Source organism: Mycobacterium sp. ACS4054, assembly GCF_001667275.1.
In the GTDB taxonomy this organism is placed as follows: domain Bacteria; phylum Actinomycetota; class Actinomycetes; order Mycobacteriales; family Mycobacteriaceae; genus Mycobacterium.
On the sequence record NZ_LZHV01000012.1, the window covers coordinates 1 to 56,767 of the forward strand.

The 56,767-nt window shown below is 68.6% G+C and carries 56 protein-coding genes (1 of these 56 cut by a window edge); 24 read left to right on the forward strand and 32 right to left on the reverse strand.

Annotated features, from left to right (window positions below; translation table 11 throughout):
• Nucleotides 1–172 precede the first annotated feature (172 nt).
• Nucleotides 173–1,423 (reverse strand): glycosyltransferase, encoded by a 1,251-nt coding sequence (locus A5730_RS01240; protein WP_067894523.1) that lies wholly within the window; start codon nt 1,421–1,423, stop codon nt 173–175.
• A 1-nt stretch (nt 1,424) separates the two neighbouring features.
• Nucleotides 1,425–2,456 carry a type 2 isopentenyl-diphosphate Delta-isomerase gene (fni, locus tag A5730_RS01245; RefSeq protein ID WP_067894771.1) on the reverse strand — a complete coding sequence of 344 codons (1,032 nt, stop codon included), beginning with the start codon at nt 2,454–2,456 and terminating at the stop codon, nt 1,425–1,427.
• A gap of 163 nt (nt 2,457–2,619) precedes the next feature.
• Here fni and A5730_RS01250 point away from each other — a divergent pair, with 163 nt between their 5' ends.
• The 4 genes from A5730_RS01250 (at nt 2,620) to A5730_RS01265 (ending at nt 7,185) form a co-directional block, all read left to right on the forward strand.
• Nucleotides 2,620–4,710: an MMPL family transporter gene (locus A5730_RS01250; RefSeq protein WP_067894526.1), complete on the forward strand. Its 2,091-nt coding sequence runs from the start codon at nt 2,620–2,622 to the stop codon at nt 4,708–4,710.
• The gene (locus tag A5730_RS01255) at nt 4,707–5,186 is read left to right on the forward strand and encodes a TspO/MBR family protein (RefSeq protein WP_067894529.1); all 480 of its coding nucleotides are present in this window, start codon (nt 4,707–4,709) and stop codon (nt 5,184–5,186) included. Before A5730_RS01250 ends, A5730_RS01255 begins: the two co-directional genes overlap by 4 nt.
• A gap of 3 nt (nt 5,187–5,189) precedes the next feature.
• Nucleotides 5,190–6,518, forward strand: coding sequence for a deoxyribodipyrimidine photo-lyase (locus A5730_RS01260; RefSeq protein WP_067894532.1), 1,329 nt, complete (start codon nt 5,190–5,192; stop codon nt 6,516–6,518).
• 115 nt (nt 6,519–6,633) lie between these two features.
• Nucleotides 6,634–7,185, forward strand: a complete 552-nt coding sequence (locus tag A5730_RS01265) for a DUF4333 domain-containing protein (protein ID WP_055403977.1) — start codon at nt 6,634–6,636, stop codon at nt 7,183–7,185.
• Here the strand turns inward: A5730_RS01265 and A5730_RS01270 are convergent, their stop codons facing one another.
• Complete coding sequence (locus tag A5730_RS01270) at nt 7,186–7,923, reverse strand: acyltransferase (protein WP_067894534.1); 738 nt, start codon at nt 7,921–7,923, stop codon at nt 7,186–7,188.
• Between the two features lie 138 nt (nt 7,924–8,061).
• On the opposite strand from A5730_RS01270, the gene A5730_RS01275 reads away from it, so the two are divergent.
• Nucleotides 8,062–9,339, forward strand: a complete 1,278-nt coding sequence (locus tag A5730_RS01275) for a PQQ-binding-like beta-propeller repeat protein (RefSeq protein ID WP_197506096.1) — start codon at nt 8,062–8,064, stop codon at nt 9,337–9,339.
• Complete coding sequence (locus tag A5730_RS01280; RefSeq protein ID WP_369829844.1) at nt 9,254–9,745, forward strand: DUF6264 family protein; 492 nt, start codon at nt 9,254–9,256, stop codon at nt 9,743–9,745. The genes A5730_RS01275 and A5730_RS01280 overlap by 86 nt, the downstream gene beginning before the upstream one ends.
• 2 nt (nt 9,746–9,747) lie before the next feature.
• Here A5730_RS01280 and A5730_RS01285 read toward each other — a convergent pair whose 3' ends face one another.
• The 8 genes from A5730_RS01285 to ctaD all read right to left on the reverse strand — a co-directional run bounded on the left by A5730_RS01285 (nt 9,748) and on the right by ctaD (nt 18,259).
• Nucleotides 9,748–10,431 (reverse strand): esterase, encoded by a 684-nt coding sequence (locus A5730_RS01285; RefSeq protein ID WP_067894540.1) that lies wholly within the window; start codon nt 10,429–10,431, stop codon nt 9,748–9,750.
• A gap of 69 nt (nt 10,432–10,500) precedes the next feature.
• Entirely contained in the window at nt 10,501–11,730 is a 1,230-nt protein-coding gene (locus A5730_RS01290) for an SAM-dependent methyltransferase (protein ID WP_067894777.1), read from the reverse strand.
• Nucleotides 11,688–12,662, reverse strand: a complete 975-nt coding sequence (locus A5730_RS01295; protein ID WP_067894543.1) for a class I SAM-dependent methyltransferase — start codon at nt 12,660–12,662, stop codon at nt 11,688–11,690. Before A5730_RS01295 ends, A5730_RS01290 begins: the two co-directional genes overlap by 43 nt.
• Nucleotides 12,663–12,672: 10 nt before the next feature.
• Nucleotides 12,673–13,437 carry an enoyl-CoA hydratase gene (locus A5730_RS01300; RefSeq protein WP_067894774.1) on the reverse strand — a complete coding sequence of 255 codons (765 nt, stop codon included), beginning with the start codon at nt 13,435–13,437 and terminating at the stop codon, nt 12,673–12,675.
• Nucleotides 13,434–14,267 (reverse strand): NUDIX hydrolase, encoded by an 834-nt coding sequence (locus A5730_RS01305; RefSeq protein WP_067894546.1) that lies wholly within the window; start codon nt 14,265–14,267, stop codon nt 13,434–13,436. Before A5730_RS01305 ends, A5730_RS01300 begins: the two co-directional genes overlap by 4 nt.
• Nucleotides 14,264–15,109 (reverse strand): ABC transporter ATP-binding protein, encoded by an 846-nt coding sequence (locus tag A5730_RS01310; RefSeq protein ID WP_067894549.1) that lies wholly within the window; start codon nt 15,107–15,109, stop codon nt 14,264–14,266. Before A5730_RS01310 ends, A5730_RS01305 begins: the two co-directional genes overlap by 4 nt.
• A gap of 135 nt (nt 15,110–15,244) precedes the next feature.
• Nucleotides 15,245–16,483, reverse strand: coding sequence for a phosphoserine phosphatase SerB (gene serB, locus A5730_RS01315; RefSeq protein ID WP_067894552.1), 1,239 nt, complete (start codon nt 16,481–16,483; stop codon nt 15,245–15,247).
• 15 nt (nt 16,484–16,498) lie between these two features.
• Nucleotides 16,499–18,259 carry a cytochrome c oxidase subunit I gene (ctaD, locus tag A5730_RS01320; RefSeq protein ID WP_067894780.1) on the reverse strand — a complete coding sequence of 587 codons (1,761 nt, stop codon included), beginning with the start codon at nt 18,257–18,259 and terminating at the stop codon, nt 16,499–16,501.
• Between the two features lie 203 nt (nt 18,260–18,462).
• Here ctaD and A5730_RS01325 point away from each other — a divergent pair, with 203 nt between their 5' ends.
• Together A5730_RS01325 and A5730_RS01330 are read left to right on the forward strand one after the other, a co-directional pair.
• The gene (locus tag A5730_RS01325) at nt 18,463–19,539 is read left to right on the forward strand and encodes an iron-siderophore ABC transporter substrate-binding protein (RefSeq protein WP_156745644.1); all 1,077 of its coding nucleotides are present in this window, start codon (nt 18,463–18,465) and stop codon (nt 19,537–19,539) included.
• 114 nt (nt 19,540–19,653) lie between these two features.
• Complete coding sequence (locus A5730_RS01330) at nt 19,654–20,694, forward strand: NAD(P)-dependent alcohol dehydrogenase (protein ID WP_067894562.1); 1,041 nt, start codon at nt 19,654–19,656, stop codon at nt 20,692–20,694.
• Here A5730_RS01330 and A5730_RS01335 read toward each other — a convergent pair.
• On the reverse strand, nt 20,689–21,120 hold the full coding sequence (locus A5730_RS01335) for a DUF3349 domain-containing protein (RefSeq protein WP_067894566.1): 432 nt from the start codon (nt 21,118–21,120) through the stop codon (nt 20,689–20,691). The genes A5730_RS01330 and A5730_RS01335 overlap by 6 nt on opposite strands.
• Before the next feature lie 152 nt (nt 21,121–21,272).
• Here A5730_RS01335 and A5730_RS01340 point away from each other — a divergent pair, with 152 nt between their 5' ends.
• On the forward strand, nt 21,273–21,842 hold the full coding sequence (locus A5730_RS01340; protein ID WP_082946670.1) for a restriction endonuclease: 570 nt from the start codon (nt 21,273–21,275) through the stop codon (nt 21,840–21,842).
• A 68-nt stretch (nt 21,843–21,910) separates the two neighbouring features.
• Here A5730_RS01340 and nrdF read toward each other — a convergent pair whose 3' ends face one another.
• On the reverse strand, nt 21,911–22,885 hold the full coding sequence (gene nrdF / locus A5730_RS01345) for a class 1b ribonucleoside-diphosphate reductase subunit beta (RefSeq protein ID WP_197281278.1): 975 nt from the start codon (nt 22,883–22,885) through the stop codon (nt 21,911–21,913).
• Between the two features lie 119 nt (nt 22,886–23,004).
• Nucleotides 23,005–23,607, reverse strand: coding sequence for a TetR/AcrR family transcriptional regulator (locus A5730_RS01350; protein WP_067894572.1), 603 nt, complete (start codon nt 23,605–23,607; stop codon nt 23,005–23,007).
• An 84-nt stretch (nt 23,608–23,691) separates the two neighbouring features.
• On the opposite strand from A5730_RS01350, the gene A5730_RS01355 reads away from it, so the two are divergent.
• From A5730_RS01355 to A5730_RS01365, 3 genes are read left to right on the forward strand one after another with little or no spacing between them, the layout of a single operon-like run.
• Nucleotides 23,692–25,266, forward strand: a complete 1,575-nt coding sequence (locus A5730_RS01355) for an NAD(P)/FAD-dependent oxidoreductase (RefSeq protein ID WP_067894574.1) — start codon at nt 23,692–23,694, stop codon at nt 25,264–25,266.
• 40 nt (nt 25,267–25,306) lie between these two features.
• A complete protein-coding gene (locus A5730_RS01360) occupies nt 25,307–25,753 on the forward strand; it encodes an SRPBCC family protein (RefSeq protein ID WP_067894577.1) in 447 nt (148 codons plus the stop codon).
• Nucleotides 25,737–26,285 carry a TetR/AcrR family transcriptional regulator gene (locus A5730_RS01365; RefSeq protein WP_067894580.1) on the forward strand — a complete coding sequence of 183 codons (549 nt, stop codon included), beginning with the start codon at nt 25,737–25,739 and terminating at the stop codon, nt 26,283–26,285. The genes A5730_RS01360 and A5730_RS01365 overlap by 17 nt, the downstream gene beginning before the upstream one ends.
• Here A5730_RS01365 and A5730_RS01370 read toward each other — a convergent pair.
• A complete protein-coding gene (locus A5730_RS01370) occupies nt 26,260–26,829 on the reverse strand; it encodes a TetR/AcrR family transcriptional regulator (protein ID WP_067894584.1) in 570 nt (189 codons plus the stop codon). The two genes, A5730_RS01365 and A5730_RS01370, sit on opposite strands and share 26 nt — an antisense overlap.
• A 102-nt stretch (nt 26,830–26,931) precedes the next feature.
• On the opposite strand from A5730_RS01370, the gene A5730_RS01375 reads away from it, so the two are divergent.
• Nucleotides 26,932–27,843: an SDR family NAD(P)-dependent oxidoreductase gene (locus A5730_RS01375; protein ID WP_067894587.1), complete on the forward strand. Its 912-nt coding sequence runs from the start codon at nt 26,932–26,934 to the stop codon at nt 27,841–27,843.
• 7 nt (nt 27,844–27,850) lie between these two features.
• Here A5730_RS01375 and A5730_RS01380 read toward each other — a convergent pair whose 3' ends face one another.
• From A5730_RS01380 to A5730_RS01415, 8 genes are all read right to left on the reverse strand, one after another.
• On the reverse strand, nt 27,851–28,309 hold the full coding sequence (locus A5730_RS01380) for a universal stress protein (RefSeq protein WP_067894588.1): 459 nt from the start codon (nt 28,307–28,309) through the stop codon (nt 27,851–27,853).
• Nucleotides 28,310–28,347: 38 nt separating this feature from the next.
• Nucleotides 28,348–29,892, reverse strand: coding sequence for an NAD(P)/FAD-dependent oxidoreductase (locus A5730_RS01385; protein WP_067894783.1), 1,545 nt, complete (start codon nt 29,890–29,892; stop codon nt 28,348–28,350).
• Nucleotides 29,893–29,961: 69 nt separating this feature from the next.
• The gene (locus A5730_RS01390; protein ID WP_156745642.1) at nt 29,962–30,696 is read right to left on the reverse strand and encodes a TetR/AcrR family transcriptional regulator; all 735 of its coding nucleotides are present in this window, start codon (nt 30,694–30,696) and stop codon (nt 29,962–29,964) included.
• A gap of 48 nt (nt 30,697–30,744) precedes the next feature.
• A complete protein-coding gene (locus A5730_RS01395) occupies nt 30,745–31,266 on the reverse strand; it encodes a hypothetical protein (protein WP_067894591.1) in 522 nt (173 codons plus the stop codon).
• Between the two features lie 22 nt (nt 31,267–31,288).
• Nucleotides 31,289–33,454, reverse strand: a complete 2,166-nt coding sequence (nrdE, locus tag A5730_RS01400; protein WP_067894594.1) for a class 1b ribonucleoside-diphosphate reductase subunit alpha — start codon at nt 33,452–33,454, stop codon at nt 31,289–31,291.
• On the reverse strand, nt 33,424–33,903 hold the full coding sequence (gene nrdI, locus A5730_RS01405) for a class Ib ribonucleoside-diphosphate reductase assembly flavoprotein NrdI (protein ID WP_067894790.1): 480 nt from the start codon (nt 33,901–33,903) through the stop codon (nt 33,424–33,426). The genes nrdE and nrdI overlap by 31 nt, the downstream gene beginning before the upstream one ends.
• 73 nt (nt 33,904–33,976) lie before the next feature.
• The gene (locus A5730_RS01410; RefSeq protein WP_055403351.1) at nt 33,977–34,216 is read right to left on the reverse strand and encodes a redoxin NrdH; all 240 of its coding nucleotides are present in this window, start codon (nt 34,214–34,216) and stop codon (nt 33,977–33,979) included.
• 508 nt (nt 34,217–34,724) lie between these two features.
• Entirely contained in the window at nt 34,725–35,318 is a 594-nt protein-coding gene (locus A5730_RS01415; RefSeq protein WP_082946666.1) for an NAD(P)H-dependent oxidoreductase, read from the reverse strand.
• Between the two features lie 60 nt (nt 35,319–35,378).
• Between A5730_RS01415 and A5730_RS01420 the strand changes: the two genes are divergently transcribed.
• On the forward strand, nt 35,379–35,993 hold the full coding sequence (locus A5730_RS01420) for a TetR/AcrR family transcriptional regulator (protein WP_067894596.1): 615 nt from the start codon (nt 35,379–35,381) through the stop codon (nt 35,991–35,993).
• Between the two features lie 3 nt (nt 35,994–35,996).
• Complete coding sequence (locus tag A5730_RS01425) at nt 35,997–37,040, forward strand: DNA polymerase IV (protein WP_067894598.1); 1,044 nt, start codon at nt 35,997–35,999, stop codon at nt 37,038–37,040.
• Here the strand turns inward: A5730_RS01425 and A5730_RS01430 are convergent.
• Nucleotides 36,975–37,898, reverse strand: coding sequence for an SDR family oxidoreductase (locus A5730_RS01430; protein WP_067894601.1), 924 nt, complete (start codon nt 37,896–37,898; stop codon nt 36,975–36,977). The genes A5730_RS01425 and A5730_RS01430 overlap by 66 nt on opposite strands.
• Nucleotides 37,899–37,925: 27 nt before the next feature.
• Complete coding sequence (locus A5730_RS01435) at nt 37,926–38,561, reverse strand: TetR/AcrR family transcriptional regulator (RefSeq protein ID WP_067894604.1); 636 nt, start codon at nt 38,559–38,561, stop codon at nt 37,926–37,928.
• 114 nt (nt 38,562–38,675) lie between these two features.
• Here A5730_RS01435 and A5730_RS01440 point away from each other — a divergent pair, with 114 nt between their 5' ends.
• Complete coding sequence (locus A5730_RS01440) at nt 38,676–40,154, forward strand: cytochrome P450 (protein ID WP_067894606.1); 1,479 nt, start codon at nt 38,676–38,678, stop codon at nt 40,152–40,154.
• Between the two features lie 75 nt (nt 40,155–40,229).
• On the opposite strand, the gene A5730_RS01445 is transcribed toward A5730_RS01440, so the two are convergent.
• A complete protein-coding gene (locus A5730_RS01445; RefSeq protein WP_067894610.1) occupies nt 40,230–40,736 on the reverse strand; it encodes a homocitrate synthase in 507 nt (168 codons plus the stop codon).
• A 291-nt stretch (nt 40,737–41,027) separates the two neighbouring features.
• Here A5730_RS01445 and A5730_RS01450 point away from each other — a divergent pair, with 291 nt between their 5' ends.
• Entirely contained in the window at nt 41,028–41,213 is a 186-nt protein-coding gene (locus A5730_RS01450; RefSeq protein ID WP_055403359.1) for a hypothetical protein, read from the forward strand.
• Between the two features lie 46 nt (nt 41,214–41,259).
• Here A5730_RS01450 and A5730_RS01455 read toward each other — a convergent pair whose 3' ends face one another.
• From A5730_RS01455 to A5730_RS01465, 3 genes are all read right to left on the reverse strand, one after another.
• Nucleotides 41,260–42,243 (reverse strand): sensor histidine kinase, encoded by a 984-nt coding sequence (locus tag A5730_RS01455; RefSeq protein ID WP_067894796.1) that lies wholly within the window; start codon nt 42,241–42,243, stop codon nt 41,260–41,262.
• 107 nt (nt 42,244–42,350) lie between these two features.
• A complete protein-coding gene (locus A5730_RS01460) occupies nt 42,351–43,781 on the reverse strand; it encodes a FadR/GntR family transcriptional regulator (RefSeq protein ID WP_067894612.1) in 1,431 nt (476 codons plus the stop codon).
• 33 nt (nt 43,782–43,814) lie between these two features.
• Nucleotides 43,815–45,008, reverse strand: coding sequence for a thiolase family protein (locus A5730_RS01465; protein WP_067894617.1), 1,194 nt, complete (start codon nt 45,006–45,008; stop codon nt 43,815–43,817).
• 58 nt (nt 45,009–45,066) lie between these two features.
• Here A5730_RS01465 and A5730_RS01470 point away from each other — a divergent pair, with 58 nt between their 5' ends.
• Entirely contained in the window at nt 45,067–45,402 is a 336-nt protein-coding gene (locus A5730_RS01470) for a Zn-ribbon domain-containing OB-fold protein (RefSeq protein ID WP_067894619.1), read from the forward strand.
• Nucleotides 45,403–45,414: 12 nt separating this feature from the next.
• Here the strand turns inward: A5730_RS01470 and A5730_RS01475 are convergent, their stop codons facing one another.
• Together A5730_RS01475 and A5730_RS01480 are read right to left on the reverse strand one after the other, a co-directional pair.
• Complete coding sequence (locus tag A5730_RS01475; protein WP_067894622.1) at nt 45,415–47,580, reverse strand: acyl-CoA dehydrogenase; 2,166 nt, start codon at nt 47,578–47,580, stop codon at nt 45,415–45,417.
• 108 nt (nt 47,581–47,688) lie between these two features.
• On the reverse strand, nt 47,689–48,447 hold the full coding sequence (locus A5730_RS01480) for an SDR family NAD(P)-dependent oxidoreductase (protein ID WP_067894625.1): 759 nt from the start codon (nt 48,445–48,447) through the stop codon (nt 47,689–47,691).
• A gap of 120 nt (nt 48,448–48,567) precedes the next feature.
• On the opposite strand from A5730_RS01480, the gene A5730_RS01485 reads away from it, so the two are divergent.
• The 4 genes from A5730_RS01485 to A5730_RS01500 are packed head-to-tail and all read left to right on the forward strand — an operon-like array spanning nt 48,568 to nt 54,612.
• Nucleotides 48,568–50,100 (forward strand): ATP-dependent DNA ligase, encoded by a 1,533-nt coding sequence (locus A5730_RS01485; protein ID WP_067894799.1) that lies wholly within the window; start codon nt 48,568–48,570, stop codon nt 50,098–50,100.
• Nucleotides 50,101–50,142: 42 nt separating this feature from the next.
• Nucleotides 50,143–52,407, forward strand: coding sequence for a carbon starvation CstA family protein (locus A5730_RS01490; protein WP_067894628.1), 2,265 nt, complete (start codon nt 50,143–50,145; stop codon nt 52,405–52,407).
• A 9-nt stretch (nt 52,408–52,416) separates the two neighbouring features.
• The gene (locus tag A5730_RS01495; RefSeq protein ID WP_067894631.1) at nt 52,417–53,940 is read left to right on the forward strand and encodes an Hsp70 family protein; all 1,524 of its coding nucleotides are present in this window, start codon (nt 52,417–52,419) and stop codon (nt 53,938–53,940) included.
• 6 nt (nt 53,941–53,946) lie between these two features.
• Nucleotides 53,947–54,612 carry a nitroreductase family protein gene (locus tag A5730_RS01500; protein ID WP_067894634.1) on the forward strand — a complete coding sequence of 222 codons (666 nt, stop codon included), beginning with the start codon at nt 53,947–53,949 and terminating at the stop codon, nt 54,610–54,612.
• 15 nt (nt 54,613–54,627) lie between these two features.
• On the opposite strand, the gene A5730_RS01505 is transcribed toward A5730_RS01500, so the two are convergent.
• Nucleotides 54,628–55,044, reverse strand: a complete 417-nt coding sequence (locus A5730_RS01505) for a cyclic nucleotide-binding domain-containing protein (protein WP_197506092.1) — start codon at nt 55,042–55,044, stop codon at nt 54,628–54,630.
• 239 nt (nt 55,045–55,283) lie between these two features.
• Here A5730_RS01505 and A5730_RS01510 point away from each other — a divergent pair, with 239 nt between their 5' ends.
• Both A5730_RS01510 and adhE read left to right on the forward strand, forming a co-directional pair.
• On the forward strand, nt 55,284–56,114 hold the full coding sequence (locus tag A5730_RS01510) for an oxidoreductase (RefSeq protein ID WP_067894640.1): 831 nt from the start codon (nt 55,284–55,286) through the stop codon (nt 56,112–56,114).
• Nucleotides 56,115–56,230: 116 nt separating this feature from the next.
• Nucleotides 56,231–56,767, forward strand: partial view of a bifunctional acetaldehyde-CoA/alcohol dehydrogenase gene (gene adhE, locus A5730_RS01515; protein WP_067894643.1) — the start only. 2,079 nt of this gene lie beyond the right edge of the window; the window shows 537 of its 2,616 coding nt (coding positions 1–537); it begins with the start codon at nt 56,231–56,233; its stop codon lies off the right edge, out of view.

Consider the following 56,767-nt stretch of genomic DNA (forward strand, 5'->3'; position numbering starts at 1 on the left):
CTGCCGGTAGCGCTGCACAATCAGCAGCCGCCCCTGAAACGTCGTACGGGCATTACGGTGGGACACGAGAACCTCCGGAATAGGTATGGGCCTTCGACAAGCCACACCCCACCCGGGGGTTCTCTTCACATCAAGCCGACACGCCTGCTACCAACCTGTTGGCCGAGTACACCTAGCGCACCGGCCGCTGGGCTGCGGGCCCCAGCACCCGCTGCTCGATCAGGTCGGCCCCGCGTGCCACACCCCCGGTCGCGGCGAATCCTTCGGCCACTCGCCGCGCGCCGTCCCCCATCGTCATCGCCGCGCGCACCTTCGCCCTCAACCGCGCCGGGCTGAGATCTTTGGCCGCCAGGCGGGTGCCGCAGCGAGCGACTTCCACCCGTCGAGCAACTTCGGCCTGGTCCCGCGCGAACGGCACGACGCAGACGGGCACGCCGCGGTCAAGTGCCTTCAGCGTCGTTCCCATCCCGCCGTGGGTGATGGCGCAGCCGGCCCGCGGCAGTACCGCACCGTGCGGGACGAAGCGGCATACGGTCGCGTTGGATGGTCGCGGCAGATCCGGGGGAATGCCCGCCGGGAAGGTCGCCACCACGTGGACGGGCTCATCGGCTAACGCGCGCAACGCAATCCGCCCCAGCTCGGCGTCGGACTGCCTGATCGACGAGGTGTTGACCAGCACCACCGGCCGCTCGATGGCACTCACCCAATCCGGCGTGCCGGCCTCCGCCGGTTCGAATGCGCACGCGCCGATGTGGTGAACCAGACCGGCCCATCCGGGATGCGGGTACTCGAAGGGCTCGCCGCCGACGGCCAGGAGCAGCGGCGCTCGCCGCAGAAAGCCGTCGACCGACGCAACGGGCGGCAGCCCCAGCTCGGCGCGAATGACGTTGATCCGCGGCAACATCGGCCGGTCGAAGAGATGCCGCACGATCGGCCGCACCGAGGCGTCCCGCGCGTCGCCGAGCAGGCCCGGCAACGGGCGCAGCCCCGGACCGAAGGGCGGCACGCCGCGGGACCGCAGGTACGGCGTGAACGGCGAGAACACCAGCCACGGGATGTGGCCTGCGTCGGCGGCCGACATCGCCCCCCAGCAGTTCGCGTCCACGATGATCACATCGGGCCGGACCGCATCCACCGCGCGCCGCAAATCCTGAACTTCGAGCACCGCACGACGGCAGAGCACGTCGATCGTTAACTTCAGTACTCCCAGCGCGTTTCGCGCCCTCCAGTCCTCGCTGACGATCGCCTCGATGTCCGGGTGGACCGGATCGGCGTGGACGCCGACGCCGCACAGCGTCGGCACGCCCGCCGACATGGTGCGCGCGTGAACCTGGTGACCACGGCCGGCCAGCTCGGCCAACAGCGCGCCGAGCGGCAGCAGGTGCCCCAGGGCCGGCGACCCGTAGGCCAGTATCACCGCCATGTCAGGGCGACGGCGCGGGCGTGAGGTCGACGGAGCGCAGCCCCGAAAGGCTCGCGGCACCACAGCCGTGCAGGCAGACCCGAAGCTCATCGATGAACGGCTGCAGCCAATCGACAACTGCCGCAGCGGATTCGATCGCCGCGGGCAGCAGCGGTCGAGCCACGGCGACGACGTCGGCGCCCAGGGCGATCGCCTTGGCCGCGTCCATGCCGGTGCGAATGCCGCCGGAAGCCACCAACGGGATGTCCGGCAGCACCTCACGCACCTCGACGATCGCCCGCGCGGTCGGAATGCCCCAGTCGGCCAGGTGCGGGTAACGAAGCTCGCCGTACCGGACGAACTGCTCGACGCGTGACCACGAGGTTCCGCCGGCGCCCGCGACGTCAATGGCGGAAACCGGCAGGTCCCCGTCGGCCCCAACGAGTTCCGCGGCGGCCGCGCCGCCGATCCCGTGGCCGACCTCCTTGAGCAGCACCGGGCAGTCGATCGCGTCGGCCGCATCCCGCAGCCTGTCCAACGAGCCGGAGAAGTCGGTGTCACCGTTGCGCTGCATCGCCTCCTGCAGCGGGTTGGTGTGCACCGCAAGCGCATCGGCACCCACCCGGTCGAGGGCCTTGGCGAGATCGGGCACGGCGTCCTTGGTCAGCTGGGCCAGGCCGATGTTGCCGAACAGCAAGACATCGGGGGCGACGTCGCGAACCGCGAAACTGGCCGCGGCCCGCTCCCCCATCGCGCTGTCCAGCATGATTCGTTGCGAGCCGAGCATCATCCCGATGCCGAGTTGCTGAGCGGCCGCAGCCAGATTCCGGTTGATCGTCCCGGACAGCTCGGCACCGCCGGTCATCGCACCGATCAGAAGCGGGGCCCGCAGGTTTCCACCGAGAAACTTCGTCGACAGGTCGATGTCCCCGAGGCTGGTCTGGGTCAGCGCGTTGTAGGGCAGTTGGTAGCGCTCCAACCCGGTGCTGACGTGCTCGTAGTTCACCTGCTCGCCGAGGCAGACGTCGATGTGCCGCCGCTTGCGAGTGGTCATCGGCGCCGACTCGGACGTCGCGGCCGGCACCTCGGCGCGGCTCACCCCGCGCCCCCTCGCGTCCATAATGTCCATAGTGCCCCTTATTGCGTACCGCCCAGCTTATCCGCGGCGGTGCGAAATTTCAGTTGATTAATGTTTAACACACTGAAAGACTTCTCTCATGGTGTGGGATGGCGTCGCCGCGGCCGTAACCGGACGGCGCTCGTGGCTGTTCGCGCTGGGCGCCGCGCTCGTGGGCATCGTTTTCATCGTCCTGGTCGGCGCAAACGCCGCGGCCGGCCAGGCCCCGCTGTCGGTGCCGACCAGCTCGGATTCGGCTCGGGTCGACGCGATGGCCCGCCAATTCCCCGGTGGGGACCGGCTGCCACTGATCGTGGTGGTCAGCCGCGCCGACGGCGCCGCACTCCGCCCGGTCGACGTCGCCGCCGCCCAAGCGGCCCGCGATCGCGTGCAGGCCGCCGCCCAGCCGGGCGACGCCCCCGCACCGGCCCAGGTATCCGCCGATGGCAAGGCCGCCATCGGGGTGGTGTGCGTCTGCGCCGACCTGTCGGGCCTCGCGCTCGGCGACGCTGTCGCGAACCTGCGCAAGGCCGCGGCCACCGGCCTGCCGGCGGAGCTGCGCGCCCACGTCACCGGCGGCCCGGCGTTCGGCGCCGACATCGCCAGCGCGTTCACCAACGCCAACGTGACCCTGCTCGCGGTGACGGCGTCGGTGGTGGCCCTGCTGCTGATCGCAACGTACCGCTCACCGGTGCTGTGGCTGGTGCCGCTGCTGGTGGTCGGGTTCGCCGACCGGGTCGCGGCCGCGGTGGGCACCGCCGTGGCGCCGCTGACCGGTCTCAGTTTCGACGGCGCCACGTCCGGCATCACCAGCGTGCTGGTCTTCGGGGCGGGCACGAACTACGCGCTGCTGCTGATCTCCCGCTACCGGCAGGAGCTGCGACGCCACGACGCGCATCGAGACGCCCTGCGCCGCGCGGTGCGGATGGCCGGGCCGGCGATCGTGGCCAGCAACGCCACCGTGGTGCTGGCGTTGCTCACCCTGCTGTTCGCCTCGACGCCCAGCACGCGCAGCCTGGGCGCGCTGGCGGCGTGCGGGCTGGTGGTCGCCGCGGTGTCCGCGCTGGTGATCCTGCCGCCGTTGCTTGCGCTGTGCGGCCGGCGATTGTTCTGGCCCTTCGTTCCGCGCGCCGAGGATAGCCCGGCCCCGGATTCCGGCGCCTGGCAACGCGTCGGCGAGTGGGTGAACCGGCGACCGGCGCTGGTCGCGACGGTCGCGATCGCGGGCCTGGCGGCGTTGGCCACCGGCCTGCTGGGCACCCGAATCGGCCTGTCGCAGACCGAACAGTTCCGGGTCCACGCGGACTCGGTGACCGGCTATGAGGTTGTGGCAGCGCATTTTCCGGCCGGCCTGTCCAATCCCACCGTGGTGATAGCCCCCGACGCCTCGCCGGTGCCGCAGGCCATCGCGTCGACCCCGGGAGTGGTGTCGGTGACCGAATCGGGCCGCTCGTCGTCCGGGCTGACCAGGTGGTCAGCGGTGATCGACGCGCCGCCGTCTTCCGAGCGCGCGTTCAATATCATTGCCGCGCTGCGTGATACGACGAAGTCCGCCAGCCCCGCGGCGCTGGTCGGCGGGGCCGACGCGCAGGCGCTCGACGTCCGCGACGCGGCCACCCATGACCGGCACCTGCTCATCCCGGCGATCCTCGCGGTCATCCTGGTCGTCCTCTGCGTCCTGCTGCGGTCGGCGCTCGCTCCCCCCACGCTGCTGGCCGCGACCATCCTCGGCGCGCTGGCCGCGCTCGGCATGGGCGGCTGGGCCAGCAGCCACGTCTTCGGTTTTCCGGCGCTGGACAACAGCACGCCCTTGTTCGCCTTCCTGTTCCTGGCCGCCCTCGGCGTGGACTACACCATTTTTCTGGTCACCCGCGCCCGCGAGGAGTCCGCACAGCGCGGCGCACGCGCCGGCATGGTCGCCGCGGTGTCGGCCACCGGTGGCGTCATCACCAGTGCGGGAATCGTTTTGGCGGCCGTCTTCTGCGTGCTCGGCGTGCTGCCGTTGATCGTGCTGACCCAGCTGGGGATCATCGTCGGCCTGGGCATCCTGCTGGACACGTTCGTGGTCCGCACGCTGGTGATTCCGGCGCTGTTCGCCCTCATCGGTGATCGCATCTGGTGGCCCAGCCAACCGCAACCCGCCAAAGTCCTTGCACCACAAATCAACCGACACGAACGGAGCACCGCGTGAACAGGTCAACTTTGGCGGCGACGGGTCTGGCCGTCGCCACCGCCGCCGTATCGGGAAGCATCGCCAGCCCGAACAGCGTCTCCACGTGGTATGCGCGGCTGCGCAAACCGCCGTACCAGCCCCCCAGCGCCGCCTTCCCCGTGGCATGGACCACCCTCTACGGCGACATCGCGGTCACCTCCGCGGAAACCATCGACGCGTTTCGGGCCTCGGGCCGACACGACAAGGCGCGCCGCTACGCGACCGCGCTCGGGGTGAACCTTCTCCTGAACGCCTCATGGAGTTGGCTCTTCTTCCGATTCCACAAACTGGGCGCCTCGGCGGTCGGTGCGGCCGTGCTGACGGCCAGCAGCGCCGACCTTGCGCGCCGGGCCGCGCAGGCCGACCCGCGGGCCGGGCTGGCCCTGTCGGCGTACCCGCTCTGGTGTTCGTTCGCGACCGTCCTGGCCACCCACATTTGGCGACTCAACCGCTGAATCATGCCGACGCTCCTATGGTTTCGTCGTGACTTGCGGTTGGGTGACCATCCGGCGCTCAACGCCGCGGCCGGCGACGGGGAAGCGCTCGCCTGCTTCGTGCTCGACCCCAAGCTCGAGGCGTCGTCGGGCCGGCGCCGTCTGCAGTTCCTGGGCGACTCGCTGCGCCAACTGCGTGACGACCTCGACGGCCGGTTACTGGTGGCGCGCGGCCGGCCCGAGGAGCTGATCCCGCGCATCGCCACGGAGATCGGCGCGTCGGCGGTGCACGTTTCCGAAGACTTCGCGCCGTACGGTAAGCGCCGTGACGAACGAGTGCGTGCGGCGCTGGATTCCGTTCCCCTGATAGCAACGGGATCGCCGTACCTCGTGTCACCGGGCCGGGTCACCAAAAAGGACGGCACGCCCTACCAGGTGTTCACCCCGTTTCTGCGCCAATGGCGCGAATTCGGCTGGCGGGCACCGGCTAAGACGAGCGCCGAGCCCGCGCGCTGGCTCGATCCGGCGCAAGTGCGGATCAAGCGATGCGAAATCCCCGATCCGGGCACCGCACTCGACGTGGCCGCCGGGGACGCCGCGGCCCTCAAGCAGTGGAAGTCATTCGTGGCCAACGGATTACAGCACTATGATGAGGAACGCAACCGGCCCGACTTGCACGGCACCAGCCGGATGTCGGCGTACCTGAAGTTCGGTGCCATCCATCCGCGCACCATGGTCGCCGATCTCGACCTTCGTCACGGCGGTGCCCAGGCTTACCTGCGCGAGTTGGCGTTTCGCGACTTCTACGCCGACGTGCTGCATCACTGGCCGGCCAGCGCCTGGCGCAATTGGAACCGGCAGTTCGACGGAATCCGCACCGACACCGACGCCGAAGCGACACGCCGCTTCGAGTCGTGGAAGGCCGGCGAAACCGGCTTTCCACTGGTCGATGCCGGGATGCGTCAACTGCGCGAGACCGGCTACATGCACAACCGGGTGCGGATGATCGTCGCATCGTTTCTGGTCAAGGACCTGCATCTGCCGTGGCAGTGGGGCGCCGAGTGGTTCCTCGATCAGCTCGTCGACGGCGACATGGCCAACAACCAGCACGGGTGGCAGTGGTGCGCGGGCTGCGGCACCGATGCCGCGCCGTACTTTCGGGTGTTCAACCCGACCACCCAGGGCGAGAAGTTCGACCCGTCCGGGGAGTACATCCGGCGGTGGGTGCCCGAGCTGCGCTCGGTCGACGATGCGCACCTGCGCAAGAGCGAACGGCCGGCGGGCTACCCGGCCCCGATCGTCGACCACGGCGCCGAGCGCGCCGAAGCGCTGCGGCGCTACCAGAGCATCTGATCGAGGCTCCGCGGCGAATTGTCGCTTGCGTGAATGTTTGCTCAATCGCCTACCCGAAGCCGTTTTCCCGTGCGATTATCAGCCGATTCGTCGTTGAGCCGCTCGGGAGGCGCTGATGTCACACCCCATCGTTCGGACGTTGCTGATCTCTGGTGCCGCAGCGGGATTGCTGGCGGGCGTGAACGCCTGTTCGTGCTCCGTCGGCTCCTCGCACTCGGTCAGCAAGAGCGATGTCGCGGGCCAGATCACCTCGAAGTTGACCGACGCCGCGGGCAACAAGCCCGATTCGGTGAACTGCCCGAACGATCTGCCCGCGAAGGTTGGGGCGCAACTGAATTGCGAGATGAAGGTCAAGAACCAAACCTTCAACGTCAATGTGACCGTGACGAGCGTGAACGGCAACGACGTCAAGTTCGACATGGTCGAGACGGTCGACAAGAACCAGGTCGCCAGCATCATCAGCAACAAGCTGGCCCAGCAGGTCGGCAGGAAGCCCGACTCGGTGACCTGCCCCGACAACCTCAAGGGCGTCCAGGGCGCGACGCTGCGGTGCCAACTCGTCGACGGCACCGACAAATACGGCATCGCGGTGACCGTCACCGACGTGGACGCCGGCGACGTCAACTTCGACTTCAAGGTGGACGACCATCCCGAACCCGCCAGCTAGTTAGCGAGCGGCCTTCTTTCGCTCGATGTCGGCCAGCGCCGCGGCCAGCTCGGCCCGCTGGGCGGTCGAACTCTCCCAGGCCAGCTGACGGTTCTTGACCACCTTGGCCGGCGCACCGACCGCGATCGAGTAGTCGGGGATGACCCCGCGGACCACCGCGTGTGAGCCGAGCACGCAGCCCCGGCCGATCGCCGTGCCGCGCAGCACCGTCACCTTCACCCCCACCCAGGTGTCCGGCCCGATACGCACGGGCGACTTCACGATGCCCTGGTCTTTGATCGGCAGGTTGATGTTGTCCATGCGGTGATCGAAGTCGCAGACGTAACACCAGTCGGCCATCAGCACCGAGTCGCCGAGTTCGATGTCGAGGTAGGCGTTGATGACGTTGTCGCGGCCCAACACCACCTTGTCGCCGAACCGCAGCGAGCCTTCGTGCGCGCGGATGGTGTTCTTGTCGCCGATGTGCACCCACCGGCCGATCTCCAGCTGCGCCAGTTCGGGCGTCGCGTGGATCTCGACGCCCTTGCCCAAGAACACCATCCCGCGGGTGATGATGTGCGGGTTGGCGAGCTTGAACTTCAGCAGCCGCCAATAGCGCACCAGGTACCACGGCGTGTACGCGCGGTTGCGCAGCACCCATTTCAGCGAGGCCAGCGTGAGGAACCTGGCCTGGCGCGGGTCCCGCAGGTTCGATCCACGCCAGCGGCGGTGGACCGGTGCACCCCACATGCTCGTCACAGCCGGACAGCCTAACGCGGGCAATCACCGGCACGCGAACCGCCACGGGTTACCCTCACCTGTACTCGATCGCTGCCCGCGGCGCGGAAGGATTTGGACTTCGAGGTGCTTGCCCGACAACTTCGGCGTTGGTCGTCTGTGGTGTTCGCGGCCGCGCTGTCCGGCGGGCTCGCCGGTTGCGGCAACACCGATTCGTGGGTGGACGCGGCGCCGTCGCAGGGCTGGCCCGCGCAATACGCCGACGCGGCCAACAGCAGCTACACGCCCACCGGTGGCGCCACCAAGCTGTCGTTGCGGTGGACGCGCTCGGTCAAGGGCGGCCTGGCGGCGGGCCCGGCGCTCAGCGCCCGCGGCTACCTGGCCCTCAACGCGCAGACCCCGGCCGGGTGCTCGCTGATGGAATGGGAGAACGACAACAACGGCCGGCAACGCTGGTGCGTGCGGCTGTTCCAGGGCGGCGGCTTCGCGGGTCCCCTGTTCGACGGATTCGACAACCTCTACGTCGGTCAGCCGGGCGCCTTCCTCTCCTTCCCGGTCACGCAGTGGACGCGCTGGCGACAGCCGGTGATCGGAATGCCTTTGACGCCAAGGTTTCTCGGGCACGGGCAGCTGCTCGCCGCGACGCACCTGGGCCAGGTGCTGGTCTTCGAGGCGCACCGCGGCGCGGTGGTCGGCAGCCCGATGGATCTGGTGGAGGGCGTCGATCCCACGGACGCGACGCGGGGCCTGGCCGATTGCGCGCCGGCCCGGCAGGGCTGCCCGGTGGCCGCCGCACCGGCCTTCTCGGCGGCCAGCCAGATGGCGGTGCTGGGCGTGTGGCAGCCGGGCGCGCCGACCGCCGGGCTGGTCGGGCTGAAGTATCACCCCGGCCAGACGCCGCTGCTGTCGCGGGAGTGGACCAGCGACGCCGTCGCCGCCGGTGTCATCGCCAGCCCGGTGCTGTCCGCCGACGGGTCAACCGTGTACGTCAACGGCCGCGACGAACGACTGTGGGCGCTGCACGCCGCCGACGGGAAAGTGAAGTGGTCGGCGCCGCTGGGATTTCTGGCGCAGACGCCGCCCGCGGTCACGCCCGACGGCCTCGTCGTGTCGGGCGGCGGCCCCGACACCCGGTTGGCGGCGTTCAAGGACGCCGGCGATCACGCAGATCCGGCGTGGCGCCGCGACGACGTCGTCCCGCTGTCGTCGTCGAGCCTGGCCGGCGCGGGCGTCGGCTACACCGTGGTCAGCGGCCCGGGGGCGAACGGCGCACCCGGCATGTCCCTACTGGTGTTCGACCCTGGCACGGGCCACACGCAGGGCAGCTATCCCCTGCCGGCGGCCACCGGCTATCCCGTCGCGGTCTCGGTCGGCGCCGCCCGCCGCGTGGTGGCCGCGACCAGCGACGGCCAGGTCTACGGCTTCGCGCCCGAGTAGGGGCGGCCATACTGGGCCCATGCCCACCGACGACGAGATGCAGGCCGCCATCACCGCCTACTCCCATGAAGGCCAGCGCAATCCGACGGCCGACCGCATCGCCACCGTGCTGCTGCTCGCCGCCCAGGCTTTCCTGATCGCGGTCACCGTTGGCCTGCTGGGCCTGTTCGTCATGGGGACCGACCCGTGCGGCACCCGAAAATGCGGCGACCCGGCGTGGATCGACCGCGCGATGGTGTTGGGTATCGGCGGCGGCGTCGTCCTCTTCGTCATTGCGCTGGTCGTAGCGATCCGCCGCCTGGCCAAGCGCCGGACCGCCTTCTTCGTCCCGCTGCTCGGCTGCGTCGCGCAGGTGGCGCTGGCGGTCGGCGCCGCGGCGATGGAGACGTTGGCCGGCCCCGTCTAGCGTCAGAGGTTCAGCGGCGGGATGACGTTGCGCGGCACCCGGGCCTGCACCGGCCCGGCAAAGGCCGGCAGGATCTCACCGGGCGCGAAGTAGAAGATCAGCTCGTCGTCGGTGATGGCGAAGTTCTGATAGTGCGTCGGGTCGTGCCCGGTCGACGGCAGAATCGCTGCGCCCAACGGGGTCTGGTGTTCAAGGTCGCGCTGCACGATCGGAAAGACGCTGTCCAGCGGCGTGGTGCCCGGCGCGAACAAGGTGTCGAAGGTGATGGGCTGCTTCGTGCCGAGGTTGTAGTTGAACGCCTTGTACCAGATCGACGGGTGCGCCCCGCCGAGGTCCTGGAAGAACTTGAGCACCACGCTGCGGGTGTTGTGCGGCGGCTGCCCGGAACTGCGTTGCTCGGTGGTGGCCTCGAGCTGGTAGGGCTGATCGCGCGACCCCGAACTCTGGGCGACGTTGACGAAACCGTCCCGGTTCTGCATGACGTAGTCGATCAGCGCCTGCTCGTCGGGATAGTCGGCGGGAAACGCCATGTTGAGCGTGTAGGTGGGGCCGGTGCCGCGCACGCGGCACATCTGACCGTCCTCGAGGGTGCCGCCGACGCTGGCACACGACGGTGGCGCGGCGGCCGCCGGCCAACCCAACAGGGCCGCCGATGCGAGCACCACGGCCGCTATCAGAAAACGCATTCTTCCGTTGTCCTTGCAGGTTAGGCGGGGCTGGACGCCTGGCAGAGTGTCGCACCAGCCTACCGGGCGCTATCGCGAGGGACGGCAGACGAACGCCGCCGCGCGACCGCCGGCCCGCGGCCCGATGCGGGTGATGACCACCGACAGGGCCCGGCCGCCGCGCAGCCGCATCCGGCGCCGCAGCGCGTCGGGGTCGACCGGCACGCCGCGCACCAAGACCTCCAGCGTCCCGCAGTCCAGCGCCGACAACGCCTGGCGCAGCCGCCGCTCGTTGAACGCCAGTTGCTCGAGCACCTCGAAGCCCCGGACCCCCGGCGGCGGCTCATCGCCCGACAGGTAGGCGATGTTGGGGTCGAGTTGCCACAGCCCGTGGCGCGCGCCGTAGTGGCGCACCAGCCCCGCCCGGACCACCGCGCCGTCGGGGTCGACGATCCATCGCCCCACCGGTCGCACCGGGCAGTCGTCGGGGTCGGTGTCGGTGATCTGCTCGCCGCGATCGAGGACCGTCGCCCGCCGGCGGACGCCGCGCCGCGCCAGTCCGGCCGACCACAGGCACGCTTCCCGCACCGAGCCCCGATGCGATGTCACCTCGATCTCGCCGTCGAAGCCGAGGCGGTACACTTCGTCGAAATCTATTCCGGGAGAGCATTTTACGATGAGGTCGCGGCTGCGGTAGGTGTCGACCAAGGCACCCAGGGCCGGTTGGTAGTCGTCGATGCGGAAGCGGCGCCGCCCGCCGGCACGGCGCGCCGGGTCTACGAGCACCGCGGTGGCGCCGATCACCGGCGCCAGCGCGTCGGCGCGGCAGAGCGGGGCCGCCTCCCCCAGGTTGTGCCGCGCCATCGCCAGCCGGACCCAGTCGAGGTCGCTGCCCACCGCACGAACGCCGGCGCACCGCAGCGCGGCCAACTCGGTGCCGATCGAACAGGTCGCGTCGTGCACGGCGACACCGGCCTCGGCGAGCCGGCGGGCCCGATGCATGGCCACCGGGGCCGCGGTCGCCTGCTGCAGCGCCTCGTCGGTGAACAACCAATTCGCGGCGCCCAGCTCACCGAGCTTCTCGGCGGCGCGGCGGCGCAGCAACGTCGTCTCCACCAACACCGCCGTCCGGTCGCCGAAGCGGGCCCGCGCGGCGGCGATGTCGGCGACCCGGGTGGCGTCGGTCAGCTCGAGTGCGGCGACGGTGGCCAGCGCCGCGGCGCCCGGCTCCGACCGCAGATAACGGACGTCCTCGGCGCCGAAAACCAGGCCGTCACTCAGGAGGGCTTGACCCCGGTGATCATCACGTTGTAGAACCAGCCCTTCGGCGCCAGGTGCCGCATGACGTTGGCGTCCAGCCAACTCAGCGCCTTCCAGCTGTTGAAGGCGAACTTCGCCCAGCCCCAGCCCAGTCGCCCGGGCGGCACCGCGCATTCGAACGTGCGCAGCGGCCAGCCCAGCATGGCGGCGGTGAATTCCACGGTGGCCGTTTGCACTTCGGTCGCACCGGCGTTGCCGGCCAACCGCTCCAGGTCGCCTGGCGTGAACGTGTGCAGGTCGACGACGGCCTCCAGCGCCGCGGCGCGCGAGGATTCGTCGAGCTCGGCCTGGGGCCGCCGCCAGCCGTCCAGACCGGGCAGCTTGGTGACGTTCGTCGCGACGCGCCAGGTCAGGGTGGACAACGTGCGGGCGTAGGTGTCGCCGACCGTGGTCGGCTCACCGGCGAAGATGAACCGCCCGCCGGGCCGCAGCACCCGGACCACCTCGCGCAGCGCGAGCTCGACATCGGGGATGTGGTGCAGCACGGCGTGCCCGACCACCAGGTCAAAGGTGTTGTCGTCGTAGGGAATTCCCTCGGCGTCCGCGACCCGGCCGTCGATGTCCAGTCCCAGCGACTGGCCGTTGCGGGTGGCGACCTTGACCATCCCGGGTGACAGGTCGGTGACCGACCCGCGCCGGGCCACCCCGGACTGGATCAGGTTGAGCAGGAAAAAGCCGGTGCCGCAGCCCAATTCGAGGGCTCGGTCGTAGGGCAGCTCGCGCAGGACCTCGTCGGGCACGATCGCGTCGAAGCAGTCCCGGGCATAATCCACGCAGCGCTGGTCGTACGAGATCGACCACTTCTCGTCGTAGGACTCGGCTTCCCAATCGTGGTAGAGCACCTGGGCCAGCTTGCTGTCGTGCCTGGCCGCCTCCACCTGCTCGGCCGTGGCATGGGGGTTGGGCACGGCGTCGGTCGAACTCGTCGTCATGCAGGGCAGCCTAACGGGCGGCGGATCCGGAGTCCTCTTCGCCGGTCTGACCAGCGGCGAACACCTCGACGTAACGGCGCCGCTCGGCCGCGCCCCGATCAGCGGGATCCAGCTCGAACACGTCGTTGATGCCCGCCTTCGCGGCGGCCAGCGCGGGCCGGGGGCCTTCGAGGAAGCGGCGCGCCCACGCGGCGGCCGCGTCGTACACGTCGTCGGGGGCCACCATCTCGTCGATCAGGCCCAGCGCCAGCGCCTCCTCGGCGTCGAAGAACCGGCCGCTGAACACCAGTTCCTTGGCCTTACTCGCCCCCGCCGCGCGGGTCAGGCGGGCCATCCCGTCGCCACCCGGGACGAGGCCGGCCAGGATCTCGGTCGCGCCGAACTTCACGTTGTCGCCGCTGACGCGCCAGTCGGCGGCCAGGGCCAGCGTGAGCCCGGCGCCCAGGGCGTACCCGGTGATCGCGGCGACGGTCGGCTTGGGGATGCCCGCCACGGCCTCGATGGCCTGCTGGCGGGCCCGGGCCGCCGTCTCGGCCTCCGGCGCGCTCAGCGTGCGCAGCTCGGGCATGTCGTCGCCGGCGGAGAAGATCTCGTGGCCGCCGAACAGGATGACGGCCGCCACGTCGTCGCGCTCCCCCAGCTCGCCGGCCGCGGCCACGATCTCCCGGTAGACCTGGCGGGTCATCGCGTTCGTCGGCGGACGCGACAGCAGCAGCATGGCCAGCCCGGCGTCCTGCGAGCCGTCGCTGACCACGGTGCTGACGAACTCGCTCAATGCCGCCACCCCATCCCGCCGGCCTCGCGCGCCTGGTGGTAGCGGTCGGAGTCGAAGAACTCGAACACCCAGTTGTCGCCCTGGATCTCCAGGTGCGGCTGCACCGGCACGATCTGCCGCTCGACGGACAGCACCTCCGCGACGGTCCGGCCGGCCAGCGAGTCCAGCTGGGTCCACGTCGGCGGCAGCAGGAAGCATCGGCCGGCGGAGAAGTCTTCGATGGCCGCCTGGGGCGTCGTCCAGCCGGCGCGGTCGGATTCGGTGTTCTCGCCGTCGGCCCGCTGCCCCTCGGGCAGGGCGCCCACGAAGAAGTAGGTGTCGTAGCGGCGGGTGCGCTCCGCTTCCGGGGTGACCCAGTTGGCCCACGGCCGCAGCAGATCCGAACGCAGCTCGAGGTTCTCGCGGCGCAGGAAGTCCGCGAACGACAGCGTCCCGTCGGCCAGCGCGCGGCGGGCATCGGCGTACACCGACGCGTCACCGACGATGCCGTCCGGGTCACCCGCCGGTCCCGCGAACAACACCCCGGATTCCTCGAACGTCTCCCGGGCCGCGGCGCACACCAGCGCCTCGGCCAGGTCCGGCTCGATGCCGAAGCGCTGCGCCCACCACTGCGGCGGGGGGCCGGCCCACGCGATGTCGGCGTTGCGGTCCCGGTCGTCGACGCCGCCGCCGGGGAACACCATCGTGCCCGCGGCGAACTCCATCTTGGCGTGGCGGCGCATCAGGAAGACGGCTAGCCCGGTTTGTGAGCCCGCCGGGTCGTCGCGGACGAGCATCACGGTCGCCGCCGGGCGCGGGACCAGCGGGGCCTCTTCGGTCGGTGAGGTCATAGCTGCCTCCGGTGAGCTGCGCGGGTGCGGACGCGGCGGGCGAAATAGCGCCCGTCGACCACGTCGAGGGCGATCGACTGGCCGAACGCGGTGGACAGGTTCTCGCCGGTCAGCACGTCGGTCAGCAACCCCGCGGCGACCACCTGGCCCTCGGACAGCAGCATGCAGTGGCTGAAACCCGGCGGGATCTCCTCGACGTGGTGGGTGACCAGCACCAGCGCGGGAGCGTCGGGGTCGGCCGCCAGGTCGGCCAGCCGCGCCACCAACTCCTCGCGCCCGCCCAGGTCCAGGCCGGCGGCGGGCTCGTCGAGCAGCAGCAGCTCGGGGTCGGTCATCAGCGCGCGGGCGATCAACACCCGCTTGCGCTCGCCTTCCGACAGCGTTCCGTAGGTGCGGTCCGCGAGGTGCTCGGCGCCGAGGCTCTCCAGCATGTCGATGGCCCGGCGGTAGTCGACGTCCTCGTAGCGCTCCCGCCACCGGCCCAGCACCGCGTAGCCGGCCGACACCACCAAGTCGCGCACCACCTCGTCGGTCGGCACGCGCTGCGCGAGCGCCGACGAGCTGAGCCCGATCCGGGACCGCAACTCCGAGACGTCCACCCGGCCCAGCCGCTCGCCGAGCACGAAGGCCACGCCCGACGAGGGGTGTTCGGCCGCCGCGGCGATGCGCAGCAGGGACGTCTTGCCGGCCCCGTTGGGGCCGACGATGACCCAGCGCTCGTCGAGTTCGACCGCCCAATCGACCGGCCCGACGAGGGAGTTGCCGCCGCGCCGCAGCGACACGTTCCTGAAATCGATCAGCAGATCGGGGTCGGCTGCCTCGTTCGTTTGGTCGGCGGGCACCCGCTCATCGTGCCGTACCGCGGCCGTCCGGCACCTGCCGGGTCACCGCTCCGGCCACCAGACGCAAAATCGCACGAAAGTGGCTTGGATCATGCGATTTTCTGTCTGCTCGCGCCATTGCCGCGCTCGCGATCGCTACCCCTCGGGCGGGATTTCCACCCGGCGCACCTCGCCGGTCACCGCGTCGGCGGCCTCGATTTCGCCGCGCGTCACGCCCAGCAGGAACAGCACGGTGTCCAGGTACGGGTGGCTCAGCGAGGCGTCGGCCACCTCACGCAGCGCCGGCTTGGCGTTGAACGCCACCCCGAGCCCCGCCGCGGCCAGCATGTCGATGTCGTTGGCGCCGTCGCCGACGGCGACGGTCTGCGCCATCGGCACCCCGGCCCGCTCCGCGAAGTCGCGCAACGCGGTGGCCTTGCCGGCGCGGTCGATGATCGGGCCGACGACGCGCCCGGTCAATTTGCCGTCGACGATCTCCAGCTCGTTGGCCGCGACGTAGTCCAGCATCAGCTCCTCGGCCAACGGCTCGATGATCCCGCGGAAGCCGCCGGAAACCACGCCGCAGTGAAAACCCAAGCGCCGCAAGGTCCGCAGCGTCGTCCGCGCGCCGGGCATCAGCTCGAGTTGCTCGGCGACCTCGTCGATCACGCTCGCCGGCAGCCCCGCCAGGGTGGCCACCCGCTGTTCGAGGGACTGCGCGAAATCCAGCTCGCCCCGCATGGCGGCCTCGGTGATGGCGGCGACCTTCCCCTCGGCACCCGCCCGGGCGGCCAGCATCTCGATGACTTCGCCCTGCACCAGCGTCGAGTCCACGTCGAACACGATCAGCCGCTTGGCCCGCCGCTCCAGGGTGTAGTCCTCGACGGCGACGTCGATGCGCTCCTCGGCCGACACCTGGTTCAGGGCGGTCCGCAGCGCGGCATCCGAGCCGGGGGGCACCGAGACCCGCAGCTCGAGGCCGGTCACCGGATAGTCGGAGACCCCGCGAATCAGGTCGATGTTCACGCCGAGGCCGGCCGCCACCCGCGCCACCGCGCCGAACGCGCCGGCGGTAATGGGCCGGCCCAGCACGAAGATGGTGTGGGTCGAGGGATCCCGGATGATCGGCACGTCCTCGCTGCGCTCGATGCTGACGTCGAGGCCCACCCCGCGAATCGCCGATTCGACGTCACGGCGCAAGTCCGTCCCGTCGGCGACGTCGGCGGGGCAGCACACCAGCACGCCGAGCGTCAGGCGGTGCCGGATCACCACCTGTTCGACGTTGAGCAACTCGACGCCATGCCGGGAGAGGGCCTCGAAGAGGGCCGAGGTGACGCCCGGTTGGTCCACACCGGTGACGGTGATCAGTACCGACACCTTCGGTGGTGAATTCACCTGCGGCTACCGCCGCTACTGTTCAGGCGTCGAGCGATCGGGCTCGGTGCGCGGACCGAAGCCCTTCGGTGACTCGAGGGCCGTGGCGTGGCGCCCGACGTGCGCCTCGGCGCGCAGCCGCTCCACCATGTGCGGGTAGTGCAGCTCGAAAGCCGGGCGCTCCGAACGGATCCGGGGCAGCTCGGTGAAGTTGTGCCGCGGCGGCGGGCAGCTGGTCGCCCACTCCAGGGAGTTGCCGTAGCCCCACGGGTCGTCGACGGTCACGACCTCGCCGTAGCGCCAGCTCTTGAAGACGTTCCAGACGAACGGGAACATCGACGCGCCCAGGATGAAGGCGCCGACCGTGGAGGCGATGTTGTAGGGCTGGAAGCCATCCGAGGGCAGGTAGTCGGCGTAGCGGCGCGGCATGCCCATGTCGCCCAGCCAGTGCTGCACCAGGAAGGTGGTGTGGAAGCCGATGAAGGTCAACCAGAAGTGCAGCTTGCCCAGCCGCTCGTCCAGCAGCCGGCCGGTCATCTTCGGGAACCAGAAGTACACGCCGGCGAACGTGGCGAACACGATCGTCCCGAACAGCACGTAGTGGAAGTGCGCGACGACGAAGTAGGTGTCGGTGACGTGGAAGTCCAGCGGCGGGCTGGCCAGCATCACCCCGGTCAGACCGCCCAGCAGGAAGGTCACCAAAAAGCCCACCGAGAACAGCATCGGGGTCTCGAAGGTGATTTGCCCCTTCCACATGGTGCCGATCCAGTTGAAGAACTTGATCCCGGTCGGCACGGCGATCAGATAGGTCATGAACGAAAAGAACGGCAGCAGAACGGCTCCGGTGGCGAACATGTGGTGCGCCCACACCGCGACCGACAACGCGGCGATGGACAGCGTCGCGTAAACCAGGGTGGTGTAACCGAATACCGGCTTGCGGGAGAAGACCGGGATGATCTCGGTGATGATGCCGAAGAACGGCAGCGCGATGATGTACACCTCGGGATGGCCGAAGAACCAGAACAGGTGCTGCCACAGCAGAACCCCGCCGTTGGCCGCGTCGTAGACGTGGGCCCCTAGATGTCGATCGGCGGCCAGCCCGAACAGCGCGGCGGTCAGGATCGGGAAGGCGATCAGGATCAGGATCGACGTCACCAGGATGTTCCAGGTGAAGATCGGCATCCGGAACATCGTCATGCCGGGCGCGCGCATGCAGATCACGGTGGTGATCATGTTGACCGCGCCCAGGATGGTGCCCAGACCGGCGACGATCAGGCCGGTGATCCACAGGTCCCCGCCGGCTCCGGGGGAGTGGACGGCGTCCGACAGCGGCGTGTAGGCCGTCCAGCCGAAGTCCGCGGCCCCGCCCGGGACGATGAAGCCGGCCGACGCGGTCAGGCCGCCGAAGAGGAACAGCCAGAACGAGAAGGCGTTCAGCCGGGGGAATGCCACGTCGGGCGCGCCGATCTGCAGCGGCAGCACCAGGTTGGCGAAGCCGAACACCACCGGGGTGGCATACAGCAGCAGCATGATCGTGCCGTGCATGGTGAACAGCTGGTTGTACTGCTCATTCGACAGGAACTGCAGTCCCGGCGCGGCCAGCTCGGTGCGCATCAACAGGGCCATCAGTCCGCCGATGAAGAAGAAGACGAAGCAGGTGACCGTGTACATGATGCCGATCATCTTGTGATCGGTGGTCGTTACCAGTTTGTAGACGAGGTTCCCTTTGGGACCGGTCCGGTCTGGGTACGGACGAACGGCCTCGAGTTCTCCCAAGGGGGGCGCTTCGGCTGTCAACAGCTTCTCCAAACAGTAGGACAGGGGCCCAAAAAACAGAGCTGACTCGAATCTTAACCGCCGATCATGGCGACGTCAGGGCTGGTCCTACAAACTGTCGTAAATGGGTCGGCGGGGCGGCGTGTCGGTTCGGCGCGCCGGGGGCACCGGCGGCGGGTGTTAGCGTCTGACGCGTGCTTTTCGGCGTGACCCGACCCGCGTACCTGCGCGCGGCCGCCGCGCTTGCGGCCGCCGTCGCCGTCGCGTGCAGCGGTTGCGGATCCGGCAAACCGGGCGGCAAGGCGTCCACCCCCTCGCTGGTCACCCCCACCACCCAGATCGCGGGCGCCGGCGTGCTCGGAAACGACCGCCGCCCGGACGAATCGTGCGCCCGGGACGCCGCAGCGCCCGATCCTGGGCCGAAGACGCGACAGGCCCGCAACGCGGCCGGCGTGAATCCCGACGTGGTGCAGGTGCCCGCCGAGCCGCAGCGCATCGTGGTGCTGTCCGGCGACCAGCTCGACACGCTGTGCGCGCTGGGCCTGCAGTCGCGGGTGGTCGGCGCGGCGCTGCCGGACGGTTCCTCAAGCCAGCCCGCCTACCTGGGCACCGCGGTGCGCGGCGTCGCGGGCGTCGGGACCCGCAGCAACCCCGACCTGGCCGGGATCGCGGCGGCCCACCCCGACCTGATCCTCGGTTCGCAGGGTCTGACGCCGAAGCTGTATCCGCAGCTGGCCGCGATCGCCCCGACGGTGTTCACCGCGGCGCCGGGCGCGGCGTGGGAAGACAACGTGCGGGGCGTGGGCGCCGCGACGGCGCGCGGCGGCGCGGCCGACGCCCTGCTCACGGGTTTTTCGCAGCGGGCCGGCGACGTCGGCGCCCGGCACGACGCCTCCCATTTCCAAGCCTCCATCGTGCAGCTGACCACCGACACGGTCCGGATCTACGGCACCAACAACTTCCCGGCCAGCGTGCTCGGCGCCGTCGGGGTGGACCGGCCGGCAGCCCAACGGTTCACCGACAAGCCGTACATCGAGATCGGCGCCAGCGACGCCGACCTGGCCAAGAACCCGGACTTCTCCGCCGCCGACGCCGACGTCGTCTACGTGTCGTGCGCGTCACCGGCGGCCGCCCAGCGCGCCGCGACCCTGCTGGACAGCAACCCGTGGCGCAAGCTGTCGGCCAACCACGACAATCGCGTCTACATCGTCAACGACGAGATCTGGCAAACCGGCGAGGGCCTGATCGCGGCCCGCGGCATCGTCGACGACCTGCGACTGGTCAACGCGCCCATCAATTAGCGCGCCGCGAGCGGGTACCCGCCCTCCTGATGTGATCCCTAGCGCCCCCGGTGGCCCGGGAACATTACCTTAGCTAAACTTTTTACGACGGAACCATTTCGAAGAGGGATATTCATGAGCACTGTTTCGGCCTACGCCGCGACCTCGGCAACCGAACCATTGACCAAGACCACCATCGAGCGCCGCGAACCCGGCCCGCACGACGTGGCCATCGACATCAAGTTCGCCGGCATCTGCCACTCCGACATCCACACGGCCAAGGGCGAGTGGGGCGTGCCGAACTACCCGGTGGTCGTGGGCCACGAGATCGCCGGCGTGGTGAGCGCGGTGGGCTCCGAGGTCACCAAGTACCAGGTCGGCGACCACGTCGGCGTCGGTTGCATGGTGAACTCCTGCGGTCACTGCAGCAGCTGCAAGAACGGCCTCGAGCAGTACTGCAAGAACGGCGCGACCTTCACCTACAACTCCACCGACAAGGACGGCACGCCGACGCAGGGCGGCTACAGCCAGGCGATCGTCGTCGACGAGAACTTCGTCCTACGCATCCCCGACTCGCTGCCCCTGGACAAGGCAGCGCCGCTGCTGTGCGCCGGGATCACGCTGTTCTCGCCGCTGCGGCACTGGAAGGCCGGCGAGGGCACCCGGTTGGCGATCATCGGCCTCGGCGGCCTGGGCCACATGGGCGTCAAGCTCGGCGCGGCGATGGGCGCCGAGGTGACGGTGCTGTCGCAGTCGCTGAAGAAGATGGAAGACGGGCTGCGGCTGGGCGCCAAGCACTACTACGCCACCGCCGACCCCGACACCTTCAAGAAGTTGCGCGGCAGCTTCGACCTGATGCTCAACACCGTCTCGGCGAACCTGAAGCTGAACGACTACCTCAGCCTGCTCGACGTCGACGGCACCCTCGTCGAGCTGGGCATCCCCGAGCACCCCATGGAGGTGGGGGCGTTCGCGCTGGCGCTGGCCCGGCGCAGCCTCTCCGGGTCGAACATCGGTGGGATCGCCGAAACCCAGGAGATGCTGGACTTCTGCGCCGAGCACGACGTGACGCCCGAAATCGAGCTGATCGACCCGGATTACATCAACGAGGCGTACGAGCGCGTCCTGGCGAGCGACGTGCGCTACCGCTTCGTCATCGACATCTCGAAGCTATGACGCGACCTCCGAGGCCTCTTCGGCCTCGGAGCCGCGGGCCGCGGTCTCGGCGGCCTCGGCGAATTCGTCGTCGGGAACGACCTCGCTGACGTCGATGCCGGCCAGGGGCCATCCGGCCGCGGCCAGCGTGGCGGCCACCCGGATGATGTTTTCCTTGCCGGCGTCGAATTGCGTCATGTCCGAGATGAATTCGGCGATCTCGTCGCGCTCGATCGGGTGATCGATCGTCTCCGGGGAGCCTTCCTTCGCGGTGATGCCGCGCACCACCTCGCGGATCTGGTCTTCGGTCAGCGGCGTGCTGCGCAGCAGGGCCATCAGCGGCACGCGGTCCGGGCCGGGGACGCCGTCCGGGTAGCCGACCTGCAGCCACCGAATGACGGAACGAGCGAAGTGGTGGCGGTGGTCCGAGGATGCGGTTTTCGTCACCAGGACAGTGTCAGGGCACGGGCAGCACCGGCGCTACCGGCCCGTCGCTCCGTCCGCACAATTCATACGCCGTTCACTGGCCGAACATGTCGGCCCCGGGCGCGGCGCCGGCCGGTGTTGTCGGCGCCGGTCCTTACCATCGAGGCGTGCTCATGGCGCTCGTCGTCCTCCCCCTGGCGGGTGCGCTGGTCGTCGGCGTCCTCGAGCACAGCTTCGGAATGGGATTCGCGACGTTCTACCTGCTGCTGCTGGTCGAGGCGCTGTTCGGCTGGGCGACGCGGCGTCGGTGGCCGCGTGGGGGTCGCGCCGACGCCACCCTGCGGGCGGTGGACGCCATGGACGGGGTCGAGTTCGAGGGCTACGTGGCCGCCCGCCTGCGCCGGGCCGGCTGGCGGGTCACGTTCACCCCGGCGGTCGGCGACTACGGCGTCGACCTGATCGCCGAGAAGGACGGCCACTCGGTGGCGGTTCAATGCAAGCGCTATGGCAAAGCCGTCGGCGTCGCGGCCGTCCAGCAGGTGGTCTCCGGAGCCCGCCATCACGGATGCGCCCGCAGCGTCGTGGTGAGCAATCGCGAATTCACCAGGGCCGCAAAGCAACTGGCGCACACCCACGGTTGCCAATTGATCGGCCGCAAGGTCCTACGGGCCTGGGTGCCGCCGCCCGCCGGGAGCGCCAAGGATCCCGCGGGAAGAAAACCGGCGCAGCCGGTGTCTGAATAGAGGATCGGGCCGGCCCCAGTCCCTCCCCCCCGACGTGTGTGGCCGGCCCGATTCCCTGAGCTAGGGGCCTAGAAGTCCCAGTCCTCGTCCTCGGTGACGACGGCCTTGCCGATCACGTAGCTGGACCCCGAACCGGAGAAGAAGTCGTGGTTCTCGTCGGCGTTGGGCGACAGCGCGGACAGGATCGCCGGGTTGACGTCGGTCTCGTCGCGGGGGAACAGCGCCTCGTAGCCGAGGTTCATCAGCGCCTTATTGGCGTTGTAGCGCAGGAACTTCTTGACGTCCTCGGTCAGCCCGACCTGGTCGTAGAGGTCCTGGGTGTACTCCACCTCGTTGTCGTAGAGCTCGAACAGCAGCTCGTAGGTGTAGTCCTTGAGCTCCGTGCGCTTGTCCTCGTCGACCAGCGCCAGCCCACGCTGGTACTTGTAGCCGATGTAGTAGCCGTGCACGGCCTCGTCGCGGATGATCAGCCGGATCATGTCGGCGGTGTTGGTCAGCTTGGCCCGGCTCGACCAGTACATCGGCAGGTAGAAGCCCGAATAGAACAGGAAGCTCTCCAGCAGCGTCGAGGCCACCTTGCGCTTGAGCGGCTCGTCGCCCTTGTAGTACTGCATGACGATCTCGGCCTTGCGCTGCAAGTTCGGGTTCTCCTCCGACCAGCGGAACGCGTCGTCGATCTCGGCCGTCGAGCACAGGGTGGAGAAGATGTTGCTGTAGCTGCGCGCGTGCACCGACTCCATGAACGCGATGTTGGTGTAGACGGCTTCCTCGTGCGGGGTCAGCGCGTCCGGGATCAGGCTGACCGCGCCGACCGTGCCCTGAATGGTGTCCAGCAGCGTCAGCCCGGTGAACACCCGCATGGTCAGCTGCTTCTCACCCGGGGTCAGCGTCGCCCACGACGGCAGGTCGTTGGACACCGGCACCTTCTCGGGCAGCCAGAAGTTCCCGGTCAGCCGGTCCCAGACCTCGGCGTCCTTCTCGTCCTGCAGCCGGTTCCAGTTGATCGCCGAAACGCGGTCAATCAGCTTCATGTTTTCGGTCACCAGAACCCCACTTCACCACACGTTTTGCCTGCAGTCGATTAGAGCTCAAACACTACCCCTGGGGTACGACAAGGGGGCGGAACACAAGACGTTGTGTTTGCGTGTCGTGGTCGCTTCCGTCAGTCCAACCCCGCGTCGCGCAGCGTGCGGGTCAGCCCGTCCTCCAGGGCGCTCAGCGCCATGTCGGTGAGGCGGCTCAGTTCATCGATGTCTTCCCCACCCTTGCCCATCCACGCTTCCAGCGCGACGAACACCGCCGTGGCCAGGCTGTGCGCCGCGATGTCGGCGATCATGGCGCCGTCGGCGGTGGGTGCCGAGCGTGCGTGAATGAAGCGGGCGATCTCGTCGGCCACCTGATCGCGCATCCGCCGGATGTGCGTGCTGATGATGTCCTGGTCGAGGTCGCGCGACCGGATGGTCGCCGCCTCCCGGACCATCGCGAAATCAAATGGGAAGGCATCCACCGCTTTTCGCACCGATGCGGTGATCGGCTCGCCGTGGGGGCGCAACGCCAGCGCGCGGGCGAACCACTCGAAGCCGATGTCGTAGTCGGCGAAGATCACCGCGTGTTTCGACGGGAAGTGCCGATAGAAGGTGCGTTCGGTGACTCCGACGTCGGCGGCGATGTCCGCGACGCTCGTCTGGTGCACGCCGTCGGCGACGAAGCGCTTCATCGCCGCCTGTTGCAGCGCCTGACGGGTACGCCGGCTCCGAGACTCCATGCGATAAGCACACACCAAATGTCACCGTTGACGCAAATATGTCAGGTATGACATTGTGCGTTCAGCCCAACGTGAGGAGTCGCCATGGCCGACTACGACGCAATCATCATCGGAGCGGGCCACAACGGCCTGGTCGCGGCCAATGTGCTGGCAAAGGGCGGCGCCAAAGTCCTTGTCCTGGAACGGGCCAACTTCCTGGGCGGGATGGCCGCGACCCGCGAGCTGTTCGACGGCTACAAACACAGCGTGGGCGCCTGGGCGGTCCTGATCTGGCGCCAGGAGATGACCGAGCGCCTCGAGCTGACCAAATGGGGCTTCGAGCTGATGAACCAGTGGACGTCGACGTGCACGTTCGGCGATGCCGAAGACGCCCCCTTCGTGATGTACAACGACCTCGAGCGGATGACCCGCCACCTGCTGGACGACCACGGCGCCGAGACCGCGGCGGCCCTGGGCGGCCTGTTCGCCCACATCGGGCGGTTCGCACCGTATTTCGTCGACTCGGCGTTCGGGCCACCGCTCGACATCATCGAGGTGATCGCCACGCAGCCCACGCCCGAGGACCGGCATGACTTCGCCCAGATGTGGTACGGGAGCACGATGGACACGGTCCGCCGGTTCCTCGCGCCCGAGCAGGGCCGCTGCATCCAGGGGTCGCTGGCCGCGATGTCCATCGACGCCTTCGACGGCGGGCCCTGGACCCCCGGCTCCAACGCGTCGACGCTGTACCACTACCTGATCGGGGGCGGCAACGTCGAATACATCATGCCGCGTGGCGGCATCGGCTCGTTGAGCGCGGCGCTGTGCCGCCGCGCCGAATCGCTGGGCGCCGAGGTGCGCCTCAAGCACCATGTCAAGCACATCCTGGTCACCGACGGGCGGGCCACCGGAGTCGAATTGCGCGACGGCACAACGATCTCCGCCGACGCCGTGCTCTCCTCGCTCGACCCGTACACCACGTTCGTGAATCTGTCCGGCGCGCAACACTTCCCGCCCGACTACATCCGCAAGGTCAAGGAGATCAACTTCAACCTGGGATACATCCAGGCCCACCTGACGATCGACCAGGCCCCGCAATGGATCGAGCGGCTGCAGCCGTTCATGCATGACAACGGGCAGTGGTGCCCGACGGTCGCCTATGCGCCTTCGCCGGAGTACATCAGCGACGCGTGGGAGCAGTACCGCAAGGGGCAGCTGCCCGACGCCCCGCCCACCTACCTGTACATACCGAGCATGGTGGACTCGACGCTGGCACCCGAAGGCAAGCACAGCGCAACGATTTTCACGCCCTACTTCCCCACCGGCCTGGACGCCGACGAAAACCGAAGCTGGAAGGAGCAATACGCGGACACCTGCGTGGGGATATTCGACAAGTTCGCGCCCGGGTTCGCCGAATCGGTCACCAACCGCGTGGTGTTTTCCAACCGCTACTTCGGCAGCACGTTCAGCGCCCACGCCGGCGACTACTCACACGGGCTGTTGCAGCCCAATCAACTGTGGACCGGCCGCGTGGTCGAGGGCGCCGACAAGTTCGCCACCCCGGTGGACGGGCTCTTCCTGTGCGGTCAGTGCACGCACCCGGGCCCCGGCGTGACCGGCATCCCCGGATGGAACGGCGCCGAGGCGGCCCTCAAGCATCTGAACGCCCGCGTCGCCTAGGGCGTAGGCAAAGCCCGGATTTAGATGTACCATCTGGTACATGTTTACCGAAGACAGCATCGAGATCGACGCGCCGTCGCAGGTCGTATGGGATGTATTCAGCGACGTCGAGCGCTGGCCCGAGTGGACCGCGTCGGTCACCTCCCTCGTCGGACGGGACGGATCCGCCCTCGCCGTGGGCAGGCGCTTCGCGATCAAGCAACCCGGCCTGCAGAAGCTGATCTGGAAGGTCGCCGAGATCGAACCCGGCGCGTCCTGGACGTGGGCGACCCGCTCCCCCGGCGTGAATGTCATCGCTCGCCACTACGTCACCGCCCTGCCGGGCGGGCGCACGCTGGTGCGCCAGGAACTCGATCAGCGGGGCGTCCTCGGCGCGCTGGTCGGGCGGTTGACGATCAAGCGGACCAAGCGCTACCTCGCGATGGAGGCCCGCGGCCTCAAGGCGCGCTCTGAGCAGGTCAGCCGCGCCAATGGCTCGCACGCCTGATCTGGAGCGGCGTCGCGAACTACTGCACGCGCTGTTCGACGAGTTCGCCGCGAACGGCATCGGCGATCGGTCGCTGCGCGATGTCGCCGCCGCCGTCGGCACCAGCCACCGGATGCTGTTGCACCACTTCGGCTCTCGCGAAGACTTGCTGATCGCGATCGTCGAGGAGGCCGAGCGCCGCCAGATGGCGCTCGTGCCCGACCTGCCGCAGAGCCCGGCCGACGGCTTCGCCGCGATGTGGGCCGACCTTCGCCGACCCGAACTGCGCCAGCTGGAACGGCTCTTCTTCGAGTGCTACTCACGGGCGGCCCAGGGCGAAAAGCCCTTCACCCGAATGGTTCCCGGCGCCGTCGACGGCTGGCTGCGCGAGGTCGAGTCCGCCGCGGCCGGCGTTCGATACGACGGCGCGATGGCACGGCTCGGGCTGGCCGTCACCCGTGGACTGCTGCTGGACCTGGTGGCCACCGACGACGAGGCCGGCGTGGATGCGGCCGCGCAGGCGTTCATCACGCTTTTGGCAACACCGAGATGAGCGTGTCGATGAGTTCCTCGGCGTTGGTGTGCCACTTGTCTAAATCCATGTGGCCGGTCAGATCCAGGCCCGTCATGCCGTGCGCGCTGGTCAACAGCAGCGCCCCGTAGCGCCTGGCCTGCTGCGGGCCGGTGACGCGACCCACCATGTCGAGAAACAGGCCCTGAGTGCGCTCGGCGGCCCGGACCGCCTCGGTCAGGTCACCGCCGGGCGGCGTGAACATCAGCCGGTACAGGTGGGGCCGCTCGCGACCCATGGTGACCAGCGACAGCAAGGCCGAACGCAGGGCCTCCTCCGGCGAGTCGTCGCCGGCCGCCAAATCCCCCAGCACGTCGCCCAATTCGCTCAACGCATCGGTGGCCAGGACGGTGAGCAGCGATTCCTTGTCGGCGAAGTGGCGATACGCCGCGGAGCGCGAAACACCGGCCCGGGCCCCCACCTCCCGCAGCGTCACCGCCTCGACCCCGCCGAGGTCCAGCAGGGCGCCGGCGGCCTCGAGCAGCGAACGGCGGGTGGCCGCGGCGCTTTCCGCGCGTGTCGTCACCCGCCGAGCATAAGCCCGGGTTTGAGTTGACAATGTCAACTTGAAGGCCTAGCTTCAGTTGACAACGTCAACTCAAGCGCCGCACCCCGGACGGAGACCACCATGAATTCCTCCAATCGCATCGATCGCCGCGAGCTGGTCATCGTCACCGGCGCCTCCACGGGCATGGGTGCCGCGACCGCGAAGGAGTTGGCGCGCAGGGGTTTCCACGTCCTTGCCGGTGTCCGTCGCGACACCGACGCCGACGCCCTGCGCGCCGAAGGCATTGAACCGCTCATCCTCGACATCACGATGGAAACGGACGTGGCAGCGGCCGCCGCCCGCGTCGCGAATGATCCGCTGCGTCGCCCCCTTCGCGCGCTGGTCAACAACGCCGGCATCGCGATCAACGCTCCGGTGGAAACGTTGCCAATGGCGCAGTGGCGCAAGCAATTCGAGGTCAACCTGTTCGGACAGATCGCGATGACGCAGGCGCTGTTGCCGGCCCTGTTAGCCAGCAAAGGCACCGTGGTGAACATAAGCTCCGTGGGCGGCAAGGTCGTCTTGCCGACCTATGGCGCATACGCCGGTTCCAAGTTCGCTCTCGAGGCGGTCAGCGACGCCCTGCGCCGCGAGGTCGGCCATCTCGGCGTCAGGGTCGTCGTCGTCGAACCCGGCGCGGTGAAAACCGAAATGGCCGAGCGGGGAATCGCCACCGCGGAGGCACTGATGGCCGACATGACCCCTGTCCAGCTCGCGCGTTACGACGCGCTGGCGGCGGCCGTCACCGCCCAGGCCCGATCGTTCGGCGAGGACGGCGTCTCGGCCGAGCACGCCGCCAAGGTGATCGTGAAGGCCGCGACCGCATCTCGCCCCCGCACCCGCTACACCATCGGACGCGACGCCGCGATCCTGGTGCGCATCAGCCGGCTGGTCTCCGACCGGGTCTTGGATCTCATTGTGCGGGTGAACCTTCGGTCATTCGCCAAGGGCTCGCAGTCACGCGAACGGCGCGCCGCGTCAGCCGGCGCCTAGGCGCCGATCAGTCGATGGTGTAGACGATCAACACGTCGGTCTTGGCCCTGCGGGAGACTTCGGATGGGACTGATCCCAGCAGTCGCCCGGCGACGCTGCTGAGCCCGACGTTGCCGACCACGAGCAGGTCGGCCGCGATCTCCTCGGCTAGCTGCACCAGCGCATTGATGGGAGGACCGACGATCGGCTTCTCCTCCACGTCCGTGGCCCCGGCCTGGTGCGCCCGCTCCCTGGCGTTCTGCAGGATCGCGAAGAAAGGGGCCTCGCCCACCGTCCGGTAGTCCTGACCGTGGTCACTTCCCGGCGGGATTGCGTAGCGGCCCTTTTCCACGGGAACGGGGAGATGCGCGGTCGCAACGATCAATTTCGCGCCGTGATGCGCAGCGATCGCGGCGGCTCGGTCCACCGCACGCAGCGAGGAATCCGAGCCATCGGTGCCGACCACGACGATCTGATAGGCGCTCATTGCCCTCCCAGTGTAAGGCCCGGCAGGCCAGGTGATGCCTACCCGGCGGGGCTCAGATTCTTCTGATCGGTTGCCCCGAAGAACCGGTACTCCTCCGGCTTCACCCCGCGGGTGGCCCGCCAGTACTGCCACGTGTAGCCGCCCCACAGCACGGTGTTCCTGCCGTGCTCGTCGAGATACCAGCTGGCGCACCCGCCGGTGTTCCACACCGACTGCGAAAGCTTTTGTTGCAGTTCATCATTGAACCGGTCCTGAGCGGCACGGGTGGGCGCCAGCGCCTGCGCGCCCCTCTTGTCGCAGGTCTTGATCGCGTCGGCGACGTAGCGGATCTGCGATTCGATCATGAACACCACGGAGTTGTGCCCGAGGCCGGTGTTGGGTCCCAGCAGGAAGAACAGGTTGGGCACGTCGGCGACGGTGATGCCGCGGTGCGCGCCGATGCCCTCGCGGTTCCAGCGGTCGACCAGGTCCTCGCCGTGCCGACCCTTGACCTGGACGTAGGTGTAGGAGTCGGTGACATGGAAGCCGGTTGCGTAGACGATGACGTCCGCCTGGTGCTCGGCGCCGTCGGCGGTGACGATGCCGTCGCGCGTGATCCGGGTGATGCCGTCGGTGATCACTTGGGTCTTGGGGTCCGCGACCGCGCCGTAGTAGGTGGAGGAGTTCAGGATTCGCTTGCACCCGATGCGGTAATGCGGCGTCAGTTTGCGGCGCAGCTCGCGGTCCTTGACCGAACGGCGAATGTTGTATTTGCAGTAGGCCTCGATGAACTTCAGCGCGTTCGGCCGCTTGGTCATGCCGAAGGCCAGCGCCTCCTGGGCCCAGTAGATCCCCAGACGCGTCAGCGCGCGCAGCCCGGGTACGTTTTCCATGGCCCGCCGCAGGGCCGGCGGGATATCGGGGTTGGACCGCGGCACCACCCACGGCGGGGTGCGCTGGTAGAGCTGCAACTCGGCCACCTGCCCGACGATCTCGGGCACGATCTGGATCGCGCTGGCGCCGGTGCCGATGATCGCGACGCGCTTGCCGGTCAGGTCGACGCTGTGGTCCCATTCCGCGGAATGGAAAGCGGGACCGGCGAATTCGTGCCGACCCTCGATTTCGGGGAAGGACGGGATGTGCAGCGCGCCCGCGCCGGAGATGAGGAACTGGGCGACGTACTCGCGGCCGTCGGCGGTGAACACATGCCAACGGTTCTCGTCGTCGTCCCAGTGGGCGCGATCCACCAGGGAGTTGAACACGATGTAGCGGCGCAGACCGTACTTGTCGGTGACGCCCTTGAGGTAGTCCCAGATCTCAGGCTGGTAGGAGAACGGGTTCTTCCAGTCGGGCTTGGGCTCGAATGAGAACGAATACAGGTGCGACGGGATGTCGCAGGCGCAGCCGGGGTAGCTGTTGTCGCGCCAGGTCCCCCCGATGTCGCCGGCCTTCTCCAGGATGACGAAGTCTTGCCCACTGAAGCCCTGCTTTTGCAGGGCGATCGCCATGCCGAGGCCGGAGAAGCCGGTCCCGATGATGATGGCCCGCGTGTGGACGGGCTGGTGTGCGGTTGTCGGCTCGTCTTGTGTCACGACGTCGGTCACGGTGGATCGGTCTTCCTGTTGGTTCACGAAAAATACCCGGTACCCAGGGTATCGGATGCTGTCAACGCCTCAGCTCGCCGCCGGATTGCTGGGCACCACGCTATGTACCGGCTGGTCGGGGTCCATCGAGATGCCGAGCGCCTCGGCGGTGCCGACGATGACCCCCACCATGATCGTCGTCAGGTGGGCGACGAACTGGTCGCGCGGCATGCGCCGGGCGCTTTGCGGGTCGGGGCCCAGCCACCATTCGGTGGCCGAGGCGGCCGAGCCGAAGGCCGCGTGCGCGGCCAGCTCGAACGCCGCGTGGTCGAGCTCCATTTCGCGCAGCTCGTCGTCGAACAGGTCGGCCATCGCCAACGTGATCCCCCGGCCCTCGTTGAGGATCTGCGGGCTGGCCGCCGAGCGGCCCTGGATGAACACTCGCAGCACGTTGGGGTGCTGGTCGACCAGGCCCACGTATTCCTCGACGCTGCGCCGGATCACCTCGCGCGCCGAGTCGGTCTTGAGGTTCACCGACGGGAAGATCGCCGTCCAGAGCATGTCGCGCAGGCGTTCGCCGATGGCCTGGAACAAGTCGGACTTGTCGTGGAAATGCCGGTAGATCTTCGGCTTGGCGGTGCCGGCCTCCTCGGCGATCTCCCGCACGCTCAGGTCCGGGCCCAGCCGGTCGATGGCGCGGAACGCCGCGTCCACGATTTCGCCGCGCACCTTCTTGCGGTGTTCGCGCCAACGCTCGCTGCGCGCGTCGACCTTGACCCCCGGCGGCTTCACGCTGGGGTGCGGCGGTCGCGGAATTTTCACCACATCAAGCACCATACCGCGTAGGACCCGCTGACCTGGGCAGACTCCGCCTCACCAGCGCAGCATCGGAAACGGCCGGCGTGGGTGAGAGGCCGCGTAGCCGAGCAGGCCGCGTGCCAGGAAGGCGTGGAATCCCAGGTACGGCAGTTCGGTCACCACGCCGTTGACGAGGGATCGGGGCAGGGGCCCGCGCAGGAGTCCACGACTGACGTCGACGCGGTCGGCGATGCGAAACGTTTCGATCATCGGGTCGGCAACGGCGCGCAGCTTGTGGTGACAGGTGATCATCGTGCGCGCGTCGCCGACTTCGGCGATGCCGAACTCGCCGGCCAGGCTCGACGCGAGGTCGGCCGAGGGCTCCAGGTAATCGAAAGTGCCCGCCGTCCAGATGCCGAGGTCGTGCACCGCCCACGCGAGCGCGGCCCAGTCGGGCAACGGGGCACCATGCAGCGCTTGGTGATAGGTCAGTCCCCGATAGACGTGATTTCGGTAGACGGGAAGGTCAGCCCCCAGCGCGTCCTCGTAACGCCGCAGCGCGGCGTCGACGATCGGATGGGCGGTAACCGCGCTCACCGGAGACGTCCGTCGTGCGCTCCTACAGCATGCAGGAGACGCAGCCCTCGACCTCGGTGCCCTCGAGCGCCATCTGGCGCAGTCGGATGTAGTAGAGCGTCTTGATGCCCTTGCGCCAGGCGTAGATCTGCGCCTTATTCACGTCGCGGGTGGTGGCGGTGTCCTTGAAGAACAGCGTCAGGCTCAGCCCCTGGTCCACGTGCTGGGTGGCCGCGGCGTAGGTGTCGATGACCTTCTCATAGCCGATCTCGTAGGCATCCTGGAAGTACTCCAGGTTGTCGTTGGTCATGTAGGGCGCCGGGTAGTAGACGCGGCCGATCTTGCCTTCCTTGCGGATCTCGACCTTGCTGGCGATCGGGTGGATCGAACTGGTCGAGTGGTTGATGTAGGAGATCGACCCCGTCGGCGGGACGGCCTGCAGGTTCTGGTTGTAAATGCCGTACTCCTGCACCGACTCCTTCAGCCGCTTCCAGTCGTCCTGGGTCGGGATCCGGATGTCCGCGTCGGCGAACAGCTGACGCACCTTGTCGGTCTGCGGCTCCCACACCTGGTCGGTGTACTTGTCGAAGAACTCCCCCGACTTGTACTTCGACCGCTCGAAACCGCCGAACGCGCTCCCCCGTTCGATCGCGATGCGGTTCGAAGCTCGCAGCGCGTGATACAGCACGGTGTAGAAGTAGATGTTGGTGAAGTCGATGCCTTCCTCGGAGCCGTAGAAGATGTGCTCCCGGGCGAGGTACCCGTGCAGGTTCATCTGGCCCAGCCCGATGGCGTGGGATTCGTTGTTGCCCTGCTCGATTGAGGGCACCGAGGTGATGTGCGTCTGGTCGCTCACCGCGGTCAGCGCCCGGATCGCCACCTCGATGGTCTGCGCGAAGTCCGGGGAGTCCATCGCCTTGGCGATGTTCAGCGAACCAAGGTTGCACGAAATGTCCTTGCCCACTTTGGAATACGACAGATCATCGTTGAACTCCGACGGCGTGGACACCTGCAGGATCTCCGAGCACAGGTTCGAGTGCGTGATCTTGCCCTCGATCGGGTTGGCCCGGTTCACCGTGTCCTCGAACATGATGTAGGGGTAGCCGGACTCGAACTGCAGCTCGGCGAGTGTCTGGAAGAACTCGCGCGCCTTGATCTTCGTCTTGCGGATGCGCGCGTCGTCGACCATCTCGTAGTACTTCTCGGTCACCGAGATGTCGGCGAACGGCACGCCGTAGACCCGCTCGACGTCGTACGGCGAGAACAGGTACATGTCCTCGTTCTTCTTGGCCAGCTCGAAGGTGATGTCGGGGATCACGACGCCCAGGCTCAGCGTCTTGATCCGGATCTTCTCGTCGGCGTTCTCCCGCTTGGTGTCCAGGAAACGGTAGATGTCCGGGTGGTGCGCGTGCAGGTACACCGCGCCGGCGCCCTGGCGCGCGCCCAGCTGGTTGGCGTAGGAGAACGAGTCCTCCAGCAGCTTCATGATCGGGATGACGCCCGAGGACTGGTTCTCGATGTTCTTGATCGGCGCCCCGTGCTCGCGAATGTTGCTCAGCAGCAACGCAACCCCACCCCCGCGCTTGGACAGCTGCAGCGCGGAGTTGATCGAGCGGCCGATCGACTCCATGTTGTCCTCGATGCGCAGCAGAAAGCAGCTCACCGGCTCGCCGCGCTGCTTCTTGCCCGAGTTGAGGAACGTCGGGGTGGCCGGCTGGAAGCGGCCGTCGATGATCTCGTCGACCAGCTTCTCGGCCAGCCCGGTGTCGCCGGCGGCCAGCGTCAGCGCCACCATCACCACGCGGTCCTCGAAGCGCTCCAGGTAGCGCTTCCCGTCGAACGTCTTCAGCGTGTAGGAGGTGTAGTACTTGAACGCGCCCAGGAACGTCGGGAACCGGAACTTCTTGGCGTAGGCGCGGTCCAGCAGCTCCTTGACGAAGTTGCGCGAGTACTGGTCGAGAACCTCACGCTCGTAATAGTTCTCGCGGATCAGGTAGTCGAGCTTCTCATCCTGGTTGTGGAAGAAGACGGTGTTCTGGTTGACGTGCTGCAGGAAGTACTGCCGCGCCGCCAGCACGTCTTTGTCGAACTGGATCTTGCCGTCTGCGTCATACAGATTCAGCATGGCGTTCAGCGCGTGGTAGTCCGTTTCACCGGGCAACGCGTGCGCGCCGGAGGTTACAGGCTCTGCAGTGACGGTTGGTGGCACGTCTGTTCCTTCCAGAAGTCAGCCAGGCCCGCGCGAACGGCGTCCACGTCGTCCGGGGTTCCCATCAGTTCGAAGCGGTAAAGGTAGGGCACGCCGCATTTGCGCGAGATCACGTTGCCCGCGTAAGCGAATTCGGCGCCGAAGTTGTTGTTGCCCGCGGCGATGACGCCACGGATCAACGACCGGTTCTGCTCGTTGTTCAAGAATGCGATGACCTGCTTGGGCACGTAGCCACCGGCGTTGACGTCCGGGGTGGCGCGGCCGCCGCCGTACGTGGGCAGGATCAGCACGTACGGCTGGTCGACCTCGATGCGGCCATGCAGCGGTATCCGCGTGGCGGGAACACCCAACTTCTGCACGAAGCGGTGGGTGTTCTCCGACACGGAGGAGAAATAGACCAGTGACGATCGCAAGCTCGGCGCAGCCGGGCGCTGCGGGTCGTCACTCATCCAAGCCAGGTTGCGCTGCGTGCTATCCATGGCACCGCAACCTCCTTCGTTACCTAACGTCCGTCGCTAACACTCAAGCGCTGAGCGCCGCCTCCGACAGGGCCTTGATGCGGTCCGGCCGGAAACCCGACCAGTGGTCGTTGCCGGCCACCACCACGGGAGCCTGCAGGTAGCCAAGCGCCATCACGTAGTCGCGCGCCTCGTTGTCCAGCGTGATGTCGACCTTCTCGTAGCCGATGCCCTGCTTGTCGAGGGCCTTGAACGTGGCGCTGCACTGCACGCATGCCGGCTTGGTGTACACGGTGATGCTCATGGAAGCCGCTCCTTTGCGGAAGGTGGGACCTGTAACGGACTGGCAACTACTCGGTACTACGTCTTCGCTGTGTTACAGCGGGCCGTCAAGCCCCCACATTCCCGTCCTGCGGCCGCCCAGCGTCGAATGACCTGGTGAGCCGATTTCGGGTGGTGAACCAGGCCCCGGTCGGCCTGGTGAACCTGGGATCTGCCGGTGCTCGAAACACTACACCTAGTGGCTGACAAGATGTCGAGATACAACATGTTCGGAATAACATTTCTGAAATTCGCTGGTCGTGGGGCCTCCGCAAGACACGCGCCCGGCGTGTCGCAGGTCACATTTCCACCGAAGTCGCCCATGCGAATGGTTGTATCACCGGACACCGACAACTCCCGGCGGCGCCGGTGCGTCCCGACCGCCCCGGGCCGCAGCCAGCAAAGCCGCCAGCCGGGGGCTGGCGGCTTTGGCTATGCGATTGCGGCAACCTGGCTGGTCGCCCGGCGGGCGGCTTGTCGACTTCCGCCAATCAGCCGACTTCGGCGGCCAGCTTTCCGACGACATCGCGCACGCTGCCCGAGAGATCGGCGTGCTCCGCGGGCGCCTTGCCCTCCAGGGTCTTGAACGGCACCGAGAGTTTGAGCGAGTCGACCACCCGCGCCCCGGCGATGCCGAACGACTTACGGGTTTCGTCGTGCGCCCACACGCCGCCGTACTGGCCGAAGGATCCCCCGATGACGGCCAGCGGCTTGCCCTTCAGCGCGCCGTTGCCGAACGGGCGAGACAGCCAGTCGATCGCGTTCTTGATGACGGCCGGGATGCTGCCGTTGTATTCCGGGGTGACCACGAGCGCGGCGTCAGACTCGGCCGCGGCGGTGCGCAGCGCGGTCACCGGGTCCAGCGGCGGCGCGTCGGCGTTCATCGCGTCGTCGATTTCCTCGTTGTAGAACGGCAGCTCCCCCAGCCCGTCAAACACCGTCACGGTGACACCGTCGGGAGCGATGTCCGCCGCCAACTGGGCGATCTGACGATTGATCGACGCCGAGCGCAGGCTCCCCACCAGCGCCAAAACCTTGATGTTGTCCGCCACCGTCGTAGTTTCCCTTCGCTTGTTGGTTTCCATCCTCGCACGCTGCAACCGGACTATGGTCCGCTTCTATTCCCGCCGCGTTAAAGTACTGGGGTGAGCACTATCGAGCGGCTCGGCGACATGCCCGTCTGGGCACCCCAAGCGGCCGCGCCGGAACGGGGTGACGCAGCGCGCAACCGCGCGCTCCTCGTGGACGCGGCCCGGCGCCTGGTCGCAGAGCGCGGCGCCGACGCGGTCACCATGGACGACGTCGCCGCCGCCGCCGGCGTCGGCAAGGGCACGTTGTTTCGCCGGTTCGGCAGCCGCGCCGGCCTGATGATGGTGCTGCTCGACGAGGACGAGCGAGCCAGCCAGCAGGCTTTCATCTTCGGGCCGCCACCGCTGGGACCCGACGCCACACCGATGGAGCGGCTGGTGGCCTTCGGCCGGGAACGGATCCGCTTCGCCCACGCCCATCGCGACCTGCTGGCCGAGGCCCACCGCGATCCGCAGACTCGCTACAGCGCGCCCGTCTTGGTGCACCACACCCATATCCGGGTGTTGCTGCAGGCGGCGCACACCACCGGTGATCTCGACGTCCAGACCGACGCCCTGCTGGCCCTGCTGCACGTCAACTATGTGGAACATCAGCTCAACGAGGGCGGCCATACCCTTCAATCCCTGGGCGACGCGTGGGAAAGCCTGGCGCGCAAGCTTTGTGGGCGATAGCCGATGACCGAGCCGGCGCCCAGCTGGGTCCTGCACGTCGACCTCGATCAGTTTCTGGCATCGGTGGAGTTGCGCCGCCACCCCGAGCTGACCGGGCTGCCGGTCATCGTCGGCGGCAGCGGCGATCCGACCGAACCGCGCAAGGTGGTCACCTGTGCCTCGTATGAAGCCCGGGAATTCGGCGTGCACGCCGGGATGCCGTTGCGGACGGCCGCGCGACGCTGCCCCGAGGCGACGTTTCTGCCGTCGGACGCGTCCGCCTACGACGCGGCGTCCGACGAGGTGATGGGGTTGCTGCGCGACCTGGGACACCCGGTCGAGGTGTGGGGCTGGGACGAGGCGTACGTCGGGGTGACGGGCGCCGATCCGGCCGAAGTGGCCGAAGAGATCCGAACCGTCATCTCGTCGGAAACCGGCCTGTCCTGCTCGGTGGGAATCAGCGACAACAAACAGCGCGCCAAGGTCGCGACCGGCTTCGCCAAACCGGCGGGCATCTTCGCGCTCACCGACGCGAATTGGATGACCCTGATGGCGGACCGCCCGGTCGACGCGCTTTGGGGCGTGGGCCCCAAGACGGCGAAGAAGCTTGCGGCGCTGGGGATATCGACGGTGTGGGAGCTCGCGCACAGCGATGCCGAGTTGCTGAGCGCAACGTTCGGCCCACGCACCGGCCTCTGGCTGCTGCTACTGGCCAAGGGCGGCGGTGACGCGCAAGTCAGCGCCGAGCCGTGGATCCCGCGCTCGCGCAGCCACGTCGTCACTTTCCCGCGTGACCTCACCGACCGCGCCGAAATGGATTCGGCCATCACGCAGTTGGCCGACCAGGCGCTGGCGGACGTGCTCGCGTCGGGCCGAATCGTGACCCGGGTCGCGGTCACCGTGCGCACCGCGACCTTCTACACCCGCACCAAGATTCGCAAGCTGGAAACACCGACGACCGATCGCGACACCATCGTCGCGGCGGCGCTGCGCGTCCTAAACCTATTCGAGCTCGACCGCCCGGTCCGGCTGCTCGGGGTGCGTCTCGAACTGGCCATGCCGGACTAGCGGCGCGGGGGCGGGCCGCAACGCGCGGGTGAACACCGCGTTGACCTGGCGCATGGCCACGCTGTAGGGCCACCACGCCAGCCGCTTGAACGCGTACAGCGCCCGGATGTCGGGCGAGGTGTAGATCAGGTAGCGGTTCTTGGCGACGCCGGCCAAGATCTTCGCGGCCGCCTTCTCCGGTGAGACGGCGTGACCGCTGAACCGGTTCACCCAGCGGGCCACCTTCGGATCTTCGCGGTCCACGCCGGCGATCTCCACGGTTTGCACCAGGGGCGTGTTCACCGCGCCCGGCACCACGACCGAGACCCCGATGCGGTGGCGGGCCAGATCGAAGCGCAACACCTCCGACAGCCCGCGCAGGCCGTACTTGCTCGCGCTGTAGGCGGCATGCCACGGCAGCGCGACCAACCCGGCCGCCGATGACACGTTCACCAGGTGCCCGCCGTTGTGGGCCGCCACCATCGCCGGGACGAACGTCTCGATGACGTGGATCGGCCCCATCAGGTTGATCGCGATCATCTTGCTCCACTGCTCGTGCGTCAGCCGGTCGACGGTTCCCCAGGCGGACACTCCGGCGATGTTGAGCACGACGTCCATGCTCGGGTGGTCGCGGTGGATGTCGGCGGCGAAGGCCGCCACCTCGTCGTAGTCGGCGATGTCAAGGGCGCGATGCGCGGGGACTCGCGCGCCGAGCGCGCGGGCGTCGGCCACCGTTGACTCCAAGCCGTTGCGGTCGCGGTCGGTCAGATACAGTTCGGCGCCCTGCGCCGCCAGCCGCAGCGCGGTGGCGCGGCCGATGCCGCTGGCCGCGCCGGTGACCAGACATCGTTTGTCTGCGAAGTACCCCTGCTGCCCCATTGCCGTGACGATACCGGCGGTAACGGTCTACGGGCGCCCGGCCCACAGCGCGTGCAGCCACAACCGCTCGAGCACGCGCACGCGACGGTCGAGGTCGCTGTCGCGGCCGGCCAGGATGGGATCGCCGGTCAGCATCAGCGCGGTGGTACCGGCCAGGGTGCGGATCAGGGTGGGCAGGTCGTCGCTGATCGGGTGGGCGGTCCCGGCCTTCATCTCGGCCTCGACGATGGCGACGATCTGGCCCAGCACCACCTCGAATTGCTGGTCCATCAGGTTGCGGATCTCGACGTCGGTGTTGCGGGCCTCGTTGCACGCGGTCATCACCGGGTCGTTGTGCGCGTACACCGCAGCCGCGCTGCCGACCATGCGTTTGGCGAACTGCTCCGGCGACTCGCCCGGCTGGCGCGGGGCGAAATCCTGCGTGAGCTCCTCGAGCTCCGCGGCGGCCTCGGCCATCAACTGGGCGAGCACGGCGTACTTGGAGTCGAAGTAGAAGTAGAAGCCGGACCGGGCCACTCCGGCCCGAAGACTGATGGTGCTGACCGACAGATCCGCGAATGGCTTTTCCTGCAGCATCTCCCGCACGGCCTGCAGGATCGCCTGGCGCTGTTTGTCACCGCGCCGCTGCCCGCCCGGCTCGCCGGTGGCGGGGTGGATGCTCATTCCCTGACCTTGCACCACGCCGATCAAAAAGCAAACTTGACAGCCGTCAAGTTTTTTCCGAAGGTTAGGAGACAGTGACGGCTGTCACGTGGGAGGGACCGCAAAGGAGCGTCTATGACCGCCACGATCAGCACCCCGCAATACCTGCTGGACCAGGCGCGGCGCCGGTTCACCCCGTCGCTGAACACGATCCCGGGGATGGGTGCGGTCGAGAAGCGCCTGCTCGCCCACGACTGGGAAGTCAAAGTCCTGGCCGAACCGCCTGCCGGCAGCGGCCTCAAGCCGGTGGTGGGCGATGCCGGACTCCCGATCCTGGGGCACATCATCGAGATGTTCCGGGGCGGGCCCGACTACGCGCTGCACCTGTACCGCACCCGCGGGCCCCTGCACTTCCTCGACTCGCCGATCATGCCCGCGGTCACCGCGCTGGGCCCGGACGCCACCCAGGCCGTGTTCTCGAACAAGAACAAGGACTTCTCGCAGCGGGGTTGGCATCCGGTGATCGGGCCGTTCTTCAACCGCGGCCTGATGATGCTGGACTTCGACGAGCACATGTACCACCGGCGCATCATGCAGGAGGCGTTCACCCGCACCCGCCTGACCGGTTACGTCGAGCACATCGACCGGGTGGCGAGCGACATCGTGGCCCACTGGCCCACGAACGACGCGCGGTTCCTGTTCCACCCGGCGATGAAGGAACTCACCCTGGACATCGCGTCCCTGGTGTTCATGGGGCACGAGCCGGGCACCGACCACGACCTCGTCACCAAGGTCAACCAGGCGTTCACGATCACGACCCGCGCGGGCGGGGCGATCATCCGGCAGCCCCTTCCGCCGTTCAAGTGGTGGCGCGGTCTGAAGGCCCGCAAGCTGCTCGAGGATTACTTCATCGAACGGGTCCGGGATCGCCGCCAGGCGACCGGCACCGACATGCTCACCGTGCTCTGCCACACCGAAGACGACGACGGCAACAGCTTCACCGACGAAGACATCGTCAACCACATGATCTTCTTGATGATGGCCGCCCACGACACGTCCACCTCGACGACCACCACGATGGTCTACAACATGGCCGCGAACCCGGAGTGGCAGGAGCGGGCGCGCGAAGAGTCGGCGCGGCTGGGCGACGGGCCGCTGGACATCGAGGCGCTGGAGAAGCTGGAAACGCTCGAACTGATCATGAACGAGTCGCTGCGCATGGTGACGCCGCTGCCGTTCAACATGCGGCAGGCGGTGCGCGACACCGAGCTGCTCGGCCATTACATCCCGGCCGGCACCAACATCACCATCTGGCCCGGCATGAACCACCGGCTGCCCGAATTGTGGACGGACCCAGGCAAATTCGACCCCGAACGGTTCGCCGAGCCGCGCTCGGAGCACAAGAAGCACCGCTACGCCTTCGCGCCCTTCGGCGGCGGCGCGCACAAGTGCATCGGCATGGTGTTCGGTCAGCTGGAGGTCAAGACCGTCGTGCACCGGCTGCTGCGCCGCTACCGGCTGGAGCTGGCCCGCCCGGGCTACCAGCCGCACTGGGACTACGGCGGCATGCCGATACCGATGGACGGCATGCCGATCGTGCTGCGCCCGCTCTGATTAATCGCGAGCAGACGCAAAATCGCGCCCGGCGGCCGACCTGCGTGCGATTTTGCGTCCGCTCGACACCTCAAGCTAGCCGATCAACCGGTTCGCGCAGGCGATCATCGCGCGCAGGGCCGACTGCGTCGGATCGTCGGAGAAACCCACGGCCCACTCGTCGCGGGCGCCGTCGCTGCCGCGGACGAACGTCGCGGTGCGCCCACCGGATTGCAGCTGATGAAAGCTGAGGATTTCCAACGGGATTCCGCGCTCGTGCAGCATCGCGCCGAGAGCCGCGATGGGGCCGCCTGCCGCGGCGGTTGAGGTGCCGATGCGGTCACCCACGGCGATGACGGCCCGGAAGTCGCGGGCCTGCGGTCCCAGCAGCCGGCGGCCGGTGTCGGTGCACTCCCACGTGCCCAGCCGGATCGGTCCCGCGGACGGCGCGTAGGTCGCGACGAAACGCTCCCAGGTCATCGCGTACGCCCGCTCCCGCAGACCACGGGGCAGCGCGGCGCCGAACTGCCGGGCGAACCACACCGTGGCGAGGCATTGGCTGGCTGAAGTGCTGGAGGGGTCGAGCCGCTCGGGGATAGTCATGTGCCGGTCTTCTTCGGTCGAAAGGAGTGACCGACGGCGGTAGCTTCCGACCCACAGCGGGGGGTCGGTCTAGGTCAGACCCCGCTGCGGGTGCTAGCTACTACCACGCGATCGAGAAGACGCACGAGCGCCGACATTAGCCGCACACCCCCCTGACGTGCAACTTCCGCGAAAAAGCAATTCGGTAAAAACATTGGTTTACGCGTGTGCAACAGGGGGTATGAAGCCGAAGCGACAGTCGTTCAACGTCTGTCCAATTACCCCTTACACATGGATGAAAGAAGGCTCATCATGAAGGCGAAGGGCACCAGGAAAAACCTCAAAGCTGCCGCGGCGGCCGCCGGGGTCGCCGCGGTATTGCTACTCCCGACCGGATGCGCGTCAGCCGCGGCCGGCAGCGGGGGCCTCGTCGGCGGCACCACCGGTGGCACGGTGGGCGGGATCGTGGGCGGCATCACTGGCGGCCTCGGCCTTTAACTGATTACCTCAAGCAGCCCTCGGGTCTCCCGGGGGCTGCTTGCGTTCAACCCGTCGGCCCCGCCGACGCGTCGAACCGCAGATACGCCTGGATGGTCGTGCCGCTGGGGGTGGTGTGGGTGCGCACCAGATCCGAAATGGCGTTGACCAGGTACAGGCCCCGGCTGGCGGGGCCGCACGGACCCGGGTCCAGCCGGCCGACCAAGGGATCGTCGAAGCATCCGGTGTCCCGCGCCTCGCACACCAGATAACCGTCGTCGCGCCAGAAGGCGAGCTGGCACGCGCCGTCGGTGTACATCAAGCTGTTGCTGGCCAGTTCGGTCGCCACCAATTGCAGGTCTTCGATGCCGTCCTGGGACAACCCGATCCAGCCGGCGTAGTCGACCGCGAACGACCGCGCGGGGCTGAGGTCCGTGGACTTGCTGACGGTGTAGGTGACGGCACCCGGATTGGCGGGCAGCGGCCGGTTGCAGCGCCGCAGGGCGGCGTCGGGGGCGTACTCGGCGCTGCGTTGCAGCGCACCACCGCTCAGCAGCAGGGGATGCGTGGCCCGGGCGTCGGCCAGCACCTCGTCGGCAAGCCGGCTCCCGTCGTAGAGACATAGATTGGTCGCCTGGTAGCCGTCCATCGCCCCGTTGACCAACGCCTCGTGTTCCACGCAGGCGACCAATTCCTCGCCGCTGCGGCCGGGCCAGGCGAGTTGGCTGACGATCCGCACCCGCCGGTCGGGATGGTCGTCGACGAAGGCACCCTCCATCGCCATGAACCGGCTGGGGTTGCGGGCCTCCTCGGTGACGTCGACCGTCTGCACATCCGGCGGCAAGCCGCCGTCGGCCGCCATCGCGTCGTGCAGCAACGCCAGCTTGTCGGACGGCACCGCGACCAGTACCGCCTCCCCGGTCGCCAACCCGTCGCCGATGAAGCGGGTCACCGCATCCAGATACTCCTGCTGGGATTGGTAGATAAGCGCCGAGTGGACGAAGCCGATCTGGGTGCCCGCCATCACTCCGGCACTCTCACTTTCGATCACAAACGCCAACCCCCTGCTGGACCGGCCGTTAACTTTCTCCCTCCCCAATACCCCCGAGGGGCCTTCGATATACCGAGCTACAGATCACATCCCGGACTCAGTACGTGTCAGAGCCACCAGGAGGCGGCGGCGTCCAGATGACGGCGAACGCGATAGCGGGCCAGGCTCTCGTCACCCGCCTCGATCGCGTCCACGATCCGCAGGTGCGCGTGGTGTACCGCAAGGACGTCGGCCCAGGTCGGCGCCGCCTGCCCGGAGCTTGACCAGTGCCGCCGGAACAGCTCGACGATGATGCGCAGGAACAGGTCGAGCAGCGTGTTGCCGGCCCGCTGGGCCAGTCCGATGTGGAACCGGAACTCTTCGGCCGCCGCGTCGCCCAGATCGCCGGGTGTTTCGGAGACCTCGGACCGGTGGGCGGTGAGGAACGCGGCCACCTCGGCTTCGCCGCGCCGCTTGACCACCTTGGCGACGTTGTCGATTTCGATGGCGTCGCGGACGCAACGCAGGTCTTCCCGGCTCGGGTCGCGGTACTGCAGGTACATGGCGATGGTGTCGATGCTGGCTTGCGCCTGGGGTTGGGCGATGACGAGGCCGCCGCCCGGTCCGCGGCGCATGTGCGCGATCGAGTGGTATTCGAGCAACCGGACGGCCTCGCGAAACACCGCCCGGCTCACCCGGTATCGCTCCAGTAGGGCCGCCTCCGTGCCGAGCACGGAACCGACCCGCCAGCCGCCGGCGGCGATGTCGTCGCCGATCGTGACCGCCAGCATCTCCGCGAGTTTGCCGCGGGGCGCCTCGGTGTTGAGCGGCCGCCGCTTGCGCCGCCGGCTCGCGCTGCCGGGGTGATGGCGCTGCAGCCAGGCCGTCACGGCCTCGACGTGGCGTTCGCTGAGCGTTTTTGCCCGCGCCGGGTCGCCGGAGGTGACGGCCTCGACGATCTCGGAGTGATCGACGTGCATCCGGTCGACCGCCTCGATGGCCTCGGTGGCCGTGTCCGTTCGCGACTGCAGGGCGTAGCGGGTGGTGAGTCGCATCAGCACGTCGATAAACAGTTGCAGCACCGGGTTTTTCGATTGCTCGGCCAGGGCGATGTGGAACTCGTCGCGCGGCGTCGGCAGCCCAGGCTTCCATTCTTCTTCGCCCCGCAACACCGCCCGCAGCCGTGCGATGCCCGCCTCGTCGATCCGTTCCGCGGCCAGCGACGCGGCCAACGGTTCGAGCACCAGGCGCGCGTTGAGCAGGTCACCCAGCGTCGTGCCCAGATACTCGAGATAGATGACGACGGCGCGAGTGGCGGGGCCGGCGTCGGGCTCGCAGATGATCAGCCCGCCGCCCGGCCCGCGCCGCATGCGTGCCACCTGATGGTGTTCGACCAGCCGGACCGCCTCGCGCAGCACCGAGCGGCTCACCCCGAATCGCTCCTGCAAGGCGGGTTCGGAACCCAGCGATTCCCCGGTGGCCCAGCCGCGGCGGACGATGTCGGCCTCGAGCTCGCGCGCGATCCTGGAAGCCAGCTTGTTCGCCAGGCCGGTGCTCATGTCAGGGCCAATAACGTTTCGGCGCAACAATTTTCAGCATGTCAGCAACATGCAGCCGGCGACGGGCCCGCCCCCCACGGACACCACACCGACCTCCGGGCGACGCGACACCTGCCGGTCGGCCGCCTCGCCGCGCAACTGCAGACACCCCTCGTGCAGCGCCCAGTAGCCGTGCATGCGCCCGGCCGACAGCTGACCGCCGTAGGTGTTCAGGGGCAGCACCCCGTCGCGGGCGATCCGCGAGCCACCCTCGACGAAGGGCCCCGCCTCGCCGTCGCCGCAGACTCCCAGGGCTTCCAGCCACGCGAGGGTCAGATAGGTGAACCCGTCGTACAGCTCGGCGACCTCGAGATTCGACGGCTTGAGGTCGGTGCGCGACCACATCTGCGCCGCCGCGTCCGACATCGCCATCTTCGGGTAGTCGTCCCGGTGAAACCAGCCGCCGGCGCCGTCGGACCCACCGATCGCCTCCACCGCGACCGCGCGGTGCGGGCAGTCGCGCGCGTACTCGGCGCGCGAGACCACCACCGCGATCGAGCCGTCGATCGGGACGTCGCAGTCCAGCAGCCCGAACGGGGTGGAAACCGGCCGCGCGCTGAGGTAGTCGGCCATGGTCATCGGGTCGCGGTATACGGCGCGCGGATTCAACGCCGCGTTGCGCCTGCCGTTGAGGGCCACCCAGCCGAGCTGTTGCTTGGTGGTGCCGTACAGCTCCATGTGGCGCCGGCAGTTGAGCGCCAGCCAGTTCGCGGCCGAGTACGCGTTCGCGGCGACGAGGTCGTTGACGTCGTCCATCGCGCCGACGGCGGGGCGGTCGGCACCCTCGGGCGCCTCAAACATCCGCGCAAGGGGCGGCGCGGGCGCGTTCTCCTGCGGCTTCACCGGGACGGTGCCCCCGAGCATCTGGATGGTCCGGTACACCACCACGTGGCGGGCGCGCCGCTCGGCGACCGCGCGGCAGGCCGACATCACCGGGCTGAGCAGGCCGCCGGTGCCGAAGCCCGAACCACAGTCGGCGGCCTCGATTCCCAGCTCGGCGTTGACCTCGCCGGCAGGGGTGTCACCCAGCGTCGCGATGCCGTCGATGTCGGCGGCGACCAGCCCGGCGTCCTCGACGGCGGCCCGCACCGCCTCCATGGTCAGGTCCAGGCCGGCGATGCCGGTGCGGCGGCCGATCCGGGAGATGCCGATGCCGGACAGGATCGCGTCCTTCTCGAAATGCGTCATGCCCACCGCCCGTCAGCCCATAGCCCGCATCGAATCAATTGAGTGTACTGTATTCGTCGTGCCGGACGAGCCGCTGCTCATCGATTACTGCGCCGACTGCGCGCGCTGGGTGCATCCGCCTGCCGGCGAATGCCGCACGTGTGGCGCAAAGCTGGTCGCGCGGCCCGTTTCCGGGCGGGGCGCGGTCTTCACGTACACGGTGAACCACCACCCGTACAACCCGGAACTGCCCGTCCCGTACGTGATCGCCATCGTCGAACTCGCCGAACAACACGGCCTGCGGGTGGCGGCCAACATCGTTGGCTGCGAACCCGATTCGGTCAAGTGCGGGATGCCCGTCGAGCTGCAGCCGGAAAAGGGCAGCGGCGGGGCGCCGCTGTTCGCGCCGGCCTGAGCCTCGACGGGGCTAGTTGATCAGCGGGTCGCGCGGCATGCCGAGAATCCGCTCGGCGATCTGGTTGCGGGTGACCTCCGAGGTGCCCCCCGCGATCGCCATGCCACGGGCCCCCATCGTCAGCCGGCCGACCACCGCGGCGGGGCCGTCCATCAGCGCGACGTCCGGCCCCGACAGCGCCGCCCAGATCGCGGCGCCGTCCACCATGTGCTCGGCCAGCTTGAGCTTGGTGATGTTGCCCTCCGGACCGGGGCCCGCCCCCTCTACGCTGCGCGCGGCGCGTCGAAGGTTGAGCAGCCGCAGGGCGTGATCGTCGGCGAGGAAGGACCCGATCCGAATCGGCGCGCCGGCCAAGCGATCTGACTGCTGCGAAGCGAGCTGCACCAGCGTGGCCGCCAGGCCCTCGTAGAACGAACCGCTGCCGCCGATGCTGACCCGCTCGTTGCCCAGGGTCGCGCGGGCGACGGTCCACCCGGAGTTGGGCGCGCCGACGACGTCCTCGTCGGGGACGAACACGTCGTTGAAGAACACCTCGTTGAATTCCGAGCCGCCGGTGATCTGCCGCAACGGCCGCACCTCGACGCCCGGGCCTTTCATGTCGATGATCACGGTCGTGATGCCGGCGTGCTTGGGGGCATCGGGGTCGGTGCGCACGGTGGCCAGGCCGCGTGCGCAGTATTGCGCGCCGCTGGTCCACACCTTCTGCCCGTTGATCTTCCAGCCGCCGTCCACCCGAACGGCACGGGTCTTGACCGACGCCGCGTCGGAGCCGGCCTCGGGTTCGGAGAACAGCTGGCACCAGATCTCTTCCTGGCGGAGCGCCTTCTCCACGAATCTTTCGATCTGCCAATCGGTTCCGTGCTGGATCAGGGTCAAGATCACCCAACCGGTGATGGAGTAGTCGGGCCGCTTGATGCCGGCCGCGCGGAACTCCTCCTCGATGACCAACTGCTCCACCGCGTCGGCGGCCCGCCCCCAGGGCTTGGGCCAGTGCGGCATGACGTAGCCCGTCTCGATCAGTTTGTCGCGTTGCGCCTCTTTGTCCAGCTTGGCGATCTCGGCGGCGTCGGCGTGGATGCGGGTGCGCAGTTCCTCCGCCTCGGGCGGCAGGTCCAAACTGTTCTCCCGCTTGGCGCCGGCGGCGGTGCGCTCGAAGACATCCCGGGCCGGCGCGTCCCCGCCGAACAGCGCCGCGATCACCAGCGCGCGGCGCAGGTGCAGATGCGCGTCGTGCTCCCAGGTGAACCCGATGCCGCCGTGCACCTGGATGTTCAGCTCGGCGTTGCGCGCATAAGCGGGGAACGCCAGGGCCGCCGCCACCCCGGCGACCAGCTGGAACTGGTCCTCGTCCTCGCTCGCCGCGCGCGAGGCGTCCCACACCGCGGCGATCGCCGACTCGGCGGACACCAGCATGTTCGCGCAATGATGCTTGACCGCTTGGAAAGTCGCGATGGTCCGGCCGAACTGCTGGCGCACCTTGGCGTAGTCCACGGCGGCCTCCACACAGTCCGCGGCGCCGCCCACCGCCTCGGCGGCCAGCAGGGTGCGGGCCCGGGCCAGCGCCGCGGCCCGGGCGCCCGTCAGGATGTCGGCGGCGCCGACGTCCACGTTTTCGAGGCGGACGCGACCGGATCGCCGGGTCGGGTCGAAGTTGTCCGGCACCTGCACCGTCACGCCGGCGCGGCCGCGCTCCAGCACGAGTACGTCCTCGCCCGCGGCGATCAGCAGCAGCTCGGCCAGCCCGGCGCCCAGCACGATCCCGGCGTCACCGTCGGCGACCCCGTTGTTCAGCTGCACATTGCCGTCCAGGCCGATCCCCGCGGTGACGGTGCCGTCGATCAACCCGGACAACAAGCGCGATTTCTGTTCGGCGCTACCGCCTTTGGCGATCACCGCCGAGGCGATCACGGTCGGCACGAACGGTCCCGGCGCCACGGCGCGGCCGAGTTCTTCGACCACCACCACGAGCTCGGGCAGGCCGAAGCCGGAGCCGCCGTGCTCCTCGTCGATGTGCAGGCCCAGCCACCCCAGTTCGACGAGGTTCTGCCAGAACGGGGGCCGGGACTCCTCGGCGGCGTCGAGCAGGGACCGCGCCGCCCAACGGGCCTTCTGCGAGGTCAGGAACGCGCGGGCGACATCGGCGAGTTCGCGGTGGTCGTCGGTCAGTGCGATACCCATGAGGGGCCCTCCTCGCTACCGGCTGGGTAGCCTGCCCCGCTTCGAGGGGAAGCGGGGCGGCTGCCTAAAGAGTGTACTTAATGCGGGGAGGGCGGCCCGTGGGGGTGGCTACTTGGGCGCGAACCGCTGGCCGGCGTCCAGCCGCAGGCACTGGCCGTTGAGCATCGGGTTGTCCACGATGGCCGCCACCAGCTTCGCGTACTCGATCGGCCGGCCAAGGCGCTTGGGGAAGGCCGCGTCCTTCGTGAGCGCCGACGCGAATTCGTCGGGAATGCCCTGGGTCAGCCCCGTGGCGAACAGGCTCGGCGCGATCGCCAGCACCCGGATGCCCAGCGAGCCCAGGTCGCGCGCCATGGTCAGGCACATACCCGCGATGCCCGCCTTGGCGGCGGTGTAGGCGACCTGCCCGATCTGGCCCTCGAAGGCCGCGATCGAGGCGGTGTTGATGATGACGCCGCGCTCCTCGTCCTCTGGCTCGTTCTTGGCCATGTGGGCGGCGGCCAGCCGGCTGATGTTGAACGTGGCGATCAGGTTGAGGTCGATGACGGATTGGAAGGACTCGAGGTCGTGCGGGCCGGACTTGGTCATCGTCCGCTTGGCGATGCCACCGCCGGCGGTCGTGATGATGACGTGCAGGCCGCCCAGCTTGTCGACGGCGGTCTGCAGCGTCTCCTCGGTTCCGGTGAAGTCGGTGACGTCAACCGGGTAGAACGCGCCCTTGACACCCTCGGCGACCGTCTTGCCGTCGGAACCCTCGCGGTCGAGGATCGCGACCTGCGCCCCGCGCTCGGCCAGCAGCTCCGCCGAGGCGCGACCCATCCCCGACGCGCCGCCGATGACGACGACCTTCTTTCCGTTGATCTCCATCCGGGCCTCTCCTTGTGGGTTGTCAGATTCCTTGCAATCTGTAACGTTAGGTAGCACGCTAGCGTGTCCGCCCCCGAGGGTTGACCCCGCCTTGTCGGTGAGCCGTGACAAGCTGATTTGGTGCTCCTTGTCGACGTGGCGACGACGTCGCTTGACGTGGGCGGAACGTCGTCGCGGCTGAGCAAGGTCGCCCACATCGCCGACCTGTTGCGCCGCGCCGCCGACGACCCCGACGGCGGCGTCGCGATCGTGGTCTCCTGGCTCTCCGGTGAGCTGCGGCAGCGCCAGATCGGGGTCGGCTGGGCGGCGTTGCGGTCCCGCCCGCCACCGGCGCCGCATCCGACGTTGACCGTCACCGGGGTGGACGCCCGCTTCTCGGAGATCGGGGCGGTGTCGGGCAAAGGGTCGCAGGCCCGGCGCGCCGAGTTGATCGCCGGCCTGTTCGCCGCAGCGACGGAAGCCGAGCAGGCGTTTCTGCTGCGACTGCTCGGCGGGGAGCTACGCCAGGGGGCGCTGGCCGGGATCATGGCCGACGCGGTGGCCAAGGCCGCCGGCATCCCGGTCGCGTCGGTACAACGGGCCGCGATGCTGGGCGGGGACCTGCCGGCCGTCGCGGCGGCGGCCTTGGGGACCGGGGCGCCGGGCCTGGACGCGTTCACCCTGCGGGTCGGCCGGCCGGTCGGGCCGATGCTGGCGCAGACCGCCACCGGGGTGGCCGACGCGCTCGAGAGGCACGGCGGGGCAACGATTTTCGAGGCGAAGCTGGACGGTGCCCGGGTGCAGATCCACCGGTCCGGCGACGAGGTCACCGTCTACACGCGCAGCCTCGACGACGTCACCGCCCGCCTGCCCGAGGTGGTGGAGGCGACGCTGGCGCTGCCGGTCCGCGACCTCATCGCCGACGGCGAGGCGATCGCGCTGCGGCCCGACAACTCACCACACCGCTTCCAGGTCACCGCGTCGCGGTTCGGCCGATCGGTCGATGTGGCGAAAGCCCGTGCGGCGCAGCCGCTCTCGGTGTTCTTCTTCGACATCCTGCATCGCGACGGCGTCGACCTGCTCGACGCGCCGACCACCGAGCGGCTGGCGGACCTGGACGCGCTGGTGCCGGCCGCGCAGCGGGTGGATCGGCTACTCACCTCGGACCCGGGGGCGGCGGCCGGCTTCCTGGACGCGACGCTGGCCGCCGGCCACGAGGGCGTCCTGGCCAAGGCGCCGGACGCGCCGTACCAGGCGGGCCGCCGCGGCGCGGGCTGGCTGAAGGTCAAGCCCGTGCACACCCTGGACCTGGTGGTGCTCGCCGTCGAGTGGGGATCCGGGCGCCGAAGCGGCAAGCTGTCCAACATCCACCTCGGGGCGCGCGACCCGGCCACCGGTGAATTCGTCATGGTGGGAAAGACTTTCAAGGGCATGACCGACGCCATGCTGGACTGGCAGACCGCGCGGTTCAGCGAACTCGCGGTCGGCGGCACCGACGGGTACGTGGTCCGATTGCGCCCCGAGCAGGTGGTCGAGATCGCCCTCGACGGCGTCCAGAAATCCTCGCGCTATCCCGGCGGTGTCGCGCTGCGGTTCGCCCGGGTGGTGCGCTACCGCGACGACAAAAGCCCGGCCGAGGCGGACACCATCGATGCCGTGCGCGCGCTGTATTGACAAAGCACGCGCAATTAATTTCCCGGGCGTAGGGTTTCGGCCGTGGCAGTCAAGGAGCAGGACAAAGACGTCAGCTACATCCACACCGACAACGACCTGCCGCCCGTCGCGATCATCGACCGCTCCCCCATCACCGCCCGGCACAAGATCGTGTTCGGGGTCATCGCCGTGCTCGGCGCCGTCGCGTGGGCCATCATCGCGTTCGCCCGCGGCGAGACGGTGAACGCGGTCTGGTTCGTGGTCGCGGCGATCTGCACCTACATCATCGGCTACCGGTTCTACGCCCGGCTGATCGAAATGAAGATCGTTCGCCCGCGCGACGACCACGCCACCCCGGCCGAGGTGCTCGACGACGGCACCGACTACGTGCCCACCGACCGGCGCGTGCTGTTCGGGCATCATTTCGCCGCCATCGCTGGGGCCGGGCCGCTGGTCGGCCCGGTGCTGGCCACCCAGATGGGTTACCTGCCGGGCAGCATCTGGATCATCCTCGGCGCGGTGTTCGGCGGCTGCGTGCAGGACTACCTGGTGCTGTGGATCTCCACCCGCCGCCGGGGCCGCTCCCTGGGCCAGATGGCCCGCGACGAGCTGGGCGCGGTGGGCGGGGCGGCCGCCCTGCTCGGGGTCCTGGTGATCATGGTGATCCTGATCGCGGTGCTGGCCCTGATCGTGGTCAAGGCCTTGGCCGAAAGCCCGTGGGGCGTGTTCTCCATCGCCATGACCATTCCCATCGCCCTGTTCATGGGGATCTACCTGCGGTTCCTGCGCCCCGGGCGGGTGTCGGAGGTGTCGGTGATCGGGTTCGCGCTGCTGCTGGCCGCGGTGGCGTCCGGCAACTGGGTCGCCGAAACACCTTGGGGCGCATCCTGGTTCACGCTGTCCCCGGTGACGTTGTGCTGGTGCATGATCGTCTACGGTTTCGCCGCATCGGTGTTGCCCGTGTGGTTGCTGCTGGCGCCGCGCGACTACCTGTCGACGTTCATGAAGGTCGGCGCCATCGCGCTGCTCGCGGTCGGCATCTGCATCGCGCGGCCGGTCATGCAGGCGCCCGCGATCTCGCAGTTCGCCACCAAGGGCAACGGTCCGGTGTTCGCCGGCTCGCTGTTCCCGTTCCTGTTCATCACCATCGCGTGCGGCGCCCTGTCGGGATTCCACTCGCTGATCTCGTCCGGGACGACGCCCAAGCTGCTGGAGAAGGAAGGCCAGATGCGGCTGATCGGCTACGGCGGCATGATCACCGAGTCGTTCGTCGCCGTCATGGCGTTGATCACCGCGTCGATCATCAACCAGCATCTCTACTTCACGATCAACGCGCCGGCAGCGCAGACCGGCGCCACCGCGGCCCGCGCCGCGGACTACGTCAACTCGCTCGGACTGCGCGGCCCCCCGGCCACCGCCGACCAGATCGGCCAGGCCGCCGCCAGCGTCGGCGAAAAGTCGATCGTGTCGCGCACCGGCGGGGCGCCGACACTCGCCTGGGGAATGTCCGAGGTGCTGCAGCGGGTGTTCGGCGGCGCGGGGCTGAAGTCCTTCTGGTATCACTTCGCGATCATGTTCGAGGCGCTGTTCATTCTGACCACCCTCGACGCGGGCACCCGGGTGAACCGCTTCATGCTGTCCGACACGCTGGGCAACCTGGGCGGCCCGCTGACCAAGCTGCGCAATCCGAGTTGGCGGCCCGGCGTGTGGATCTGCAGCCTGGCGGTGGTCGCCGCCTGGGGCAGCACCCTGCTGATGGGTGTGACCGATCCGCTGGGCGGCATCAACACGCTGTTCCCGCTGTTCGGTATCGCCAACCAGCTCCTGGCCGGAATCGCGCTGACCGTCATCACCGTGGTGGTGATCAAGAAGGGCCTGCTGAGATGGGCGTGGATTCCGGGGGTTCCGCTGCTGTGGGACCTGGCGGTCACGCTGACCGCGTCCTGGCAGAAGATCTTCTCCGGGGATCCCGCGGTCGGTTACTGGACTCAACACGCCCAGTACTCGGCGGCGCAGCGGGCCGGCAAGACCGCGTTCGGCGCGGCCAAGAATCCCCATCAGCTCGACGAGGTCATCAGGAACACCTTCATCCAGGGCACCCTGTCCATCGTCTTTGCGCTCGTGGTTCTCATCGTCTTCGTCGCGGGAGTTGTGGTCGCCGCCAGGGCAATTCGTGGCGGCGGGCGGCCGCTGACCGAGGAGGACCCGGTGCCGTCGAAGCGGTTCGCGCCCTCGGGCCTGGTCCCCACGGCCGCCGAACGCGCGCTGCAGAGACGATGGGACGCGCCGGGCGAAAAGGTCGTGTCGAACTCCCCGGCGCGGTCCTAAACTTGCGCGATGAGAGTCGGCATCGACTTTGGCACCACACACACCGTCGTTGCGGCCGTCGACCGAGGCAACTATCCCGTCATCTCGTTTGACGGCGTCGACGCGTGGCCGTCGATCGTCGCGGCCAACGCGGCCGGGGAGCTGCGGTTCGGCGCGCAGGCCGCCGCCGTCCGCCACGACCCCGAGTGGTCGGTGCTGCGCTCGTTCAAACGTCTGCTCAACGACGCCGGACCGCAGACCGAGGTGACCCTCGCCGGCCGCCGCCATCGGCTGGCCGACCTGCTCGCCGGTTTTCTGGCCCAGCTGAAAAGCGACCTGCTGCGTCGCTCCAACGCCACTCTCACCGCGACCGAAACCATCGAGGCCGCCATCAGCGTGCCGGCCAACGCCTCGAGCGCCCAACGCCTGCTGACGCTGGACGCCTTCGTCGCGGCGGGATTCGACGTCGTGGCCCTGCTCAACGAGCCGTCGGCGGCGAGCCTGGAGTACGCGCATCGGTACCGCTCCACCATCACCGCCAAACGGGAGTACGTCCTCATCTACGACCTGGGCGGGGGCACCTTCGACGCCTCGCTGCTCAAGATGACCGGGCACGCGAACGAGGTCGTCATCAGCGAGGGCATTCAGCGCCTCGGCGGCGACGACTTCGACGAAGCGATCGCGGACCTGGTCCTGGCGCGCTCGCAGCTGACCGGGGTCGGCGCCGCGGGCCGCGAGTTGCTGCGGGAGGAGTGCGCCGCCCGCAAGGAGGCCGTCGGGCCGCAGACCCGCCGCTTCCTGGTGGACCTCACCGGGGTCGACGGCACCGACCGGCCCCCGTTTTCCTGCCCGGTCGACGACGTCTATGCGGTGTGCGCGCCGCTCGTCGACAAGACCATGGAGCTGCTCGGGCGCGTGCTGCACACCCCCGGCGGGGGCGACGTCACGTGGTCGGAGGTCGCCGGCATCTACGTCGTCGGAGGAGCCGGCAGCTTCCCGCTGGTATCGCGGATGCTGCGCACCGCCTTCGGTGACAAGCGGGTGAAGCGCTCGCCGCATCCGTTCGCGGCGACCGCGATCGGCCTGGCGGTGTTCCTCGACAAGGAATCCGATTTCGCACTCTCCGAACGCTTCTCGCGCAACTTCGGGGTCTTCCGCGAGGCCGAAGCCGGCGCCGGCGTCGTCTTCGACCCGATCGTGTGCAAGGACGTGTCCCTGCCGTCCGACGGGCGCACCCCGCTGGTGGTGAAGCGCAGCTACCGCGCGGCGCACAACATCGGCCACTTCCGGTTCGTGGAATGCAGCCGCCTGGTCAACGGCCGGCCGGACGGCGACGTGACGCCCTACGATCCGGTCCTCTTCCCCTTCGACCCGGCGCTGCGCGACCGCGACGACCTCGGACGCCAGCCGGTCGGCCGGTGGCGGGACGGGCCCGACGTGGAGGAGCGTTACGTCATCGCCCCCAGCGGCGCGGTGGAGGTCACCCTGACGACACAGCCGGCCGGTTTCGAGCGCACCTTCCGCCTGCAGCGGCGCGCCTCCGCGAGCGCGTGACGCGCCATGGAGCTGTATGACGTCATGCGAACGACTTTCGCGGCGCGCGAATTCACCGACGACCCGGTGCCCGACGAGGTCCTGGGCCGCATCTTCGACAACGCGCGCTTCGCCCCCAGCGGCGGCAACCGGCAGGGCGCCCACGTCACCGTGGTGCGCGACGCGGACGCCCGTCGCCGGCTCGCCGAGCTGGGCAAGGGTGCGGCCCGCCGCTACTTCGCGCAGCTGCAGGCGGGCGAAAACCCCTGGAACTCAGTGCGTCCCAGCGAGGTGCCGCAGCAGGTCATCGATCAGACGGACATTCCGGACACGTTCGTCGCGCCGATCGCCAATGCGCCCGTCGTCCTTGTGGTTTCGGTCGACCTGACCGTCGTCGCCGCCATCGATCAAGATCTGGATCGGGTCGGCCTGGCCGGCGGTGCATCGGTGTACCCGCTCATCTGGAACATCTTGCTGGCCGCCCGCAACGAGGGGTACGGCGGCACCATCACGACGATGGCCATCGCGGCCGAGGAGCAAGTCCGTGAATTGCTCGGCATCCCGGATCAGCACGCGGTCGTCGCGGTCGTGCCGCTCGGCAAACCCGTGCGGCAGCTTAGGAAGCTGCGCCGCCGCCCGGTCGCGGAGTTCGTCACCCACGACCGCTTCGACGGTCCGGCATTCGAGGGCTAGCGGGCCGGTCCGACGTTATGCGATGACATCGGCATAGATGTCCAGGAGCCGGAACCTTGCCGCGTCGAGATACTCTCCGAGAATCGCGATCACCCGCTTCTGCAGCTCGTATCCCAGTTCGTGGTCCTCTTCGCACTTGCCGCGCAGGCAGTTGCCGTCGAAACCGATGGCGCGTGTCGTTTCAACGGCGCGGGCGTCGAACCGCGAGTTGTACGGCGGCACCAACCACGACCAGCCAAGGATGTCTCCGGCTTCGAGCGTCTGAACCGTCAAACCGCCCCGGCCCGGGACCGGGGTTTCGAGCGCGATCCTGCCGGCGCGGATGAGGTAGAAGTGATCGGCGGGATAGCCCTCGCGGAAGATCAACTCGCCCGCGGCGAAGCGCAGGTTTGCCGCACAGCCAACCGCCCACTGCAAATAGCGCGGGTCCATCCCGCCGAAGAACGGGTGTCTGGACAGAACGCCTTCTAGCGTCCTCACTGCCTGTTTCCTTCACCGGAGCCAATCAGCTGCTTGAGAAGGACGATAGTTGCCTGTCGGACGCCTGACCACCCCCGTACGATGTTTTCGTGATCCCCCGCGATTTCCCGACGAGGGATGGAGCCGACGCGCCATAGTCTGACAACACATTTCACGGTGCTGGTGCCGTCCCGGCGAGAGGAACTACGCCCATGGCCACGTGGCTCATCACCGGCTGCTCGACCGGACTCGGTCGCGCGCTGGCCCAAGCGGTCATCGGCTCCGGGCACAACGCGGTGGTCACCGCCCGCGACGCCGCGAAGGTCGCCGATCTCGTGGACGCGGCCCCGGACCGGGCGCTGGCTCTCACCCTTGACGTCACCGACCCGGCGCACGTCGCCTCGGCCGTGCGGCAGGCCGACGACCGGTTCGGCGGCGTCGACGTGCTCGTCAACAACGCGGGCTACGGCTACCGCGCCGCGATCGAGGAGGGTGACGACGCAGAGGTGCGCACCCTGTTCGACACGCACTTCTTCGGCTCCGTCGCGATGATCAAGGCCGTCCTGCCCGGCATGCGGGCGCGCCGCAGCGGCGCGATCGTCAACATCTCCTCGATCGGCGCGACGGTGAACCCGGTGGGGTCCGGCTACTACGCGGCGGCCAAGTCCGCGATCGAGGGCATGAGCGGCACCTTGCGCGGTGAGCTTGCGCCGCTGGGCATTTCGGTGACCACCGTCGAGCCCGGCGCGTTCCGCACCGATTTCGCCGGCCGCTCGCTCATCCAGTCGGCCACCGTCATCGACGACTACGCCGACACCGCCGGCAAGCGCCGCAAGGAAAACGACACGATGCACGGCAACCAGGCCGGCGACCCCGCCAAGGCCGCCGCCGCGATCATCGCGGCCGTCGAATCCGCCGAGCCCCCCGGCTTTTTGCTGCTCGGCCCCGACGCGCTGGCCCTCTATCGCCACGTCGCGGACACGCGGGCGATCGAGATCGCGAACTCAGAAGAGCTGACCAGCGGCACTAACTTCGGGCCGTGACGGGCCGGCAGTCAACCCGTTGAGGGCCTTTCAGCCCTACTTTGCCTCGAGGCGGCCGGCTTAGCATCGGCTCATTCTGCAGGCCCTTACTGTCCCTAACCAGCCGGAACGCCATCATGACCACTACGCAAACCCCGCCCGCCCCCTCCCTCGAAACACCCGCGCTTGCCGACGAGCGCAGACAAGAAGTCGACGCGATCGTCGACACGGCGGCGCAGGCGGCCCGAGAATTCCGCAAGCTCGACCAGCAGCAGGTCGACGCGATCGTCGAGGCGATGGTGCGCGCCGGGGTGCGTGCGGCCGGGGAACTGGCGAGTGTCGCGATCGAAGAGACGGGTTTCGGCGTCTTCGAGGACAAGGTCGTCAAGAACTACGTGGCCACCGAGTTCCTGCACGACTACCTGCGCGGCAAGAAATCGGTCGGAGTCATCGACGAGGACGTCGAAAACAACATCACCCATGTGGCCGAGCCGATTGGCGTGGTACTGGGCATCACCCCGGTGACCAACCCGACGTCGACGGTGCTGTTCAAGGCCATCGTGGCCGCCAAGACTCGCAACGCGATCCTGTTCCGGCCGTCACCGTACGCGGTCCGGTGCTGCGAACGCAGCCTCGAAATCCTCCGCACGGCGGCCGAGGCGGCCGGGATGCCC

Bases quoted from the DNA above. Each gene is read 5' to 3' on its own strand.
- A5730_RS01465 (WP_067894617.1), bottom strand. From the start codon at position 45,008: ATGACGCATTTCGAGAAGGACGCGATCCTGTCCGGCATCGGCATCTCC.
- A5730_RS01450 (WP_055403359.1), top strand. From the start codon at position 41,028: ATGAAGGCGAAGGGCACCAGGAAAAACCTCAAAGCTGCCGCGGCGGCC.
- A5730_RS01495 (WP_067894631.1), top strand. From the start codon at position 52,417: ATGAGAGTCGGCATCGACTTTGGCACCACACACACCGTCGTTGCGGCC.
- nrdI (WP_067894790.1), bottom strand. From the start codon at position 33,903: ATGAGTGACGACCCGCAGCGCCCGGCTGCGCCGAGCTTGCGATCGTCA.
- A5730_RS01305 (WP_067894546.1), bottom strand. From the start codon at position 14,267: ATGACCTCACCGACCGAAGAGGCCCCGCTGGTCCCGCGCCCGGCGGCG.
- A5730_RS01250 (WP_067894526.1), top strand. From the start codon at position 2,620: ATGGTGTGGGATGGCGTCGCCGCGGCCGTAACCGGACGGCGCTCGTGG.
- A5730_RS01500 (WP_067894634.1), top strand. From the start codon at position 53,947: ATGGAGCTGTATGACGTCATGCGAACGACTTTCGCGGCGCGCGAATTC.
- A5730_RS01375 (WP_067894587.1), top strand. From the start codon at position 26,932: ATGAATTCCTCCAATCGCATCGATCGCCGCGAGCTGGTCATCGTCACC.
- A5730_RS01410 (WP_055403351.1), bottom strand. From the start codon at position 34,216: ATGAGCATCACCGTGTACACCAAGCCGGCATGCGTGCAGTGCAGCGCC.
- A5730_RS01350 (WP_067894572.1), bottom strand. From the start codon at position 23,607: ATGGAGTCTCGGAGCCGGCGTACCCGTCAGGCGCTGCAACAGGCGGCG.
- A5730_RS01360 (WP_067894577.1), top strand. From the start codon at position 25,307: ATGTTTACCGAAGACAGCATCGAGATCGACGCGCCGTCGCAGGTCGTA.
- A5730_RS01460 (WP_067894612.1), bottom strand. From the start codon at position 43,781: ATGAGCACCGGCCTGGCGAACAAGCTGGCTTCCAGGATCGCGCGCGAG.
- A5730_RS01435 (WP_067894604.1), bottom strand. From the start codon at position 38,561: ATGAGCATCCACCCCGCCACCGGCGAGCCGGGCGGGCAGCGGCGCGGT.
- A5730_RS01265 (WP_055403977.1), top strand. From the start codon at position 6,634: ATGTCACACCCCATCGTTCGGACGTTGCTGATCTCTGGTGCCGCAGCG.
- A5730_RS01260 (WP_067894532.1), top strand. From the start codon at position 5,190: ATGCCGACGCTCCTATGGTTTCGTCGTGACTTGCGGTTGGGTGACCAT.
- A5730_RS01295 (WP_067894543.1), bottom strand. From the start codon at position 12,662: ATGACGACGAGTTCGACCGACGCCGTGCCCAACCCCCATGCCACGGCC.
- A5730_RS01330 (WP_067894562.1), top strand. From the start codon at position 19,654: ATGAGCACTGTTTCGGCCTACGCCGCGACCTCGGCAACCGAACCATTG.
- A5730_RS01380 (WP_067894588.1), bottom strand. From the start codon at position 28,309: ATGAGCGCCTATCAGATCGTCGTGGTCGGCACCGATGGCTCGGATTCC.
- A5730_RS01440 (WP_067894606.1), top strand. From the start codon at position 38,676: ATGACCGCCACGATCAGCACCCCGCAATACCTGCTGGACCAGGCGCGG.
- A5730_RS01340 (WP_082946670.1), top strand. From the start codon at position 21,273: ATGGCGCTCGTCGTCCTCCCCCTGGCGGGTGCGCTGGTCGTCGGCGTC.
- A5730_RS01355 (WP_067894574.1), top strand. From the start codon at position 23,692: ATGGCCGACTACGACGCAATCATCATCGGAGCGGGCCACAACGGCCTG.
- A5730_RS01240 (WP_067894523.1), bottom strand. From the start codon at position 1,423: ATGGCGGTGATACTGGCCTACGGGTCGCCGGCCCTGGGGCACCTGCTG.
- A5730_RS01445 (WP_067894610.1), bottom strand. From the start codon at position 40,736: ATGACTATCCCCGAGCGGCTCGACCCCTCCAGCACTTCAGCCAGCCAA.
- A5730_RS01510 (WP_067894640.1), top strand. From the start codon at position 55,284: ATGGCCACGTGGCTCATCACCGGCTGCTCGACCGGACTCGGTCGCGCG.
- A5730_RS01365 (WP_067894580.1), top strand. From the start codon at position 25,737: ATGGCTCGCACGCCTGATCTGGAGCGGCGTCGCGAACTACTGCACGCG.
- A5730_RS01415 (WP_082946666.1), bottom strand. From the start codon at position 35,318: ATGGAAACCAACAAGCGAAGGGAAACTACGACGGTGGCGGACAACATC.
- fni (WP_067894771.1), bottom strand. From the start codon at position 2,456: ATGACCACTCGCAAGCGGCGGCACATCGACGTCTGCCTCGGCGAGCAG.
- A5730_RS01480 (WP_067894625.1), bottom strand. From the start codon at position 48,447: ATGGAGATCAACGGAAAGAAGGTCGTCGTCATCGGCGGCGCGTCGGGG.
- A5730_RS01475 (WP_067894622.1), bottom strand. From the start codon at position 47,580: ATGGGTATCGCACTGACCGACGACCACCGCGAACTCGCCGATGTCGCC.
- A5730_RS01430 (WP_067894601.1), bottom strand. From the start codon at position 37,898: ATGGGGCAGCAGGGGTACTTCGCAGACAAACGATGTCTGGTCACCGGC.
- A5730_RS01285 (WP_067894540.1), bottom strand. From the start codon at position 10,431: ATGCGTTTTCTGATAGCGGCCGTGGTGCTCGCATCGGCGGCCCTGTTG.
- A5730_RS01505 (WP_197506092.1), bottom strand. From the start codon at position 55,044: ATGGACCCGCGCTATTTGCAGTGGGCGGTTGGCTGTGCGGCAAACCTG.
- A5730_RS01425 (WP_067894598.1), top strand. From the start codon at position 35,997: ATGACCGAGCCGGCGCCCAGCTGGGTCCTGCACGTCGACCTCGATCAG.